Source organism: Mucilaginibacter sp. (genome assembly GCF_028288225.1).
GTDB lineage: Bacteria > Bacteroidota > Bacteroidia > Sphingobacteriales > Sphingobacteriaceae > Mucilaginibacter.
In genome coordinates this window covers 57,672-105,604 of record NZ_JAQBOC010000037.1, presented here as the reverse complement: position 1 = coordinate 105,604, position 47,933 = coordinate 57,672, and the positions used below count along the sequence as shown (strand labels likewise).

The following is a 47,933-nucleotide window of genomic DNA, read 5'->3' as shown; positions in this document are numbered from 1 at the left end:
CTGTTAGCGGCTTGGAGATCTTCAGGTAATCCAAAACCGTTTCAATTTCCTCACAACCCTTTAACCCTGTTACCGATGTGGATAAGGCTGTACGCAAGCTTGCCAGTTTCTCTTCGTTAGTGCCCTGCAATAAAATAACAGGTTTAATTTTCTCTATATCGCTTTCGGTAAATCCTCTTTCCAATAGCTCTTTGATAACCCCGTCAAAGCCAATTTTATCTAATTTGTCAATGGCTACAGTAAGGTCAATAATGTTATCAGCTTTATCTATAAGTTCGGCTATTCCCGATAGAATTTTTCTATTATTAATTTTTATGGTAAAATCCTTTAAGCCTAATTGGCTTAAAGCTTCATCATAGATCAATACAAACTCTGCTTCATTTAATAACGAATCAGACCCAACCACGTCTGCATCACATTGAAAAAACTCACGATAGCGGCCTTTCTGCGGTCGGTCTGCACGCCAAACCGGCTGCACCTGGAAACGCTTGAATGGGAAAGTGATCTCGTTTTGATGTTGTACTACGTAGCGGGCAAAAGGGACTGTAAGATCGTAGCGGAGAGCTTTTTCGGAGATTATAGAAACAAGGTTCTTTGAATTAAATTCAAAGCTTCCATCTTTTAGTTTTTTGCTTTCGACATCGTCCCAAAAATCGCCGCTATTCAAGATCTTAAATATCAGCTTATCCCCTTCTTCACCATACTTACCGGTTAAGGTCGACAAGTTTTCCATCGATGGTGTTTCTATCTGCTGGTAGCCGTATTTACGAAAAACGCTTTTAATGGTATCAAAAATAAAATTACGCTTCACCATTTCGGTGGGTGAAAAATCGCGGGTGCCTTTTGGTACGGATGGTTTGATGGATGCCATAAGGGGCAAAGGTACTTTTTATAGTTGAAAAGAGGGAAAGGTTGTAGCGCTTTTAGATGTTCGGAAGGCCAAACCGTGTAGTATTGCTTATATAAATGGATTAATAATGCTAAGCCTATTATCTACTTTCATGCCGTGTTGCATATCTTCAGAATAAAGAATTGTACAATTTGAATTTAATGCAGAGCTTACTATAAGCGAATCAAAAATTTGAAAATTATATTTCTTTACTAATTCAATACTATTGAAAAATGTTGATTTTGTTGTTTCTACGAAAATGCAATCAGTTAACAGATCGATCCATAATTGCACTACTTGGTCTTTGTCATATTTAAACCTGCGTTTGCAAACATTAGCTACTTCAGTTAATATCTGGGCATTTATTAAAGGTTTTTGTAATAAAAGGTTTTGAGCAATTGATCTTTTATGATCATTAGCATCCATCAAGTATAAAATTATGTTTGAATCTATAAAGATCTCATTCATAATCATTCGCTTCGTCACGATTAAACTGGTAGTTATCGTGAGATATTATTGGATACCGGGAATATCTTTCTTTAATATCCTGAATATTTTGAGTCGGCTTTACTTTCAAAACATCCTCTTTACTATCTACTTCAAAGGCAATAACTTCCACCGTCTTGCCAATCATTTCATCTGGCAGATTAAGAATATATTTATTATTAACGGGTGTAATCAGCTCTCTTACCATAGCATATCGCATAAACAAAAATAATAAATAAAATCCATAGCTATACAAATCTGTATTACATAAATTTGAACCCAATGAGCATCATTACCCAAACACCCCGCTTAATTATCCGACGGTTTAAGCCTGAAGAAGAAGAAACGTACCTTAGTCTTTATGACGATGAACGGGTGATGCAATATCTGCCCTTTCGCAGCAGGGAAGACCATATCAAGATCTTCAGGGAGCACCTGGTTGCAGGGCCTGCAGGCAGTGTTACCGGTCGTTGGGGGTTATTTAATAAGGCAGATGATGATTTTATCGGGATGTGCCTGCTGCGCCTTTTTGATGATGGCAGCGATAACGTTGAACTGGGTTATGCCTTTCGTTATGACTATTGGGGCAAGGGCATAGCATCAGAAATGGCCGTTGCGCTTTTGGCCCACATGTTTACTGTAAAGCCGGGTACAAAGTTTGTGGCCGTAACCGATCTGGCCAACATCCCATCGCAACGCGTGCTTGAAAAAGCCGGCATGAAAAGGGATAAAAATTATTTGAGGAATGGCGAGGAACTGGCAATGTTTAGGCTATAATTTCACTTCTTTAATACTCTTTTTAAATCAACATAATCAAATATAGCCATTTCTTATCTTTAATTTACACATCCCTCAACTGTTCAATTATCTCCTTACACCCTGTCTCAATCATTTGAAAAACGGGTTCAAACAGGTTGTCGTCCTGATAAGGATCAGGTACTATTTTATCACCCAGTAGTAATCTTACCTTTTTACGGTCTTCATCATCGCGGGCCATCTCCAATATGTCGCCGAGGTTGCTTTTGTCCATCACAAAAATGTGATCGTACTCGTCAAAGTCGCTGATCCTGAACAAGCGGCAAACCTGCTGACTAATATCAATCCCATGCTCGCCGGCTGTGCGGGTTGAGCGGCGGTCGGGGCCCTCGCCAACATGCCAGTTACCAGTCCCGGCAGAATCTATTTCCCAGTCCAATCCTTGCTCATTGGCCAGGTGTTCCATTATCCCATGTGCCAGCGGGGAGCGGCAAATGTTGCCCAGGCAAACCATTAGTATTTTCATTGTTTGAGGTTGTAAAGGTTGTAGTTGTTGTAAAGGTTGTAAAAATTAATGTCGAATTAAAGTTGTAGTAGCTAAACATTTTTAACTACTACAACATTTACAACCATTACAACAACTCTTAACCAAAAATCTTATTTAATACCCCGGCTAACCTAACCCCTGCTTTTAGCAGTTGCTGGTTCAGGGTATCAATATGGTTAAAGTTGTATTTATAGTTCAGCGTATCGCCGGGTTTTATTTCGGTGTATAGTTTTTCAGCTATTTGGTTCGATTCATATAACCATTGGGCTATTGGGGCGTTTTGCCATTCGTTACGCTGTGCAAGGGTTGTATGGTTAATGGCGCTTGTATATTCGGTATAGCTTAACTGCTGAAAATCTATCAGCTGCGAATCCCAGATGGAATGCAGGTTTGTTGGCGTGCTAAACCAGTTCACTTTAAAATCGTTGCCCCCTTTGTCATCTTTATGCGCGGTATGCATGGGCTGATGAACATCCTCAATAACATGGATCAGCACCCTAAGATAAAGCAGCTTTTTCTCTTTCGCGAGGTCTTTCTTTTTTAACTCGGCAATCATGAAGTTTATTTTTGTATAAGCATCAACATTGGTATCATGAGCCAGGTAGTCCTGCATCTCGGCATATGTGTAAGCCTTGTCAAAATCAATAAAATGCCAGTTATACAAGTAGCTGTAGTCGGGATCTGATTTTATAAAATCAGCCCAATTGCTGGCCATGGCTATTGACTCATTGCCTAAAATTTCTTTTATGGCTTTACGTGCCTGTGCACTTAAATAACTATCGGCAATTTGGCCGCAAATGCGGTGCCCCTGGGCACCCCAGGCCATAGATTGCAATGGTGCATAAATTATGGCGATACATATAGCCAGTTGCTTTAAAAAATTCATTTTCATGTTACAAAGGTTTTGGAATACAGGTTGTTCTTTTTATTAAATGTGCATTGATAGGAATAACATTTGTAGTACTGGCAAACCGGATCAGCGAATCAGTTCTTTTGCTGATCTTAAAAAACTCGTCATAGTCACCTGATCGGAAACAGCCTTTGTCGTCCTTTAAGGTCATATCTGCATTACAAAATAGGCCCTTCATGTGCAGTGTGTCGTGCCTTTGAGTGTAAGTACCTTTGCAATATTCCATCCATTGACCTTTACTTGTGCAGGAGTCAGTGTTTACTTTACTGTATGAATGGATCGACATAAAAAAAGAATCGCAGCTGAATTTAAGGCGATATAAGGAATAGTTTACCAGTTGCTTTTGCCCGGATACGGAGTCCTGCTGCCATTCGCCCTGCAAATAACTTTGCCCTGGTGTTTGCATGTCGGGATTGAAGCTGCAGGCGCAGGTAAAAGCTGAAAGCAAAAAGCTAAAAGCCAGGAGGCGAAAGGTAAAGGGCGAAAGGCGAAAGGGCTTTTGCATGGATTTATATAAGCCCCTCTCTTTTGGAAAGGGGTTTGAGGTGATGCTTATTTTAAACTACCGATCATATCTTCCGGCCGAACCCACTGGTCGAACTGCTCATTGGTGAGTAATCCAAGGCCAAGAGCCGCTTCGCGAAGTGAAAGGTTTTCCTTCAACGCTTTTTTGGCAATTTTTGCAGCATTTTCGTAGCCAATATGCGGATTTAATGCGGTAACCAGCATCAATGAATTTTCGAGGTGTTTTTTAATGCCGGCATAGTTTGGCTCAATACCTGCGGCACAATGATCATTAAATGATGTACACGCATCGCCAATTAAGCGGGCCGACTGTAAAAAATTGGCTGCCATAACCGGTTTAAATACATTAAGCTCGTAATGCCCGTTTGAGCCGCCGATAGAAATAGTTACATCGTTACCCATAACTTGTGCAGCTACCATCGTAACAGCTTCGTTTTGGGTTGGGTTAACCTTGCCTGGCATAATTGATGATCCCGGCTCATTATCCGGGATATGGATCTCGCCGATCCCTGAACGCGGGCCCGAGGCCAGCATGCGGATATCATTGGCGATCTTCATTAATGAAACGGCTATCTGCTTTAAAGCTCCATGACTTTCAACAATGGCATCATGGGCAGCAAGTGCCTCAAACTTATTTTCGGCGGTGCGAAAAGGCAGGTTAGTGAATTTGGCAATATATTCGGCCACTTTTACATCATATCCCTTTGGTGTGTTAATTCCTGTGCCAACAGCGGTACCGCCTAATGCCAGCTCGGCAAGGTGGTCAAGCGTGTTTCTTAATGCTTTTAAGCCATGATCGAGCTGTGACACATAGCCTGAGAATTCCTGCCCTAAAGTTAATGGTGTAGCATCCATCAGGTGGGTGCGGCCAATTTTAACCACGCTTTTAAACGCTTCAGATTTTGCCTTCAGCGTATCGCGCAGTTTTTCAATGCCGGGTATGGTAACATCAACCACCATTTTATAGGCGGCAATGTGCATAGCAGTTGGATAGGTATCGTTTGATGATTGTGATTTGTTTACATCATCATTTGGGTGGACAAAAGTTTTACCCTCGCCCAGTTTATTGCCGGCTACAACATGGGCACGGTTGGCAATAACCTCATTAACATTCATGTTTGATTGTGTGCCCGAGCCTGTTTGCCAGATCACCAGCGGAAATTCGCCGGATAGTTTTCCCTCCAGGATCTCGTCGCAAACCTGTGCAATCTGGTCGCGTTTTTCGGCAGGCAGTACGCCGCAATCGGTATTGGTATAAGCGGCAGCTTTTTTAAGATAAGCAAATGCAGCAATAATTTCTTTAGGCATTGACGCCTCGGGGCCAATTTTAAAGTTATTGCGTGATCTTTCGGTTTGTGCTCCCCAGTATTTATCGGCAGGTACCTGTACCTCGCCCATGGTATCGTGTTCGGTTCTGAAACTCATGATGACAGTATCTTATGCGGGTGCAAATTTATAGTTTTATGTGGTTTAAAGCCAGTTGCTATAAAATTAATACATACAATTTTATGCTAAACCCGCCTGCGCGAGGATGGCGGCAGCTTGCTTTTAACTGATGGCACTAAAATCCCGGTATCAAAGCTTAATCGTGAAAAAGTGAAGGAGCTGCTGGCGGTGCAATTTAAGTTGTAAGTCTTCAAATCTGTTTGTGTGCCTAAAAACCTCTTTCCGCCCCCTTCACCCAATTATCCAGCTCCGTCATTTGCTGTTGATTATCCTTTATCCATTTTGCACTTTCAGGCGTGCTTCCGCTCACAAGCCTTGCGAAGGCCGGCACGTTTGGCGATTGGGCCAGCCCGTAAAAGTAAGCAGCCATATACGTTCTAAAAAAATCATTACCGGTTTGCTTTTCTGACAGCTGACCTAAATTTATAAATATGGCTTTTAACTCGGCGGATAACAGGTCGCCGCTGGAGGCATAGCTCTTTTTAATAAAGTCAGCTACCGCCTGTGTTATGGCCTGGTTAAGCGCATTGGTGTTGGCATCAATAGCGCGTGACGTTATTTCACCCGGCTCAGGCTTTAATGCTCCGCCCTGTAAAATATGCTGAATATTTCCATAAGCTTCAGCGCTTCGGGCGGTGTTTGGTTCCAGTAAAATAAAGCTGCAAAAGCCAAGCAGGGCAGCCGCACGATTGTTTTGATGAAAGCAAACCAGTGCATACATCCGCTGTGTGCCTGCATGTTTGGGATCAAGCTTTATGGCTTCAATCGCGTTTTTCTCCGCTTCGGCATATTGCTTGTTTTTAAAATAAATAAGCCCTAACAGATCATAAGCCGCTGCATTTAACTTCGTGTCCCCCTTTATTACTTTTTCAAGGTACAGGATCCCGTCTTTACCCTTATCCCATAAAAATAAAGAATACGCCAACTGGTAATCAGCATATAAATTGCCGGTATCTAACTTTAAAGCCTGGTTATATTTTTCTATTGCCCCGGCATAGTTTTTTTCATCATTTAGTTTTACCCCCTCTTTAACCAGCGCCCGGGCATCTTCATTGTTTTGGGCAGATGCTTTGCTGCAAATCGTAATTACAAAAAGGCTTATCAGCAGGTATTGAAAGTATTTCATGCTCAAAATTAGGCAGAGCAATCAACTAAAAGAAAAATAATTAAAACATTACTTTATAACTGCTGTATAATTTCTGACTTTTGCCATCGTTTATCCAGTGAGATATTTGCTTTATGAGATTAGTATACAAGCCCATTATAATAATTGTTTCCTTCCTGTTTATTTTAGCCTCCTGCTCTTCCAAACAAAGTGATAAAAGTGCAAAGTTGCCCGGCCCTGATGCCCCGTTTGATACCAAAGCATTTTTAGCCTACGATCCTAAAAATGCGGATAAAAAGATTGACGAGGTTATGCAAAACCTGCATAAAACGCGTGCGTTTAATGGTAATGTGCTGGTTGCCAAACACGGCAAAATAATATATGAAAAAGCAATTGGCTGGGCCGATTACCTGCACCGGGACAGCCTGAAATTAGGCTCGAAATTTGAGCTGGCTTCGGTAACTAAAACCATTACCAGCACCGCAGTATTAATGCTGATGGAACAGGGAAAACTGAAGCTGGATGACGATGTAAAAAAGTTTTTTCCTGATTTTCCTTATGATGGCGTTACCATCCGCCTGCTGCTTACCCATCGCTCTGGCATGATGAACTATGTTTATTTTACAGATGATTTGTACCGCAGTCAGCACCTTAACCAAAGAAAGGGGATCACTAATGCCGAAGAGATGGCGTTGATAGCACAGTACAAACCGCGGCCGTTTAATAAACCTAATGCCAGGTTTTTGTACAACAACTCAAACTTTATGGTGCTTGGGTCAATTATTGAGAAAGTAACCGGCCAGACCTATGCCGATTTTGTGCAGACCCATATTTTTAAACCTGCCAAAATGCTGAATACAGCAGTTTATTCAAAGGCGGTTTATGATAAAATTCCTGTTGATGTGGTAGGACATGACAGGGGCCAGTGGCGCTATTCGGTAGTTCAGAACTTTTTGGATGGCCCTGTTGGTGATAAAGGTGTTTACAGCACTGTTGGTGATCTTTGGCTTTTTGACCGTGCATTACGAGCCGGGCGCCTGTTAAAACAGGCCACTATGGATTCAGCTTACGTTGCGCGTAATCCTATGGTGCACGGGCATTTTAGCTATGGCTATGGATGGCGTATTTTTGAAGCACCGGGCAAACAGGTTATTTATCACACAGGCTGGTGGCACGGTTTTAGACATATTTATCTGCGTGATATTAAAGATGACATTACTATTGTATTGCTGTCAAACCTTTCAAATGGCAGCCTGTTAAAATTAGATGAACTGTTTAAAGCCGCAGGCATGCCTATAGTACGCAAAAGCGCATACAATGGCAATGGCGATACAAGTGATGATTAAGGTTTAAGTGAGTGGTTGATTGAGTTGGATTAGGTTGATTAAGTTTTTTAATTTTGCAACTACTCACTTAATCAACTTAATCAACCCAATAAACTAATACGCTATGTTCGATAAACTGATGCAGGCCCAGCAAAAGGCGGGCGAGGTAAAACAAAGATTAGATGCTATTACAGTAACCGGTACTGCCGAGGGCGGTAAAATCACGGTGAATGCTAATGCCAACAAGGTGATCCTGTCAGTAGCTATTGATGACGACTTTTTTAAGGAAGCTGATAAGGAACAACTGGAAGAACTTTTGGTTATTGCCATAAACAAGGCAATGGAACAAGCCGATAATGTGAGCCAGAGTGAAATGGCTGCCATAACTAAAGATATGTTTGGCGGCATGGGCGGGCTGTTTTAACATATTTTGAATATTGACATCCGGATGTTTAACATCAAACATCGAATGCTGAAATTGGCACTTTGAAACGCGGTGTTTCGGATTCGTTACCCCTATTTAAAAATTTAAAAATTACTTATGAAAACTACCTTTTACGGACAGTCGACCTTCATGATTGAAACTGGAGGAAAAAAACTGTTATTTGATCCTTTTATTACACCAAATCCAATGGCTAAGGATATTGACATCCATAGCCTTAAACCTGATTACATACTGGTTTCGCACGGGCATGGCGACCATGTGGCCGATCTTGTTGCGATCCAAAAAAGCAGTGACGCTATAATAATCTGCATTGCCGAAATTGCAAACTGGCTTGGCAAACACGGCATAAATAATGCCCACGGCATGAATATTGGCGGCGGTTTTAACTTTGATTTTGGCCGTGTAAAAATGGTTAATGCCGTACATTCAAGCACCATGCCTGATGGCGCACCGGGCGGAAACCCTGCCGGCTTTGTAATTTATACCGGTGGAAAAACCATTTATTACGCCGGCGATACAGCGCTAACTTATGACATGAAATTACTCGCCGATGAAAACGTCGACTGGGCCTACCTGCCAATAGGCGATAACTATACCATGGGCGTTGATGATGCCTTAAAAGCGAGCAGCTTTATTAACTGCAAAAATATTATTGGCATGCATTATGATACCTTCCCGGTTATAAAGATCAATAAAGAAGAGGCTGCAGAAAAATTTATAAAAGCCGGAATAAATATAAAATTACCAGAAATTGGTGAAAGCATTGAACTGTAGATAAACATATTTAAAGAGGCCCCGGTACGATATCGGGGCCTCTTTAAATATTAGTGTTTCACAACCATTGTGTCTTTTTTCTTTGTTGTTGTATCCTTGGTCCTTTTTGTTTTCTTCTTTTTAGTAGTATCTGTTTGCATTGTTGACTTAACAATGCGCGGTGTCGCAATTGCATAAACACTTCCATAGGAGATTGCCGCCAGGGCAATCATACTAATTAGCTTTTTCATGTTTTTTAAGATTTATATTAATACTGGTAGTTAATTACAGATTAATTTTCATAGTCCACAATTACTAACAATTACCTTTTGAGCTTGTTTTATTTATTTGTAATAAAGCAATCCAGGCAAAGTGCGATATATTTATGTATAAACTTAAAATTTAAACGGTAAGTTTATATCCTACTCCCCTTATATTAATAATTTCAACCGATGGGTCGTGCCGCAGGTGTTTACGCAGCTTGGTGATAAAAACATCCATGGTACGGGTATTAAAAAAGTTATCATCGCCCCAAAGCTTTAACAATACGGCCTTACGATCAAGTACCTGGTTTTTGTGTTGGATCAGCAAGGTTAACAGTTCATTTTCCCGGTGCGATAGCTTGCATGATAACCGGCCGCTAAGCCTCAACTCCTGCTTATTCATGTCAAAGGTATATTGCCCTATAACAGTACTTACCTGTGTTTGGCCTGATGCTTTCCGACGTAAAAGTTCGTTTAGCCGCAGTATCAGCTCTTCCAGGCTAAAGGGCTTTTTCAGGTAATCATTGCCGCCGGCTTCGTAGCCTTTTATAACATCATCCGTTTGCGATTTTGCCGTTAAAAACAAAACGGGGATTTGTTTATCTGTTTTACGTACCTGTTCAACAAAGGTAAACCCATCCATAAAGGGCATCATTACGTCTACAATACAAATATCAAAATCATTTTTGCGGATGGCTTCCGTACCCAAAACGCCGTTAACAACATGGGTAACCACAAAGCCCCGCGTCCTCAGGCTTTCACTTACAATTTTTGCAAGCTGCAATTCGTCTTCAAGTAACAGAACTTTGGCTTGTTTCATTGTAAATAAGTGGTATGCTGATTATAAATTCTGTTCCGCGGCCCTCTTTGCTTGTTAGCGATAGGGAGCCCTTATGTTTTTCAATAATACTTTTGGCATAGCTTAACCCCAGGCCGTAGCCTTTCACATTATGAAGATCTCCGGATGGTACGCGGAAAAACCTGTCGAACACTTTATCCTGGTATTGAGCCGGAATCCCCGGACCATTATCACATACATTAATAATGATGCTGCTATTTTCAACATGCCCACTGATATTGACTAAAGAATCCGGGCCACTATATTTTATGGCGTTATCCACCAAATTGGCAATGGCATTTTTTAATAAGTTGCCATCTGCCATACCCGTTAAATCTTCATCCCCGCTTTTATAAATAATGTTCACGTTTGCTAATTGCGACTGTGGCTTATATTCCTGTATTATGCTGCCTATTAATTGATTGATATTTACTTTTGATAAATTAAGGGCAACATCTTCTTGCTGCGATACTACACTTTTCAGGATCTGGTCAATGAGGTTTGTTAGGTTCCCTGCCTGGTAGCGGATAATCTCCAGGTATTCATCTGCCGATGCTTTGCTTAAATTAAAATCCTGGATGGCCTCGGCGGCTATATTAATGGTAGCAACCGGAGTTTTAAGCTCATGGGTCATGTTGTTCACAAAATCATTTTTCAGCTCGGCCAGCTTTTTTTGTTTGAAAATGATCTTTGCTGTATAAGTGAAACAAAAAATAGTAATACAGATAAGTATTAATGAGCTTAATAAAACCCATTTCATTTTTTTTAGAAAAATAAGATTAGGATCAGGGAACCAGGCGCTGATGGCTTTGAACGGTTCTTTAAAACCATAATTGTAGGCACGCGTACCAAAAGAATTTTCTTTTAACGGTTCATTAGTTTCATTGAAGTTTTTGAAAATAAATTTTTTAGCGATGAAATGGTAGGAACTGTTTATATCACGCTTTAAAAGTTCCCTTTTAAATATGGAATCAAGACGAGTTAAATTCAATCTGTCTTTATCGTACGCCTCAACCAGTTTATCACCTAAACTTTGTGTAAAATAATATGCTGACTTTGTTTCAAGGTTTCCCCGGATAGTTCCTTTTACAAAATGATCAATAAAAAATATTTTTGCTTCGGGTGTAATTTGGTTTAATTTACCCTTAAAATCATTGATACTTAAGTAAAAAGGCCTTCGTTTATTAATCGGGTATTTATCCCTGATAGTAAAAACCGTTTGCTTTGCTTCGGCATTATATTTACAGGCTACCACAATTAAATTAGTATCTGCCAGCCACTTTTTATAATCAGCAAGTATTTCATCTTTACGAATATTTGTCAACTGCTCAACAGCCTTATCAAGCGCATCATTTGTTTGACTTCTAAAGGTTTTAACGGAATTTTGATATGCCTGGTAGTTCCAATACAACTGCAGTCCCAGCAAAAACGCTGTGCATATAGCCATTAAAAATACCACAAGGTTTATCCTTTTTTTCACTAGCGCAAAATAAGGTTTCATCAGCTTAAATTCAGCAAACGTTAACACTAATTAACCCTTCTTAACCTTGGTTAACCTTCGCTATCCTCAAATTGAGATACGTTTGATGTGAAAATTAATCACTATAAAATGAAAAAAATAACCTTATCAATGTTAGCTCTCGCGTTAAGCATTTGTGCATCGGCGCAGGTAAAAGTAGGTCAAAATGTACCAGCTATTAAATTTCAAACTGTTTTAAATTCCACGGTAAAAACAACTAGCCTTGAAGATTTTAAAGGCAAAGTTGTATTGCTTGAATTTTGGGCAACCTGGTGCGGTCCCTGCATAACAGCGATGGCACATCTGCAGGAATTGCAGAAACAATTTAAAGGCAAGTTACAGGTGATAACGATAAGTACTGAAAAGGAAAAGCGGATAAAGCAGTTTATTACCACCATACCCTCAAATCTTTGGTTTGCTGTTGATACAGCTGATGAACTTCGTGCGGTTTTTCCATATCATACTATTCCGCATACAGTATTGATTGATGGCGACGGTAAAGTTGTAGCTATTACTGAACCGGCTAACGTAACTGCAAAGATCATTGCCAATGTTATAGCCGGGAGGCCCATCAATTTGCCTCTTAAAGAAGACAATATGATTGCAGATCCTGTGAAAGCATATTTTAACGCAGCTGATACGGTTCAAAGCCGCCTTTTGATCCAACCAGAAATTAAAGGCGTAAGCAGTATGTCAAAAACGTATCCAACTGACAGTAATTTTAAAAACCGGCGGATAACCCTATTTAACCTGCCGTTAGAAACTATTTACCGGATTGCCTATAAAGATTTGCCTTATGTGCGGATTATTGACCTTACACCAAAGGAAAACATCAAACAAAATAAAACCAATTATTGCATTGATTTAATTGTACCAAAAGGCCATGAAAATGAGCTGATGCCCGCGCTCATAAAGGAGCTTCAATCGAGATTTGATTTAAAGGCCAGGATTGAAAAGCGAAAGAAAGAAGTTTACTTGCTTAAAATTGCTGATACAACTAAAATAAAACTACTTAAGCCATCAACCAATAAAGAAGAAGCTTTTAGCGGCGGCGATGGCGCGTTTAGCGGGCAGGCCGTAAAATTGAGTAAAATAGCCGATTATCTTGAAGGTTTCGGCCTGGTAAATATGCCGGTTGTTGACGAAACCGGCTCGGACATTAAATATGATATTGAATTTAATTATCAACCCGAAAAGAAAGGTTCCCTTACAGATGCGATTGCCGTACTCGGGTTAAAACTGGAAAAAGGCGAAATGGACATTGATATGCTGGTATTCAGATAATGCTTTAAACTATGATGCGCTTGATTAAAGGATGGAAAGATGCTTAATTAAAAAGGTACCAGGAATCCTATAATCTTTTAATCCTATAAATCTTAGTTCAAAACCAAGGGCTCATAAGGCCCTTTTGCTGTTAATAATCCCTTTTTTGCAACCCCATTGTCAAAACTGCAAAAGCATGACATAAAAAAAACAATGACTTAAGCTTAATGTTGTTTATTTGAATTTGATATTTGTGCACGTATAATTATACTTTATATTGTATAATTATTGATATTTACAGCTCCAATATAAAACATCGTAATTCATTTATTTATACATCTCTGCCAACCAGCTTAATGAAATCAACCCTTCAGCAATTAAAAGTACTCTCCATTGATATTGGAGGCTCGCACATTAAAGGAACCATCCTGAACGAAAAAGGAGAGCTGCAAAAAAAATACGAAAAGGTGGTTACACCAATTCCTGCAAACCCTGAGAATGTTATAAATTCAATAAAAACATTAGTAAAAGATTTTCCGGAATATGACAAGATCTCAGTTGGGTTTCCAGGATATGTAAAGAACGGTGTAATTAAAACAGCGCCAAACCTTAGTAACGGGCTTTGGAAAGATTTTGACCTGGCAAATAAGCTAAAAGAAATATTAGGACAGGATACGCAAGTAGTTAATGATGCTGACATGCAAGGCCTGGGTGTGGTAGATGGCAAGGGCCTTGAGCTGGTAGTAACCCTTGGTACAGGCTTTGGCACAGCCATGCTGCTTAACGGTAATTTATTGCCGCACCTTGAATTTTCGCATCAGCCATTTGGAAAGTCAGAATCATACGATAAGTATATTGGTGAGGCTGCGCTTGAAAAAGAAGGCGACAAAAAATGGAACAAACGTATGAAGAAGGTTTTTGAAGTTTTAAAAACCGTATTCAATTACGATTATTTATACATAGGAGGCGGCAACTCCGATAAACTCACATTTAAGCTGGATAAGAACATGAAAATTGTTTCGAATGCAGACGGAATAAAGGGAGGAGCAAGACTGTGGATAAATGATAATGCACCCGAAACAATCAAACCAATAAAAATTCAAAAGAAATAAACACTACACAACAATGAGCGCAACTACACAGGACATTGAAACTCTTGGAATTAATACCGCAAGGGTATTAGCTGCCGATGCAGTACAGAAAGCAAATTCAGGACACCCGGGCACGCCGATGGCACTTGCACCAATGGCACATGTGCTTTGGACAAAGTTTATGAATTATAACCCAAAAAGCACTGATTGGGCTAATCGCGACAGGTTTATTCTTTCGGCCGGGCACGCGTGTATGCTGCAGTATGCTTTCTTATATTTAACGGGATATGATCTTTCACTTGATGATATAAAGAACTTCCGCCAGCTGGATAGTAAAACGGCCGGCCACCCTGAGTATGGCTTATGCCCGGGGATCGAGGCAACTACAGGCCCGCTTGGGCAGGGCTTTGCTAATGCTGTTGGTTTTGCAATTGGTCAAAAACATTTGGCTGCACGTTATAACAAGCCCGGCTTCGATCTGTTCAACTACAAAATATATGTTATTTGCAGTGATGGCGACATGATGGAAGGCGTAACCTCCGAGGCCGCGTCATTAGCCGGGCATTTAGAACTTGGCAACCTGATCTATTTGTATGATGACAATCATATCTCGATTGAAGGCAGTACCGATATTACCTTTAACGAAGATGTAAGTGCGCGTTTCAGAGCTTACGGGTGGCATGTTCAGGAAGTTAGCGATGTTAATGATACACATGCATTAGAGCTTGCATTAATAAATGCCAAAGCCGAAGCGCAAAAACCATCATTAATAAGGGTACGCTCGCTAATTGCATATGGCAGCCCTAATAAATCAGGTACCGCAGGTTCCCATGGTTCGCCGCTTGGCCCGGATGAGGTAAAGCTGGTTAAAGAATTTTTCGGTTTTGATCCTGAAAAATCATTTGATGTGCCTGCTGAAGTATTGGATTATTACCACAAGGCAGGGGCAAGAGGTGAAAAAACCGAAGAAAAATGGAATAAGCTGTTCAGCGATTATAAAGCAAAATTCCCGGATCTGGCAGCAGAATATGAATTGCTAAGCAGCGGCGGACTTCCCGAAGGCTGGAAAGATTCATTACCAACGTTCAAGGGATCTGATCCCAAAATGGCAACGCGCCAGGCATCAGGCAAAGTATTAAATGCTATTGCAGCGAAACTCCCTAATTTAATAGGTGGCGCGGCAGATCTTTCCCCATCAACAGAAACTAACTTAAAGGAATTTGATTCATTTACATCAGAGAACAGGGCCGGCCGCAATTTCCACTTCGGCATTCGTGAGCATGCTATGGGAGCAGCACTAAATGGTATGGCATTAACAAAAGGAGTTATCCCATTTGGTGCCACCTTCCTGATGTTTTCTGAATACATGCGCCCGCCAATCCGTTTGGCAGCCATTATGAAGATAAGCCCGATATTTGTTTACACACATGATAGTATTGGCTTAGGCGAGGATGGCACAACCCACCAGCCGGTAGAGCAACTGGCTTCTTTGCGGTCTATCCCAAGAATCACCGTTATTCGTCCGGCTGATGCCAATGAAACAGCGCATGCATGGCGTGTGGCTATTGAGCATAAGGATGGCCCGGTTGTGCTGGTATTTACCCGCCAGGGATTGCCGATACTTGACCAGGATAAATATGGTAAAGCATCTGGACTTGAAAAAGGCGCTTATATCCTTTCAGAAGGAAGTAAAGGTCCGGATCTGATCCTGATGGCAACCGGTTCTGAAGTTGCATTAATAATGCAGGCGCAGGAAAAACTGGAAACTGAGGGCATTTCAACCCGTGTAGTAAGCATGCCAAGCTGGGAACTGTTTGAAAAACAGGATGCCGCTTATAAAGAAAAAATATTCCCTAAAGCAAGCAAAAAACGTTTGGCAGTTGAAATGGCATCCCCAATGGGCTGGCATAAATACACTACCGATGAAGGCGATATGCTGGGCATGACCACCTTTGGTGAATCAGCACCTGCAGAAGACCTTTATAAGCACTTTGGCTTTACAGTTGACAACGTTGTGGCCAAGGCAAAGGCGCTGCTAAAATAATTGCAGTTTAGTATGAAAATGACGAGGAAGCTTTTTTTGTTATTTGGACTGGCCGTGCTCGGTCTTGCGGTAACACCGCAGGTACGTGCGCAATCAGCTGTTAATGACAAAGAAAGCGCTCGCGTTTTTGTGCAAAAATTTTACGATTGGTACACTGCCACGTCTATTGCCCGGAATCCGGCCAGGAAAGACCAACCGTCGCCAGAGGCAACGGTAATGAAACAACAAAAGAAATATTTTGATACCCGGCTGGGAAAAGCGTTGAGCCGCTATTACAATACGCCTTCCAAAGACGATGATATCGGCCTTGATTTTGACCCATTTTTAAACGCACAGGATGATGGGCCAAGTTATCGCGCCTGTAATGTGAGCCAGAAAGGCGATATATTTAAGGTTGAACTGCGCGACATCAAAAAAAGGCAATCGGAAAAGACATTTTCAAAAGCCGACCTTTTATTAATTGTAGAATTAAAAAAGACTAATAGTCAGTGGGTGTTTACAAATTTCATATATCCTTTTAAAGAGGGCGATATGAATCTTTTGACTTTATTAAAAAATCAAAAAAAAGTATCATAACACATTGGCAGAGTTGATAGTTTAAAAATAAAACCTAATGAACTGGCAAAGCGATTTTATAAACAACCTTCATTGGTCTGATACCATCATCAACAAGGAGGGTAAAGAAAAAGTTGCTGCTAAAATTGCTGAAAAGGTAAAGGATGGGGATGTGTTAGGTGTGGGTTCAGGTTCAACGGTTTTTATGGCGCTGTTTGCTATCGCGAAAAGGGTAAAAGAGGAAAAGCTTAATGTTAAGGCGATATCTACTTCGGTTGAAATCAGCATGGCGCTAACTAACCTTGGCATACCGATGACGAGCCTTTACGAGCATCGGCCTGACTGGCTGTTTGACGGCGCCGACGAAGTTGACCCAAACCGTAGCCTGATAAAGGGCCGCGGCGGTGCAATGTTTAAGGAAAAGCTGTTGATAAGCAGCTGCCCGGTAAATTATATAATAGTCGACGACTCGAAGCTGGTGGATAAATTGGGCAGCAAGTTCCCGGTACCAATTGAGGTTTTCCCGCAGGCTCTGCTGTATGTAGAAGAAGAGCTGAAAAAGCTGGGAACGCGGGAATTGATTTTACGGCCGGCCAAAGGCAAAGACGGCCCTGTTATTACCGAAAACGGCAATTTGATAATCGACGCGTGGTTTGACAACATCCCGGTTGATACAGAGTTGAAAATAAAATCAATAACCGGGGTAATCGAGAGCGGGCTGTTTATAAATTATAATGTGGAGATTTTGATGGCGTAAGCTATTTAATACTACATTAAACTGACCGTAGTGGTATACTTATTGTCGCAAACAATGCAAACAAACACTCATTTTGAGTAAGATAATTCATTTATAAAATAACGCACTAATGGAAACTAATAAAGTAAAACAAATACACGGCTTTGGCCAAAGCATCTGGCTTGATTTTATTGATCGGGCAATCATTTCATCAGGAAAATTAAAAAGCTTGGTCGATGATGATGGCGTTAGAGGCGTAACCTCAAACCCCGCAATTTTTGAAAAAGCTATTACCAGCAGCTCGGATTATGATAACGATATCCGCACACTGGCTGACAGCGATAAAACCAACGAAGAAATATTTTTCGGATTAGCCATTACCGATATCCAAAATGCCACTAAACTTTTTGAAGGCGTTTATGACGAATCAAAAGGCGAAGATGGTTATGTAAGTTTAGAGGTATCGCCGTTTTTAGCCCTTGATACAGAAGGGACGGCTAAACAAGCAGACGAGCTTTGGAAAAAAGTTGACCGCAAAAATGTAATGATCAAAATACCGGGTACTAAGCCAGGGCTACAAGCTATAAGGGAATCAATTGGCAAAGGGATAAATATTAACGTTACCCTGTTGTTTGGTTTGCCGCGTTACGAAGAAGTAACGGAAGCATACATTTCAGGTTTGGAAGATCATTTGGCGGCAGGCCATAAAATTGGCCATATTTCATCAGTAGCCAGCTTCTTTTTAAGCCGGATCGATGTATTGGTTGATCCAATGCTTGATGAAAAAGGCCTTGGTGATCTGAAAGGTGAAGTTGCCATCGCGTCAGCAAAAAAAGCATACGAAATTTACAAAAGAGTGTTTAGCGGCCCGCGTTGGGAAAAACTGGCTGCACAAGGTGCTAAACCACAGCGTTTGCTTTGGGCAAGTACCAGCAGCAAAAACCCTGCATTTAAAGATACTAAATATGTTGAGGCCCTCATAGGTGCCGATACTGTTGATACAGTTCCGTTAGAAACGATTGAAGCTTTCCGCGACCACGGTATCGCAGCCAATACTTTAGAACAAGGTTTGGATAATGCCACTGCAATTTTAGATAAGTTAAAAACAGCAGGAATTGATATTGATGCCATTACCCAGCAGTTGGAAGATGAAGGCATTGAGAAATTCAACAAGCCGTTTGAAAAATTGCTGCAGGCAATTGAAGATCAAAAAACTAAAGTTTAATACCGTGGAAGCTACATCAGTAAAGATCCTGTTTTTTGACATTGGAGGTGTACTGCTTACCAATGGCTGGGGCCATGAATCGCGCAGGGAAGCATCTGAAAAGTTCGGCCTTGATTATGAGGAAGTAAAAGAACTGCACACTTTTATATTTAACGTGTATGAAATGGGCAGTATTACTTTGGACGAATACCTGGATACGGTTGTATTTAACCATCCCCGTGATTTTGCCCGCGAGGACTTTAAAGAATTTATGTACCGCCAAAGCCTTGAACTGCCTGATACCCTTAAATGGCTAAAGGAATGGAAAAAAGATTGCGGTTTCCGCATTATTTCCATCAATAACGAGGGTAAGGAACTGAACGATTACCGCGTTAAAAAATTTAAGCTGCATGAGCTGTTCGATGCCTTTATATCATCGTGCGAAGTAAAAATGCGCAAACCCGATCCGGGCATCTTTAACCTGGCCATGGGGGTTGCTTTGGCGCAGCCAAGCCAGTGTGTTTATTTCGACGACAGGATAATGTTTGTAAATGCCGCCAAAAAAATGGGCATCCAGGCGTACCAGCATACCGACTTCGTATCGACAAAAAAGATCTTAGAAAAATTAAAAAAAGAAAATCAACCCCAAATAAAATGAGTGCAACTACTGATAAATATGCTTTTGGCATGATAGGCCTGGGAACCATGGGCCGCAGCTTGCTGCTTAACATGGCGGATCATGGCTTTGCCGTTGCAGGGCATGATAAGGATGCGGCCAAAGTAGCATCGCTGAATGATGAGGGAAAAGAAAAAGATGTGAAGGGCTTTAGCGATGTTAAAGAGTTTATACAAAGTTTAACTACGCCGCGCGCAATAATGATGCTGGTTCCGGCCGGTAAAATTGTTGATAGTGTTATTGAAGAGTTAACGCCTTTGCTTGATAAAGGTGATATTTTAATTGATGGCGGAAATTCGCACTTTACTGATACCAACCGCCGTGTTGAAGAGCTGGAAGCTAAAGGCCTGCATTTCTTTGGCATGGGAGTATCTGGTGGTGAAGAAGGCGCACGTCGTGGCCCTAGCATGATGCCGGGCGGCGATAAGGATGCTTACGCGGTAATGAAACCAATTTTTGAGGCTATTGCTGCAAAAGTTGATGGAGCCCCATGTGTTACCTATATTGGTCCCGGTGCTTCCGGTCACTTTGTTAAAATGGTGCACAACGGTATTGAGTATGGCATAATGCAGTTGATAGCTGAAACCTACGAGATTCTTAAAAACGGTTTAAAGCTTGATAACGATGCCATTGGCAAGATATTTACCAAATGGAACGAGGGCAGGCTAAAATCATTTTTACTGGATATCACCAAAGACATTTTTGCTTATAAAGCACCCGGTACAGATCACCTGCTATTAGATGATATTAAGGACGAAGCTAAAGCAAAAGGTACCGGTAAATGGACGTCACAAGTGGCTATGGACCTGCAGGCCCCAATCCCTACCATTGATACAGCAGTATCCATGCGCGATCTGTCGAAATACAAAGCATTAAGAGTAAAGGCCGGCGATATTTACAGCACGGATGAGATCAAGCTTGACGTAAATAAAGATGAGTTTTTAATCGCATTGGAGCAGGCTTTCTACTTCAATATGATCATCAGTTATGCACAGGGCATGCACATGTTGTCAAAAGCATCTGAAGAGTTTAATTATGACCTTCACTTAGGTGATATTGCCAAGATCTGGCGCGGTGGCTGTATCATCCGTTCGGAGTTTTTGAATGATATATTCAAGGCTTACCAAAAGGATGCTAAGCTGGCCCATTTATTACTGGACAGCAATGTTGCGGAGCTGATAAAAGCTGCAGTACCGGGTGCAAGAAAAGTACTTTCGGCAACAGTTGCCGCAGGTGTTGCAACCCCGGCCTACGCATCGTCATTGAGTTACTTTGATGCCTTCCGCAGCAAGCGGATGCCCTCAAATCTAACCCAGGCACAACGCGACTATTTTGGAGCGCACACTTACGAGCTAATTGGCAAAGAAGGCGTGTTTCATACGCAATGGGTTCCTAAAAGCGAGGATTAATTATCATAATTTTAATAGCTGATAATATTAAATAAAATGAGCACAAGCACACATTCAGACCCTACGATATTTGTAATTTTTGGCGGTACAGGCGATCTTACCTCGCGTAAAATTGGGCCGGCGCTGTATAATTTGTTTTTAGACGGATGGCTGCCCAAGCAGTTCTCCATCATTGGCACAGGCCGTACCCAATATAGTGATGAACAGTTCAGGACTAACCTGCATAACGATATCAACCAGTTTTCGCGCAACGGAAAGGCTGATGAAAAGAAGTGGGCCGAGTTTGAAAAAAGCGTTTACTACCAGGTGTCGGATATCAACGATTTTGAAACCTATAAAGAGTTTGGTAAGCGTGTTGAAAAGCACAATACCGATTGGAAAACAAAAGCCAATGTAATTTATTACCTGGCGGTGTCGCCAAATTTCTTCCCTATAATCGCTTCCAATATTTCGAAGGCTAAACTGGCTGATGACCCTAAAAAGGTAAGGATTGTGATTGAAAAACCATTTGGCCATGACCTGGAAACCGCTAAAGAGTTAAATAAATTGCTTAGCCGTATTTTTGATGAATGCCAGATCTACCGCATTGACCATTACCTGGGCAAGGAAACGGTTCAGAATATAATGGCTTTCCGCTTTGCTAACAGCATAATGGAGCCATTGTGGAACCGAAACTATATTGAACATGTACAGATCTCGGTTACTGAGCAGTTGGGCGTTGAAGAACGTGGCGACTATTATGACGGATCAGGCGCTATGCGTGATATGATCCAGAACCATTTGCTGCAGCTGCTTTGCCACATAGCTATGGAGCCGCCTGTGAGCTTTAATGCCGATGAAGTGCGCGACCGTAAAGTGGATGTGTTAAAGGCCATGCGCAAGTTTGGTCCGGAAGACGTTCGTAATTCAGCTGTTAGGGGCCAGTATGGCAGCGGATGGATGAAAGGCAAGGAGGTTTCCGGTTATCGCGAAGAGCCAAAGGTTAATCCGGAATCAAATACAGAAACCTTTGCCGCTATAAAGTTTTTTGTAGATAACTGGCGCTGGCAGGGCGTTCCGTTCTATTTGCGCACAGGCAAGCGGATGCACCAGTCCTCATCGGTTATTACTATCCAGTTTAAGGATGTACCGCATTTGATCTTCCCTACCGAAGCCGCTGAAAGCTGGCAGCAGAACAGGCTGATCATCAGTATCCAGCCCGAAATGAGTATTCGCCTGCAAGTACAGGCCAAAAGACCAGGTATAGATATGGTTTTAAATGCTGTTGATATGGTGTTCGATTATAAAGGCACCTACGCCAACCAGGCTCCTGAAGCTTATGAAACGCTGATACTGGACACGATGCTGGGCGACCAAACCTTGTTTATGCGCAGTGACCAGGTTGAAGCTGCATGGGAGTTGGTTATGCCAATTTTAAACACCTGGCAAAATAAAAAGAGTTTAAATTTCCCTAATTATTCTGCCGACTCATGGGGACCAGAATCTGCCGAGGCTTTGATTGCCCGCGACGGGTTTAATTGGTTCACATTGCCGGTACAAGGGAAGAAATAGTAATTAGAGGCTGGAGGTTAGAGATTAGGTAAGCATGGAGCGGCTAAATGGTTTTCCAAACTAATCTCTGATCTCTAACCTCTGGTCACTAACACTAACCTCTAGTCTCCAATCACTAATCTCTAAATACCCATGTTAAACATTTATAATACCGCCGATGAAGTGCTGACAGCACTGGCTGAATATTTTGTAATAATAGGCGGTGAAGCCATTACAAAGAATGGTAAGTTTTCAGTTGCCCTTTCCGGCGGAAGCTCGCCAAAAAAATTGTATGAATTGCTGGCATCCTCATTTCACGATCAGCTGGATTGGAGAAAAGTTTATTTCTTTTTTGGCGATGAGCGCAATGTTCCGCAAACGGATAAGGATAGTAATTACCTGATGGCCAAAAAGGCTTTGTTTGATCCTTTGGAGATTGACCCAATGCATATTTTTCCTGTTGATACAAGCCTTGCCCCCAAAGAAGCTGCTAAAAAATACCAGGAAGAAATTGAACAGTTTTTTGACGAGGGTGAGTTAAGCTTTGATTTGATATTGCTGGGCCTGGGCGACAATTCCCATACTGCCTCTTTATTTCCGCACACTCCTGTTTTACATGACAGGGTACCCGGTGTAAGCGATGTTTATTTAGAAGATCAGCAGGTTTACCGCATCACAGTTAATGCCCCCTTAATTAATGAGGCCCAAAACATTGCCTTTTTAGTTTATGGCGAGGAAAAAGCAATAGCAGTACACCATGTATTGGAAGATGACGAAGACATTGAAGAATATCCCGCTCAATTAATTGAGCCGATTGTTGGGCAGATCCAATGGTTTTTAGATGACGCAGCGGCTTCGATGTTGCGGTATAAGTAATTTCCACCTGTCATTGCCGTAAAGGCCAGATAATTCTGTTAACGGTTATCTTGACCTTTACAGTAATGACATAGGTTTATTTAACAGGAGAAACCTTTCCTATTAACCATCCAGCAACATCATTTGCAGCTTTATCATTTTCAAAACTGGCAGGCAATCGGCCATTAGTATACTCATCATACAGCCAGGGATCACCTACAGCAAACACAGTTCCTTTTCCATATTTTGCTACCGCGATAATAACCGCTCCGTTATTATTTTTTAGTGCTGACTTAGCCGGGCCGGTTATAGATATGGAGCAGGCATCCTTCATAAATATTTTACCGGCGGTTTTAAAAATAGGGTTACCGGTTGTAATTATCGCACCATCTTCAAAATGATCGTCATTTATAACGTGGTTTTGCAGATCATTGTTAAAATGCATTCCAAATTTTTCAGCCAGGTTATTAAAATGTGGCAGCTCAACATTGGCGCTGTCATTAGCCATCATTACCAATAGGCCGCCGCTTTTTACCCATGCGGCTATTTCGTTAATATCTTTTTGTCCGATATAATTAGGATCCGGGCTTTCTTTTTCCGTATCGGGATCAACTATGATGTAAATAGCAGTGCCTTTTAGATTACTGATTGTGGGTGCGTGGTTTAATGTATCCAGTGTTGCCCCGGCTCTTTTAAAGGCATCACCAAAAATGGAAAAGCCGGAGTTTGCTTTCCCGTCCCATAAATAATGATACCGCTCTATTTTCCCCGAAGCCGCTTTATGAACTTCATGGTTAAAGTAATAATCAAGCGTAACTTTTTGAGCGTTTACGCTGCTATATGAGCCTGCAATTATGGCTGGCAGGGCTATCATTAAAAGTTTGTAATTCATTTGGTTGAAAATTGCTGATACCTTTTCATTGCCTCTACAAAATAATAATCGGCATAAGTTAACGCCGCATCTATTTCGCTTTTTTGCGGCAGATGGCCAACGCTATGTTTTAAAATAAAGCCACCATTGGTGCCCGGGGCCGCCTTATATTCAGGCGATGACAGGGTTTTTATAATAGTTTGCGCCGTGTTAAAATAGGTCATGCCATCCTTTTTATCAACATAGCGGCATAGCTCCAGCAAGGCTGAGGCCATTATTGCCCCGGCAGATGCATCACGCAACGCCCCCGGAATATTCGGCGCATTAAAATCCCAGTAAGGAATTTTATCTGCCGGCAGGTTAGGGTGGTTAAGTATAAAACCGGCAATATGCTCTGCCTGGTCCAGGTACTTTTTATCCTTTGTTTCGCGATACATCACCGTAAAACCGTAAAGCCCCCAAACCTGCCCGCGTGCCCATGCCGACTCATCAGCAGATCCCTGTGCTGTTTTCCGTTGCAGCACCTCGCCGGTTTGGGCGTTATAATTTACCACGTGATAAGAGCTATAGTCGGCCCGGTAATGATTTTTCATGGTAGTATTGGCATGTGTTACCGCAATTTTATAAAAACTGGAGTCACCGCTTTCCTTTGTGGCCCAGAATAATAATTCAAGGTTCATCATGTTATCTATGATCACCAAAAAATCAGAAGGCTTTGAATCCCATGATTTAATACAGCCCACCTTAGGGTTAAAGCGGGTAGATAATGACCTGGCACTGTTTATCAGGATCTGCTTGTACTCCGGCATTGGCTCAACCCGGTTAGCATTGCCAAAGCTGCAATACATCATAAATCCAAGGTCGTGCGTATGTGTGTTATACTCCTCTTTGGCTAAGCTATCCATTGACCGGTTTGCTTCAGCAAGCAAAGCGTCATCATGCCCCTGCTCATATAAATTTAATAAAGTACCGGCATAAAAACCACTGCACCACCATGCTGATTTACTGGTTACAAATTTATCAGCTGCGGGGTTGTAACTCCGCGGAAACTCTCCTGGAGCAAGCTTAGCAGCCATAATTTTGTATTGTTTACCGGCGTCATCAAAATTCTGTTTAATGGTATTAAGCAGTTGAACCTGTGGTTTTAAATATGATACAGGTTGAGAAAAACAAATTTGTTTAAATGAAATAAGACTTATTATTACAACAAATACTGGCAGGTGTTTTTTCATAAACAGGCATTTTAGGCGCAACCTCAAAGGGCGGCAATTGGCGACTAATGTTAATTAAAGATATAGCCTTTTTTTAAATTGATGCATTTGTAATAAAAAAAGGACAATGAGCTTTCATCATCATCCTTTTTTAGTTTTTCAATAATATTTCTTATTTAACTTCAAATGAAAAATACTGACTTCCGGCATCGCCGTTGCCTGTAATTCCTTGTATAACGCCTACATATTTTCCGGCCTGGTCTGATGTATAAAAAGACACCTTATCCTGGTTGTTTACAGATGGCGCCCAGTACAAAAGATTCCTAAAATCAGGGATCCGGCTTTTAGCCTGCGCTTCGCTGTCATAAACCGGCGAATAAAATTGCCTGCGCAGTTGTAAACCTTCATAATCAATTACTACCGCTTTCGAATCGAGCTCCACTCCGCCCAAATCACCTTTATAGGTAGTAAAGCTGAAGATGCCTTCCTGTGCTGACGGACCATAATAAAATCGATCGCGAATAACTTCCAGCTTTCTTACTTTCAATGGGTCAACAGAAAAGATCTTGTTTACATCAAAAACAGGTACGCCATCAAGTATTACCAGGGGGTCGCCATCTAAAAAGCCACGGTCGCTGAGCACCTTTATATGAAACCGGCCTTTTGATCGTACTATATTATCTTCAGATACATACTCGCGCAAATCCTCCTCCATTGTTGTAAAGCGGGTAAAATCATCAAGCTTATATGTTTTATAAGGCTTGCCATAAAATGCACTGCTATCAATTCCCGGATCATAAAACCGCTTTAAGCTATTTGCCGAATAAATATTTAACACTTGTATACCTAAACTGTGCGCCTGCAATGCGTTTTGCATACCGTTGGCAAATTCAAATTTCGGCAGCATTGTTTTTGAGTATTGTTCTGAAAAAGGGCTCAAAATATCAATCCGGTAAGTAGTATCAATCATCGTATTGGTTTGGGCAACTACTTCGCCCGGGCCGTAAAAATCTTTTGTACTATATAACAGGTGCCCCGATGAGTCGCTTTGCGATGCATACACCTGCACTCTTTTACCGGGGATTCCAATATAAGTCATAACATCTGCAGCCGGGGTATTGGTTAGGGTATTGGTAATTTTTGCCGTAACAATATGGCCGTTATATTCAGGTAAATAGTTAAAGTCAGGTGGTTTATTTTCAAGCACCTGGCTCCATTGAAACCTGCGCCAGCCCTGCGTAAGCATCAGGTTGTCTAATGCTTCATCCGTCTCGGTATTTGTGTTTTTAAAGTAATAGTCCGGCGATTCAATACTGCCTTTCAGATCGGAGCCTAACCATAAATAGTCAAAAATATTGCTGCGGTCAACATCCTGCAAAGAATCAATGCGGTAAACAGCCATTGACATATTTGCATATACGGGTTTACTGGCCTGGTCTTTTGCTAAAACATTTATATTAACTTTTTTGCGTAAAGCATATTGTTGCTGATCGGCACTTGCATCAATGAACAATTTTTGAGCCGGGCGTTTAAAATAAAGCCTTTCACAAACCGGCTGTTTGGCATTGTTAAAAATGGTGATGCTTGAGATCCCATCGCCAAGCACATTTTTGCTTATAGTAAAGTGGGCCGCTCCGTTACTAATAGATGTGCTTTGGGCAGCTTTTATCATTTGACGGGTATGCACAAAAAGATAAATATTTCCGTCGGCACCTTTTACATTTACATCTAACTGAGCGCCTTTATCAATAATGCTCATTACATATCCCTGGCTATTTGCTTCAGGAAGACTTTTAGTAACGGCCCCGCCGTTAAATTTTACAACCGCTTTATAAGTGTTGTTTGCAGCAGGAGTAAATGAAAAATTACCCATTCCAAATTTCAATGGTTTAAACCGCGCTACAGTATCATTATGCTGATCAACAATGGCGCCTGTAAAAGCAACGCCGAGGCCATTTCTCCCTACCGCCTTGAAAGCTACCTTACTTTCAATGCCGCTAACTAAACTGCCGCCTTCCGGAAAAAACTGGATATCGTAGTTACCTGCCGCTTCCTTTGTTATATTATCAGGTGACTTTAAGGGATTTAGCAAAGTGATCATTTTTTCAAAATAATAATCCGGGCTAAAATTTTTCATCCAGTTGGTATAGGCCCTTAATTTATAGTTTCCATTATTTACCGTTACCGGTATATAAACGGAGCCATCGCCGATGCCGTTTTTAATAGAAACTTTGGCCTGGGCCACCGGGCTTTGGCTATTATCTAAAATTTCAACATAAACCACTTTGCTCAGGTTTAGCGGTTTATGATCATTGCCGTCAACACAATAAATTTTAAACCATATTATCTCGCCTGGCAGGTAAGTGCTTTTATCAGTATGAACAAATACTTTCTCCTGTAAAGCACTGTGCTTATATAAATTAAAGCTGTTCTGAACTTCCTGGATAGCCTGGGCCCTGCTGTTTAACATGAGCAGGGAAAGAGCTGAAATTAACAGCAGTGTCTTAATTGTTTGTATAGTATTTCTCATAATCAATTATTTTATCGTTTCAAAAAAAGCATGTAACAATGCCGGTTTAAGTATTTTTTAAAGCAGCTAATTTGAACTTAGCCGGTATATATGTCGTATTTTATAAATCAATAAAAAAATTATTCCCAAAAATCCGGTGTTTGTTTGCTCCCCCTTAATGTGCAATCAACACAATATGGATCAGAAGCCGTATATCCAATAGGATTGAGACTTTGGCCACTGTAAATGCCATTTATAGGTATTTCTAATCCCGGGACTAACACTTGTTGAACGCTATTTTTTAACAATGAGTCAATCAGGCAATCATATGGATAAATGGGCTTCCATGTTTCTGGTAATTGTTCACTTGTTATAAATATTCTTTTTGTTTGAACTGAGCATGCACTTATATATCCAATTACTATTTCCGTTTTATTAGCTACGTTATGTATATTACCGCTTAGCTGTGATGGCTCCGCATCAAAAATACTTCCCAGTTGCTCCGTATTCTTTTTTAAATTTTCCCAAAACTTGTACCCCTGTGCAGTTAATGCATACTGATGAACAAGAATGCTGTATTTTACTTCGATTTTTTCGGATGTTGATTCAATGGCTGTTAAAGGCGCCTGGAATATCACATCCTGTTTTAATTTGGCGGAGGAGCTTAAAAGTATAGTACTTGAAGTATTATTTAAAAAGCAATAATATACTTGTTGATCCTCATGCCGGGGCACTATACTAGTGCCGTTAGAAACGAACGACGAGGCATATTTTGAGTGGAACCGCCAGGTCTCAACATAATCATAACGATAGTAATGAGTGTCATTTTTAGGATCGTGTGTGTTGACGTAAATTTGTAATTTATTGCCTGTTGCAATAAACCCTACACTATCAACAGGAGGAGTAACTTTTGCCTGTTCATAATCTGAAAGATAGCTCTGTCCATCTAATTTGATGCTTAAACGGAATTTGCGGGTATTATCAAGCGTAACACCAGTTAACTGATAACTGCCATTTCCAATCCCCTGTAAACCATAATTAGATCCGTTATCACTTTCAATAAATAATTCGGCATTATCTACCGGGTTATTTGTTACACTATTTGACAAGTTAACTGTTCTGCTAAGTTTAATGTTGGTAATATCATTTATATTAATAACTCCCTCAACAACAAGGTAAGTGTTGGGTGAGCTGATAACCTTTGGATTATATGGTTTTTTACATCCAACAGAAAGTAAAATAATAAATAATAAAAATTTCCAGTTTGCCATATTAATTCTATTTCCAAAAATCAGGTTGTTGTCTGGTTCCCCGTATGGTGCAATCAACGCATTCTACACTTGATGATACAAACCCAACCGGTGACGCGCTGCCTTTAGTAAAAAAGGGGCTCACAGGTATTTCTACTCCTGGTACAAGGAAAGTTTGAACCTGGTTTAGCTTGGTTTTAGGATTATTATACCATAATGAATCAAGTTGGCAATCGTAAGGATAACTGGGTCTCCATGTATCCGGTAATTGCTCGCTTGTTATAAATACTCTTTTTGATGATACTGTGCCGGCGCATATATAGCCAATTACCGGTTCTTTTGGGTCGGCTGTGTTATGTATGTTACCAATAAGCTGCGTTGGTTCAGCATCAAAAATACTCCCTAATTGTTCCGTATTTTTTTTTAGGCTTTCCCAAAATTTGTACGCCTTTTCAGTTAACGCATATTCATGTACAAGAATGCTGTATTTTGTTTCTATTTTTTCGGATGTGGATTCAATGGCTGTTAAAGGAGCCTGGAATAATATATCCTGCTTTAATTTGGCTGATGAACCTAAAACTATGCTGCTTGAGGCGTGATTGGCGAAGCAATAATATATTTGCTGATCTGCATGTCTTGAAACTATATTAGTTCCATCAGAAACGTATTCCGAGTTATATTTTGAGTGGAACCGCCATGTTTCAACATAATCAAACCGGTAATAGCGTGTATTGTTATTCACATCGTGCGTATTGGCATAAAGCTGCAGTTTGTTGTTTCCTGCAATAAAGCCGACACTATCAATAATTGGAGTAACCTTTGCCTGCTCGTAATCCGACAGGTACTCTTTGTGATCATCGAATATGGTTATCCTAAGCCTGAATTTCCTGGTATTATCAAGTATTACTCCCGATAATTGATAAACCCCATCTGCAGTTTCGTATAACCCATAAATGTTACCATTATCACATTCAATAACCAGGCTAGCCTGAACCGGTTTTGTGGTTACAGTGCTTGTAAGATTTACTGTTTTGCTAAGTTTAATAGTGGTAATATCATTTGTATTAATAGTCCCTTCAACCACAAGATAACTGTTGGGTGAACTAATAACCTGTGGATTATATGGTTTTTTACACCCCACCGATAATATAATACTAATTATCAATATCCTCCAATTCTTCATATTTCTTCTCACTGCCAAAAGTTTGGTTGTTTATTTGTACCGCGTAAGGTACAATCCACACATTCAGGGGTCGATCCCTTAAAACCTTCTATCTTAGGCGCTCCGGGCGACTGAATTCCTTCAACCGGTATTATCGGGCCGCGGGTAGCTTTGTTAAAATTAATATACTGATCAACCTGGTTAACAACTTCTCCAGTATTTGGATCATGAAATGCATAAAGATAACTACCTAATTTACATCCACTATTGTTTGGATCAATCCAGGCTGGTAAATTTCGCTGGTCAACAAAATGCCGTTTTACTGAAAAATCACCTACACTTACATAACCAATAACCGGTTCAAGCGGGTTATTAACTGCATGAATATTACCTTTTATTTGTGATGGCTGGGCATCAAAAATACTTCCCAGCTGCTCCGTGTTCTTTTTAAGGTTCTGCCAAAAATCATACCCCTCTTTTGTTAAAGCATATTGCCTTACCAAAATGCTATACTTATGCCTTATTTTTTCAGAATGGCGGGATATAAAAGTAATGGAGGCATCACTAATAACATTTGCCGACAACTTAGCCGAAGATCCAAGTGTAATTACACTTGAAGCATTGCTTCGCCAGCAGGTGTAAATTTCATCATTTATTAAATCGCGGCGTAAAACCGTATCGCCATTTGATTTATAAACTGATTGATAATCTGATACAAATACCCATGTTTCATCATATTCCCAACGATAGTAACGCGAATTATTTACAGCATCATGTGTATTTAAATTAATATCAACGCCGTCACTTTTTACTTTATAGGTAACGCTATCAATTGGCGGGGCGTTTAATACAGGTACATAATCTGATACATAATCCCGGCTACCGCCAGTTTTTATTCGTAACCGGTATTTATGAGCTTCACTAAGGTTCAAACCTGCTGATACATATACGCCGTTAGCAGTTTCATTTAGCAAATGAGCTGTATTATCATCGCCCTCTACGGTTACTACAGCATTTAATTCAGGATTTACATTAACTGCATCTGAAATTTTAACTGTACGGTTGAGTTTTATTATGGTTGAATCAGATCCACTATTGATCAGGCCTTCCACAACTAAATAATTTTCAGTTGATGAAATCACCTCCGGATTATAAGGCTTCTTACATCCTTCAAATAAAACAAAAGCAAATAACATAATTTTCCAATTTCTCATAATCTCTCTCATTGCCAGTAGTCCGGTTGTTTATTTGTGCCCCTTAAGGTACAATCCACACACTCGGGTGGGGCCCCCGAATATCCTATCGGGTAAGGGTTACCTCTCATATAAATTCCATCTATAGGTATGTCTACGTTTATCAGGGTTTTATTGTAATTTAAATATTTATCCACCTGGTTAATTATACCACCTCCGTTAGGGTCAGTATACTTATATAAATATGCTTTTGCTTTGCAGCTTGCATCAGGAACAATAGGGTCAAGCCATGCAGGCAAATTCCGTTGATCAACAAAAGCCCTTTTTGTTGTGAAAGTGCCCACACTAACATAGCCTATAACGGGTTCCTGGGGGTTTGTTAATGAATGAATATTGCCATTTATTTGTGACGGCTGGGCATCAAAAATGCTTCCCAGCTGTTCCGTGTTTTTTTTAAGATTTTGCCAGAAGTTATAAGCGTCCTCTGTTAATGCATACTGCCTCACTAGGATACTATATTTATGACGTATTTTAACCGAATGCCTCGACAGGAAAGCTATCCGGCTGTTATTAATAACGGCCTGGGAGAGCCTTGCAGCCGAACCCAAAACTATGGTGCTTGAGTGCTCAGTTCTCCAGCAGGTATAAATTTGATCGTTTACAAGATCGCGGATTAAAACAGTATCGCCGTTTGATTTAAATATTGATTGATAAGCAGAGGTGAATACCCATGTTTCATCATATTCCCAGCGGTAGTATTTATTCTTATTTTGAGGGTCGTGTGTGCTTAGTTGAATCCCCACGCCATCGCTTTCTACAGCATAGGTAACGCCGTCGACGTCAGGAGTATTTAACACAGGGACAAAATCAGATCTATATTCATTGTCAGCAGTTTTTATTATTAAACGATATTTATGTGCATTGTTTAAGTCTAAACCCGCAGACACATACTCCCCGTTAGCTGTGCCGGTTAAAGCATAAGTTGTATTATCATCACCTTCAACGGTTACAGTTGCATTTAGCTCAGGGTTTACATTAACCGTTCCTGAAAGTTTAACTGTATGGTTAAGCTTTATAATAGTTGAATCCTGACCACTGTTTATAACTCCTTCTACAACAAGGTAACTATTGGGCGCGTCAATAACCGGCGGTGAATATGGTTTCTTACATCCCCCCGCTACTATTCCAATAAATAAAAAAATCCTCCAGTTATTCATATCTTCTCTCATTGCCAAAAACCGGGTTGTTTATTTGTGCCCCTTAAAGTACAATCCACACATGCGCTGCTTGATCCGGTAAAGCCCAAAGTATCCTTTTGAATAATCGGATCAACTATTGCGTTAACAGGAATCTCATCCGAATAATAAAATTTAGTGAAATATGGATCTGTAAATAAAAGCGAATCCAAAGAGCAACTGTTATAAGGCGTTTCCAAAATTGCATGCGGTAACTTTTCAGGATCAACAAATATCCTTTTATGTGAAACTGAACCTGCGCTAATGAAACCTATAACCGGCTCATCTGAATTGGTAATACAATGAATATTGCCCGTTAGTTGTGAAGGCTCAGCATCAAAAATGCTTCCTAATTGCTCCGTGTTTTTTTTGAGCTTTTCGTAATAAACATAGGCATCTTTGTTTATGGCGTATTGGTTAACCAATAAACTGTATCGCTCAGTAAATTTTTCTGACGATAGGGGTACTAAAATTATAGATTGATTTGCAATTACATTTTGCGTTAAGTTTGCTGAAGAGCTAATAGTGATGCTGCTTGATGTATCGCTTGCCCAACACCTGGATATTTCTTCACTTAAACGCCGGTTAACAATCCCCATTCGAGGGCTGCTTGTTGCCTTAAACAAGGATATATATCTTGAATGGATTATCCATGTTTCAGCGTAATCCCACCGATAATAACGGGTATCGTTTTTCGAATTATGTGTATTTACATAAAACTGTACCCCGTCTCTAACTAGTGTATATCCAACGCTGTCAATTAGCGGCGTAACCCTTGGCTGAACAAAATCGGATAAGTACTCTTTGTTGTCACTTGTTTTTATCCTAAGGCGGTATTTACGGGTAGTATCAAGTAATACACCACCCAGTTTGTATTTTCCATTTGAAACTTCTGTTAAAGGAAAGCTGCGGTTTTCATCATTTTCTGTGGTGACTATGGCGTGCAATACCGGCTTTGTTGAGGTTTTGCTGTAAATATTAACCGTGCGGCTTAGTTTTACTACGGTAGTATCGTTAATATTTATATTCCCTTCAACTACAAGAAAGCTATTTGTTGAATTGATAACATTAGGGCTGTATGGTTTTTTACAACTCATAATTACTAAGGTGAAGAATATGTAAATGATATAACTGTATCGGTAACTCATAACATCAAAACCTGATATTATAATTAATAAATGGAATTGGGGCTGCAAAAATGGAAAGTTTATACCCGCTTATAACACCGCTTTGTTCAGTAAAAAATGTTGAGTAAGCGTTTTGCCTTCCGGTTATATTATACACACCAAGGGTCCATGAATTATGTGTTAGCTGATGTACCCTGTGATTGCCTTCAATAATGATAGAGAAGTCAGACCTAAAATAATCAGGGATCCGGTATGCGTTCCTGTCTGAATAAAATACCCTTTCAGAGCCGGCATATTCATATTTGGCAATTGGTAAAGTAATTGGCCTGCCTGTGCTGTATGATACATCAAATGACACACTGTAGCGGTGGGTGAAACGGTAATTACCGTTAAAATTAACCGAGTGTGGTTTATCATAATTTGCAGGGTAATATTTGCCGCTGTTTATAAACTCCCCGGCATAAGGATCATCCTGTTTTAAGAAAGTACGGGAGTAAGTGTAGCTAAGCCACCCGTTTAATTTACCGGCAGTTTTTTTCAATAAAAACTCAGCTCCATAGGCCTTGCCCTGGGTATTAATTACATCCTGCTCAATATGATGGTTTAACAAAAGCACCGCACCGCTTTTATAATCAAGATAGTCCCTGAGCCTTTTATAATACACCTCTATTGACATTTCGATTGTATTGGCTTTAGCATTTTTAAAAAGCCCTAATGAAACCTGGTCGCCATTTTCAGGCCTGATGTTTGGGTCACTTAACTTATAAATGTCAGTTGGCGATATCGAAGTTGAGTTAGATAGTAAATGGATATACTGATGCAGCGTATTATAACCGGCCTTTATTGATAAATTATCACTTAATAAATAGCGTGCAGAGACCCTTATATCGGGTGCGCAGTAAGTTTTAATAAATTTGCCGCTTGCATATTTTGTGCTGTCAAGTATGTTGTTCGGCTCCTTAGGTAAATTTGGAGCATAGTTATTAACGGTTTGCGGACCCAGGTAACTATAAACATTAAACCTTACGCCAGCGCTAATTGTTAAATTATCAGTAACATCAAATTTGTCGCCTAAATATACAGCGCTCTCCAAAGCCTTTTCTGTTGGAATAGCATCTGGCGCTATAAGAGATTTTTCGCCGTTTGGCTCAAACGTGCCCGGGTTTATTTTATATAATATCGAGCTTAAACCAAAGTTAATGGAATGCCTGTTGTTCAAATAGTATGTAAAATCTGATTTAAAGTTTGATTGGTTAATGTTAAACCCAAGGTCATAAGCATTTATAGGATTTGCACTGCTTGATACATCATACTGATACTTATCAATCCCGGTTGATATTAAACTGTATAGCTTATTATTAAAACTATGCTTCCATTTAATATTAAGGTTTTTGTTACTGTATGAATAGGCCGTATCGCTGTTAAGCTTAAATTTATCCCGGCTCAGGTAGCCGCTCAGGTATAAGTTATTTTTTTCGTTTATTTGGTGACTTATGCCTAAATTAAAATCATAAAACGATGCCTGGCTGTGCTTATATGATTCAGGCAATAACTTTAGCAGCCAGTCGGAATAGGTGGTACGCCCTCCAAATATAAATGAGGTTTTATCCTTAATAAGCGGGCCTTCAACGTTTAACCTGCTGGTAAGCAATCCTATACCTGCCGAGCCGGTGAAGATCTTTTTATTGCCTTCGCGGTTGGTGATGTCTAAAACGGATGATAAACGTCCACCAAATTTTTCGGGGATGCTGCTTTTATAAAGCTCAATATCCTTAACAATATCAGGGTTAAAGGCAGCAAAAAAGCCAAAAAAGTGTGCCGGGTTATAAATGGTATTACCATCAAGCAGAATCAAATTCTCGTCAGCAGCACCGCCGCGAACATTAAAGCCCGTAGTAGCTTCCCCTACTGAAGTAACACCCGGAAGCGTTAATACAACTTTTAAAACGTCGGCTTCCCCAAATGCTGTCGGGATCTGTTTAATATTTTTAATATCCAGGCGGGTTACCCCTAAATCGGTACTTCTTACGTTTGCCACTTTATCCGCAGAGATCTTAACTTCCTTTAAGCTATTAATTTGTTCCTGCAGCTCAATATTCAGCTTGCCGTCAGTGTATAGGATGATCTGGCGCCTGGTATCACGCATGCCCAATCCTCTAACCAGCAATGTTTGCCTGCCGCGTGGCAGCGTTATTGAGAAATAGCCAAATTGATCAGTAGCTGCCCCGGTTTTTGTATTTGCAACGTAAATGCTTGCACCGGTTACCGCTTCGCCCGATTTAATATCACGAATATAGCCGCTCAATATTGCCTTCCCTGCTTTTATATTATTGGTTTTTATCCCTATTTCATAAAGCTTATTTTCGGTTGTTGCATCAGCCACCTTTTTTTCTGTTTCGGCTGTATAATCAGCGATAGGTGCAGTTTGTGTAACAGGGGTGTTTAAATGCACCTGGGAATAGCCCATTGCCAATTCAGTTTTTATTTGCCTCCCCTTTGTTAAAAACACTTGTTGCTGCTGGTTAATAGCATAAACAAAGGCCGTTTTTTTAAAGGCAAGGTCTAATATTGTTCCAAGTGGTTTATCTGTAACCTGCAGGGTAACCCTTAAACTATCAAATTGCATAGGATCATAGTAAAAATGATAATTACTCTTTGATTCAATGTCGTTTACAAATTGTGAAATGGTTGCTTGCTGGAAGTTTACGCTGAATAACTTTGTATTGCTTTGCTGCGCCGAGACCGCTTGTAAAAAAACCAGAAAGCAAAAACTTGCGAGGTAAATTTTTCTCATATTAATTTGATAAGTGGTCGTAATAGGTTGTGATTTTGACCATGGCCTCTTCGGGGTTGTCGTTGTATACGATATTATTAGCCTTAATATATTTCTTTAATTCCTTCTTTTTGTCTTTTAAAACATCAAGAAGCGATGCCTGGCTGCCAAAGCTGCGGTAAACGTTGCTTTTCTTTATATAATAATCTTTTGTCTGGCTGAAATAATTTTCTAATCCGGTTATTGAACTTGTAGTAGTTTGGATACTCTTTGAATATTTGCCCAACAGTTCAGATTTGCCACTATAAAGTTGGTTGTAAAACCCTGATTTAAGAACAGTATTAGTCAGCGTGTCAACGTTGATATTGATAAAATGAGCGCCCAGAAAGTCGAAACTTTTTACCCGCTCTTTTAGTAGCATAAACTTTGAGACATGACTGGGTAACAGCACAACAACCTGGTCAAGATTAAGGTCATATAACATAGAAATGTTATTATATAAAATGCCGTCGTAATAAACCGATCCTTTTGTAAAACCGTTTACTTCCTTAAAATAAGCATTGCCTTTAATATGGGGGTCATAAAAATAATATTCAGGGCCCGTATAAATTGGCGCCTGGTTCCCTAATGATGTACTATATAGGATTATCGCGTTATTTAGTGCATTTTGCTGCGAACTACTATCGCTCAATGCTGCCTGTGCAAACAAGTTTTGGCAAAAAAACGCGCAAAAGAGAAGCACTGTTGAAAACAGGTAAATATTTTTATTCATGAACTAAGGCTAAATTGGGGTTAACGGTTAAAAATGGAATTTACGCGAGATTATGCTAATAACCAAGGAGTTTCGGCGTTTTTTTAAAAAAACTGTGTTTTTAGTTTTAAATTAAGTATCATCTAATTTCAAATGCTACTAATTGTTTTAATAATGTTACAAAAATTCATTCCTGCTTCCAAACATCATCTGTAATATTGGCAACATTATTAACCCCAAATAATATGAAATCATTAAAAGTATTGGCAATTATTTTATTAGCTGTGTTCAGCTTCAGCGCTGTAAATGCACAGACTGTGCACCACAAAAGGGTCCATCATAAGCATCACAAGGCGCACCATCATGCTAAAACGCATCACCGCCCCAGTACTGGAAAGTAGCAATGCAAAAAAGGCTCCCCGGAATTTCGAGGGCGCTGAAAAAGTCCTATAAGGTTAAAGAGATGATCGCACAAGTAAAATAGACGCTCTGAGAATCGTCTATATGAAAGTGCTCTCCACCACCTGTCCAAATACGCCAAAGAAAAAGAGGCTATTTTCTATATAGAAAATAGCCTCTTTTGATAAATAGCCACTTTTTCAGCGCCCTCGAATTTCCGGGGAGCCTTTTACTTAAGTTATATTAAAATTACAGTTTGCGCTTAACTTCTACATTTTCATAGGCTTCAACAATGTCGCCTACTTCAATATTATTAAAGTTCTGAATGTTTAAGCCGCACTCATAATTAGCGCTAACTTCTTTAACATCATCTTTAAAGCGTTTTAGTGAAGCCAATTCGCCGGTGTAAATTACAACACCCTCACGGATAATGCGGATCTTACTGTTACGCGTAATTTTACCATCAAGCACCATACAGCCGGCAATTGTACCAACCTTGCTGATCTTGAAGGTTTCACGGATCTCAACGTTCGCAACAATCTTCTCTTCGAAGGTTGGCGCAAGCATGCCTTCCATAGCTGCCTTAATTTCATTTATCGCATCGTAAATGATAGAGTAAAGCCTTATATCTATCTGCTCTGCCTCAGCCAGTTTACGTGCACTACCTGATGGGCGTACCTGGAAACCTATGATAATTGCATCAGAGGCCGAAGCCAGCAATACGTCAGATTCTGAGATCTGCCCAACAGCTTTTGATATAATATTTACCTGGATCTGCTCAGTTGAAAGTTTTAGTAATGAATCTGACAATGCTTCGATTGATCCGTCAACGTCACCTTTAACAATAATGTTAAGCTCCTTAAAGTTACCAACTGCCAAACGGCGGCCAATTTCATCAAGCGTGATGTGTTTTTGTGTGCGTAAACCTTGTTCGCGTTGTAATTGTAAACGTTTGTTGGCAATTTCACGGGCCTCAACTTCACTTTCAAGCACGTTAAATTTATCACCCGCTGTTGGTGCGCCCTGCATGCCAAGCACCTGTACAGGTGTTGACGGGCCGGCGGACTCAACTCTTTGGCCACGCTCATTTGTTAATGCCTTTACACGCCCGCTGTAACAGCCTGCAAGTATCGGATCCCCTACTTTTAAATTACCGGCCTGTACCAATATAGTGGTAACAATACCACGCCCCTTATCTAAAGCAGCTTCAATAACAGTACCCACGGCACGTTTATTAGGGTTGGCTTTAAGCTCAAGCAACTCGGCTTCAAGCAATACTTTTTCTAATAAAAGATCGACATTTAAGCCTGTTTTGGCTGAGATCTCTTGCGACTGGTATTTACCACCCCATTCTTCAACCAAAATGTTCATGGCCGAAAGCTGTTCGCGGATCTTATCAGCATTTGCACCCGGCCTGTCAATTTTATTGAAGGCAAAAATAATAGGCGCTCCTGCAGCCTGCGCGTGGTTTATGGCCTCGCGGGTTTGCGGCATCACGCTATCATCAGCTGCAATTACTATAATTACTATATCTGTTACCTGGGCACCCCTTGCACGCATTGCGGTAAACGCTTCGTGACCCGGCGTATCCAAAAATGTTATTTTTCCTTTATCATCCGGCAACCTCACTTCATAAGCGCCAATGTGCTGGGTAATACCCCCGGCTTCGCCACCTATAACGTTTGTTTTACGGATAAAGTCAAGCAATGATGTTTTACCATGGTCAACGTGGCCCATTATGGTTACAATCGGCGCACGCGGGATCAAATCCTCCGGATCATCAGGCTGATCAAGGCTTCCCTCTTCATCCTGTGGTTTTACAAATTCAATCTGATAACCAAATTCGTCAGCAACAATGCTCAGCGTTTCAGCATCAAGCCTTTGGTTTATGGATACGAACATGCCCAGGCTCATACAGGTAGAGATGATCTGCGTTACAGAAACATCCATCATTGAAGCCAATTCATTAGCCGTTACAAACTCAGTAACCTTTAATACTTTTGATTGCAATTCATTCTCCATTGCCAGCTCTTCGGCAGTAGCAGCTACATCATCACGCTTTTGACGGCGGAATTTAGCACGCTGTGCAAACTTACCTGATTTACCGGCACCGCTAAGGCGTGCTAATGTTGCCTTAATCTGATCCTGGATATCCTTTTCTGAAGGTTCTTCCTTCGGACCAGTATTTGGTGATGTATTACGGTTATTCCTGAAATCCGGACGATTACCGCCGCCACCACCCTGATGAGGTGCTCCTGCGCCGGGGTTATTTCCCCTGTTCCTGAAATCGGGACGATTGCCGCCATGCGCTTGCTGTGACCCCGGAGGATTTGGCGCAAGGTTGGCCGGATTAATCTGCTGGTTGCCGCCCCCCTGGTTATTATGGCCGGGGCCCTGGTTATCTTTACGTTTTCTTTTGCGTTTATGATCTGCTGCGCTATTGGTATTTGATGATGAAGCTACAGGATTGCGTTTTGGCGCATTAACCGGCAGCTGGATCTTTCCAATAACGTTAGGGCCTGTTAAGCGTTCGGCTTTTGCGCGAATTACTTCCGGCGCCTGTGGCTCATCGGCAGCGGCAGGTGCTGCAACTTCCGGCGCAGGCTCAGCTGCCGCAACTGGTTTAACAGGTTCAACTAATTCAATTGGTTCAACCTGTTCAACCGGCGCTGCAACAACCGGTGCAACTTCTTTTTTAACTTCTTCGGCTTTAGGCGCTTCCGGAATTACTTCTTTTGGCTCTTCTTTTACCGGCTCGGGCTGAGGTGCAGGCACTACAGCTTCGGGCTTAACAACCTCTTCCTCTTTTTTCACAACAGGTTTTTCAACTTGCTGCGGTTTAGCATTAAGGTTAGCAAGATCTATTTTACCAACTATTTTTACACCTGGTAAAACCTCGTTATGCTGCTCTTCAATCTTTTCGGGCTTTGGTGGCTCAACAGGTTTTGGTTTTTCCACCGGCGGCGGATTGTAATGATTGCCGATCCCTTTTATCAGGATCTCTTCATTTTCAAAATCACGTGAACGGCGGTTCTCTATTGGTTTTTCGGGAAACGGTGCAGGCTCTTCTTTTCTTATCTTTCCGATACTGATCTGCTTAGCTTCCTCCTTAATAATTTTATCCACAGCAAATTCTTTCAAAAGAGCGCTGTACATATCGCTATCAAGCTGGGTAGTAGGGTGTTTTTGTACCTTATACCCTTTCGTTGCCAAAAAGTCAACGATAGTACCTGTACCGATATTCAGCTCTTTTGCCGCTGTAAATAATTTTATGGATTTGTCTTCTGACATTTATTATAATTAATTCTCTGCTTTTTTGTGCAAAAATACGATTTTAATTTTTGTTATTACACTTATTCAAACTCAGCTTGCAGAATTGATAGTACTTCTTTTACAGTTTCTTCTTCCAAATCGGTGCGTTTTACTAATTCGCCTACCGTTAATGCCAGTACTGACTTTGCTGTATCTAAACCAATCCGTTTAAATTCATCAATAATCCAGCTGTCAATTTCATCTGTAAATTCTTCAATATCCACATCTTCATCAGTTTCATCCGCTTCGCGGTAAACATCAATTTCATAACCTGTAAGCTTACCTGCAAGTTTAATATTGTGTCCGCCACGACCGATTGCTAATGAAACCTGGTCGGGTTTTAAATAAACAGCGGCCGTTTTTTTCTCATCATCTAATTTAATAGAGGTGATCTTAGCCGGTGATAACGCACGCTGAATGTACAACTGCAAATTATTGGTGTAGTTTATAACATCAATATTTTCGTTTTTCAGCTCACGTACGATACCATGAATGCGTGATCCTTTCATACCCACACAGGCGCCAACCGGATCAATACGATCATCGTATGATTCAACCGCTACCTTAGCTCTTTCGCCCGGTTCACGTACAATTTTTTTAATGGTGATTAATCCGTCGAAAATTTCCGGCACTTCCTGTTCAAACAAACGCTGTAAAAACTCTGGTGCAGTGCGCGATATAATGATCTTAGGGTTGCTGTTCAGCATATCTACCTTATCAACAACAGCTTTTACGCTATCGCCTTTTTTAAAGTAGTCGGCAGGGATCTGCTCTGATTTTGGCAGCAACAGTTCATTGCCTTCATCATCAAGCACCAGGGTTTCTTTTTTCCAAACCTGGTAAACCTCGCCGGTAACAATTTCGCCCACGCGGTCTTTATATTTTTTAAAGATCTCGTCTTTCTCCAGTTCTAAAATTTTAGAAACCAGTGTCTGGCGTGCTGCTAATATAGCACGGCGGCCAAAGCTCTCTAAAGTTATCTGCTCAATATGCTCATCACCAACTTCAAGGCTGGGGTCTAACATTTTCGCCTCTTTAAGCTCAATTTCCAGGTCATCATCCTCGCTAAAGCCATCTTCCATAACCTTACGGGTACGCCAGATCTCCAAGTCACCGTTATCCGTATTAACAATTACGTCGCAATTTTCGTCGGTGCCGTATTTTTTCCTGATCATGCTTCTGAAAACGTCTTCCAGCACGCTCATCATCGTTGGGCGATCGATGTTTTTGAAATCTTTAAATTCCTGAAAAGAATCAATTAAATTAATATTGCTCATTTTCTACTTGAATGATATTAAAACTTTTGTCTCTGTTATTTTATCAATTGGGATCACGCTCTCAACAGTTTCAGCCTTTTTCCCTTTTTCTTTTATTATTTCGTCTATTATAACGGCATCTTCAGTAATACCTTTAAGCTTGCCTTCCCGTTTGGCGCCATCCGCCATTTTAATGGCTAAACTACGGCCAATGTTTTTGGTATATTGCCTTAATGATGTTAGCGGCGTATCAATCCCCGGCGATGAAACTTCCAGGTTATAAGCAGTTTCTATCACATTTCCCTCTTCCAGATGGAAGCCTACATGCCTGCTTATGGCCACACAATCATCAATGCCTATCCCGTTATCGCCATCAACCAATATCATCAGCTTCCCGTTGCTGTGCATTTTTATATCCACTAAAAACAGGTTTGGCTTATCGGCAATTTTCTCTTCTACCAGTTCCTTTACTCTTTTTTCAATATTCACTATCTCTCAAATAATTTGATTGATAAAATAAAAGAGGGGACAAACGCCCCCTCTTTTTTAATTCAAATGCAAATGTAGTAATTTTTTTTGTTTTTTCAAAGGATTTTAGTTGAAGAAGTTACAGTTGTTGTAAAGGTTGTAAGTGCATAGCAGTTTATTTTTGTAACCTGTACAACTTTTACAACCCTTACAACTTTCTCAAAACCTAATAACCAAATCACTATATCCCACCCTGCCTAATCTTTTTTTACCTTTAATATAGTCCCAAATGTTTTCGCCTTTAAATTGATAATAGCGCATAAAATAGGTTTGCCCTTTTACAAAAGGCGTATCGGGTGTAAATATTACAGCACTATCTTTTAATATATACAGGCCATGCTGCACAGGCTGATAGTTTTTCAGGTCGGTATCGGCAGGCATACGGTAAACAGGTAAAAGGTTTTCCCAAATGCCAGGTATCGGGTCGCGGTTGATCTCGCTTACGATGGCGTAATCAAGTCCCTTAAATTTGACGGAACGGTTACTGTCTGCAGAGCTGATATACGCAACGGGAGCCTTCGGCTTTGAGGTGCAGGCAAAGCAAAACAGCAGTAAAATCCATGCAGCTTTTTTCATGGTTAAATATCGGGAAAATTGTCTGAATCAGAATTTACAGAATTTAAGAATTAACAGAATTCTTAGCATCTTGAAAATTCAATAATTCTGTAAACTCTGATTCAGACAAACTACTCGCTCCTTAAACTCTTCACCGGGCTTGCTATTGCTGCTTTTATTGCCTGGAAACTTATCGTTGCAATCTGCGGGGATTTTGCTCCAGAGGGGGCTGCAAGCGTTCCATTTTTGCACAATCTGTGTCGTACTGATTAGGGTTGACACAAGGAGACCCCAATCATGAGTGTAGAAAAAATAAAACAGCAAATCATCAATTTACACTAACTATTGTAACGGAACATTAGGCCGTTCGGTTTTGAATTGAAAATTCATGCGCCGTTCAGAGACACAAGGTATTGTGTTTCCTGCAAAAAAAGCTCCCCGATCTCGCGGGAAGCTCCTAAATAAATACAAGAATAATGGTTTATTTCTTCAACGTTGTTTCAAACAGCTTATAAATGCGTTTATACTCATCCGTCCAGCTGCTGGGTTGTACAAAACCGTGGTCTTCTACGGGGTATGAGGCCAGCTCCCAGTTTTCTTTATGCAGCTCTATCAGGCGCTGACTTAGGCGGATAATGTCCTGGTAGTTTACATTCTGATCAACCATGCCATGCAGCATCAGCAGGTTACCTTTAAGGCCATCGGCAAAATATATGGGAGAGCTTAGGCGATACGATTTTTCATCATTATAAGGCTCGTTTAAAATATCATCGGTATAGCCGTGGTTATAATGCGCCCAGTCTGTTACCGAGCGGATAGCACCACCGGCAGCCCAGGTGTTTGGCTCAGTAAACATAGCCATCAGTGTAATAAACCCACCGTATGAACCTCCATATAAGCCAACATGTTTAGGGTTTACACCATATTTATCAACCAGCATTTTTACACCGTCTTCCTGGTCGGTAAGGTCTTTACCGCCCATGTGGCGGTAAATAGCGGTACGCCAGTCGCGGCCGTAACCCGCACTTCCCGAGTAATCAACATCTAATACGGTATAGCCATTATCGGCCAGCATATTGTTAAACATAAACTCGCGAAAGTATGAGCTCCACCAGTAATGTACGTTTTGCAGGTAACCGGCGCCGTGTACAAACACTACCGCGGGCTTTGCAGTATCCTGCTTTTGGGGAACATACAGGCGCGCATACACATCGCTGCCATAACGGTTTTTAAAGGTGATAACCTGCGGCTCGCGCCATGGGTACGATTTAAATTCTTCACTTACCGAACGGGTAACCTGCTCGGCTTTTGCACCCGGTTTATTTGGCTGCACATACAGCTCCCATGGTTTGTTTGAGTAGGAGTAACGGATAGCCAGCCACTTTTCATCAGGCGACAAGGTTACTTCATTGCCCCCTTTCATAGTGGTTATTTTAGCAGGCTCACCTCCGCTTACCGGGATCCGGTAAAAGTGCGTAATGCCCGGATGCTCAATATTGGCGGTAAAGTAAAATGTTTTTTTATCGTTTGATAACTGCAAGGTCTGTACTTCCCATTTGCCGCTGGTGAGCTGTTTTCTTGTTCTGTTTGTTACATCCAGCAGGTAAATGTGAGCGTACCCGCTGGCTTCGCTTTCAAAATAAAAATGGGTGTTATCCGTCCAGCCTGCGTTTCCCTGGCCAGCGCCGCCAACCCATGCATCGTTATGCTCCCTGTCCATTAAGCTCAAGCTTCCTGTGGCAGGATTAAGCTTCATTATCCACTTATCCTTATTATCCTGGGCGCTTACCTCAACAATAGCATTTTTGCCATCCTGACTCCAGTAAATATCGCGGATAATCACCTGCCTGTCTTCATTACTTTTGGTACGTTTTTCTAACTCTTTGGGGTAATCTTTTACATAGGCTGGCAGATCCTTTATACCCGGAATATTCGAGGTTACAATTTTATAAACCGTATCCCTCTGCTTATCAAAAACAAAGGACTCAAAAACAGTTTGCGGTCCGCCCACCTTAGTACGGTTAGGGATGTCCTCCGTAAAGCCTGATGCCGTTAAATAGTCAGGCACTATGGCGCTTTTCACACCTTCGGGATATTTGGCAAGGCGATAAGTTATATAACGCCCGTCCGGACTAAGCTGAGCCCCGTCAACAGAACGGTCGTCAGTAGCTATTTCCTTTAATTTTTTTGGCTCAAATTCCTTGCGCCCAATCGAGTCAAGCTTCCTGTCTTTATCTTTTACTTTTATAATATCAAATAATTCAAGTTGTTCGCTTTTAAGCCAGCGTTCCTGCTCGTTGCCTGCGGCCTTATCATCACCACTCCTGCGGGCATCCCTGCCTCTTCTGCCTGCAGGTGGAACAGCCGGAGTCCCCGCCGCTGCTCGCGTGAAATTAGTTAGCTGTACTAATTCGCCGCCATTGATGCTGAGCGAATACAAATTATCGCCTTTTGTAAATATTACTTTGCTTTCATCACCACTAAAAGAAGGACTGTTCTCACGATCAGCTGTGTTGGTTAGCTGCCTGATCTTACCTGTTTTAATATCAGAGAACCAGATATCGCCATTTTTTTCAAAAACTTTTAAGGTACGTTTTTTATTCCAGTCGCCATACTCCGGGACCATGGCTTTTTGTTCATCAATACTGACTTTTTCGGGCTCAATGTTTGTTGGTGTTATAGCAAATAACTGATCACGATCTGCATTTTCAGGATTCCATTTAAAAAAAATCTTTTTGCTGTCATCGCTCCAGCGGATGTTTGATGGTGATGTGCCGATCCATTTGGGATCGCGCATGATTTTTTCAACGGATAATGTGCCCAGCTTTTGAGCAAATACGCCCGTACAGATGGGTAATAAGAAAAGGGTAATTATTTTTTTCATATTGGGTCAGTTTATTATTAACGGATCAGCTTATTGTGATAAAATAGTGTTACCCTTAATAAGCCTAATCAACCTCACAATATAAACAGTTTCCTAATCATTCGTAATTTTAGTATTGTTTTGTTACAAAATGGAAATTAAAGGACAAGGTTTTTCGCTTCGCGGATGGAGGACAGATGATGCTGCGTCATTACAAAAGCATGCTGATAACATTAGTATTTCTTCGTACCTGTTAGATAGTTTTCCGCATCCATACACCATGGATAACGCTGTTGAATGGATAACCTTAATGATAAAACAGGATCCTTTGCTCAATTTTGTAATTGATATTGATGGAGCGCTTGCCGGTGTTGTTGGGATTGAAATGAGGGATGATGTTTACCGCAAAGCCCCTTTAATGGGCTATTGGCTTGGTGAAGCCTGCTGGGGTAAGGGTATTATGCCGAAGGCAATAAAGTTATTTGTTAATTATGCATTTACCAACCTTGATATTGTACGCCTGCAGGCCGGAGTATTCTGTAACAATCCGCGATCAATGCGGGTATTGGAAAAAGCTGGCTTTATAAAAGAAGGCGTTTTGAAAAGCGCTGTCATTAAAAACGGGGTGATTTTGGATGAGCATATTTATGGGTTGGTGAACCGGGAACCGGGATTAAGGGATTAAATGGATTTTTATGATGCAGGCTGTAAAATTACCAGCAGCCTGAAAACTACCGACACACAGCATCCTTCCATCCTGAAATCAAGCTAATCATGGTTCAAGTTTTTTCGCGCCAGGGATTGAAGCGGATACCGGCCTTGCGGCCTAACGCCTGTAGCCGGTATCCACTTCCCTAACGCGGGGGATTGGTTGGTTGCGGGTCGCCCACCTGTTTTGGCCTGCCTATATACTCGCGCTAAAAAGGGTTCAAGGCGTTTTTTTAAAACCTTAAGGCACAGCCCGAACGCACCAAACCGGCTTAATTCAAACGGTCATCAAAACACGCTTTAAGCATTTGCTTTTCAAAAACCTTTTTTTATATTTAGAAAAATTACCTAAACCGTAATTCAGCATCATTTAAATTGATTGCTTGTTCACGTTAACCTGTTTCACTAGTTATTTGCCGGATTTTAATGAATTATACCTATCACGATAACGCCGTAATAAAATACAGCTGAACCAATAAAATTCCGGGCAAGCCGGCAAACCAATATTTAAGATCTAAAATATGAAACGATTTTTAATTGTTTTCTCCGCGGCGGCTGTAGTTGCGGGATTATCTGGTTGCGGGCACGCTAAGACCTATGATGGGCACGACATGCAAGCGTTTTGCATTATAGGCGTTATCCTGTTGTTATCTATCGGACTTGGTGCGTACACCAATATGCTTCGCGACGAGATAAGCGACTGCGACCAGTTTGATGAAGAAGTTTCAAAAGTGCAGCGCCGCACAAAAACTAAATTACTAAATAAAAAAAGTCCTTTCAATCTGGCAAAAACACAGTTTGCCGCGTGGACGGTGATCATAGCTTCGTCGTATATTTATTTGTCGTTAACCAAGGGCGACTGCGCGGAAGGCGCCATCAATAAAACCGCCTTGGTATTAATGGGCATCGGCACCGGCATCCTGACGGCAGCGGCCATTATTGATAAACGCGAAATGCTTGATAACAGACCACGGCATCAAAATCGGCCGTCGAAGGGTTTTTTCGCCGATATTTTATCAGACGACAACGGTGTGAGCATACACCGGTTTCAGAATTTTGT

General features: G+C 40.9%; 42 protein-coding genes (1 of these 42 only partly in view). 16 read left to right on the top strand and 26 right to left on the bottom strand.

Features of this window, described 5'->3' with window-relative positions:
• The 3 genes from JWQ54_RS11525 to JWQ54_RS11515 all read right to left on the bottom strand — a co-directional run.
• Positions 1 to 871 (bottom strand): ATP phosphoribosyltransferase regulatory subunit (locus JWQ54_RS11525; protein ID WP_299584728.1); only part of this gene is annotated, 871 nt, incomplete at its 3' end.
• Between the two features lie 87 nt (positions 872 to 958).
• Positions 959 to 1,357 carry a PIN domain-containing protein gene (locus JWQ54_RS11520; protein WP_299584725.1) on the bottom strand — a complete coding sequence of 133 codons (399 nt, stop codon included), beginning with the start codon at positions 1,355 to 1,357 and terminating at the stop codon, positions 959 to 961.
• A complete protein-coding gene (locus tag JWQ54_RS11515) occupies positions 1,350 to 1,583 on the bottom strand; it encodes a hypothetical protein (protein WP_299584722.1) in 234 nt (77 codons plus the stop codon). Before JWQ54_RS11515 ends, JWQ54_RS11520 begins: the two co-directional genes overlap by 8 nt.
• Before the next feature lie 74 nt (positions 1,584 to 1,657).
• On the opposite strand from JWQ54_RS11515, the gene JWQ54_RS11510 reads away from it, so the two are divergent.
• Positions 1,658 to 2,152, top strand: a complete 495-nt coding sequence (locus JWQ54_RS11510; RefSeq protein WP_299584719.1) for a GNAT family N-acetyltransferase — start codon at positions 1,658 to 1,660, stop codon at positions 2,150 to 2,152.
• Positions 2,153 to 2,216: 64 nt separating this feature from the next.
• Here JWQ54_RS11510 and JWQ54_RS11505 read toward each other — a convergent pair whose 3' ends face one another.
• The 5 genes from JWQ54_RS11505 to JWQ54_RS11485 all read right to left on the bottom strand — a co-directional run bounded on the left by JWQ54_RS11505 (position 2,217) and on the right by JWQ54_RS11485 (position 6,685).
• Complete coding sequence (locus tag JWQ54_RS11505) at positions 2,217 to 2,657, bottom strand: low molecular weight protein-tyrosine-phosphatase (RefSeq protein WP_299584716.1); 441 nt, start codon at positions 2,655 to 2,657, stop codon at positions 2,217 to 2,219.
• 118 nt (positions 2,658 to 2,775) lie between these two features.
• Entirely contained in the window at positions 2,776 to 3,570 is a 795-nt protein-coding gene (locus JWQ54_RS11500; RefSeq protein WP_299584713.1) for a S1/P1 nuclease, read from the bottom strand.
• Between the two features lies 1 nt (position 3,571).
• Positions 3,572 to 4,093 (bottom strand): fumarate hydratase, encoded by a 522-nt coding sequence (locus JWQ54_RS11495; RefSeq protein WP_299584710.1) that lies wholly within the window; start codon positions 4,091 to 4,093, stop codon positions 3,572 to 3,574.
• Between the two features lie 47 nt (positions 4,094 to 4,140).
• On the bottom strand, positions 4,141 to 5,538 hold the full coding sequence (gene fumC / locus JWQ54_RS11490; protein WP_299584707.1) for a class II fumarate hydratase: 1,398 nt from the start codon (positions 5,536 to 5,538) through the stop codon (positions 4,141 to 4,143).
• Between the two features lie 229 nt (positions 5,539 to 5,767).
• Positions 5,768 to 6,685, bottom strand: a complete 918-nt coding sequence (locus JWQ54_RS11485) for a tetratricopeptide repeat protein (RefSeq protein ID WP_299584704.1) — start codon at positions 6,683 to 6,685, stop codon at positions 5,768 to 5,770.
• Between the two features lie 113 nt (positions 6,686 to 6,798).
• Here JWQ54_RS11485 and JWQ54_RS11480 point away from each other — a divergent pair, with 113 nt between their 5' ends.
• The 3 genes from JWQ54_RS11480 to JWQ54_RS11470 all read left to right on the top strand — a co-directional run bounded on the left by JWQ54_RS11480 (position 6,799) and on the right by JWQ54_RS11470 (position 9,208).
• Complete coding sequence (locus JWQ54_RS11480; RefSeq protein ID WP_299584701.1) at positions 6,799 to 8,010, top strand: serine hydrolase; 1,212 nt, start codon at positions 6,799 to 6,801, stop codon at positions 8,008 to 8,010.
• A gap of 103 nt (positions 8,011 to 8,113) precedes the next feature.
• The gene (locus JWQ54_RS11475; RefSeq protein WP_299584698.1) at positions 8,114 to 8,413 is read left to right on the top strand and encodes a YbaB/EbfC family nucleoid-associated protein; all 300 of its coding nucleotides are present in this window, start codon (positions 8,114 to 8,116) and stop codon (positions 8,411 to 8,413) included.
• 117 nt (positions 8,414 to 8,530) lie between these two features.
• Positions 8,531 to 9,208: a metal-dependent hydrolase gene (locus JWQ54_RS11470; RefSeq protein ID WP_299584695.1), complete on the top strand. Its 678-nt coding sequence runs from the start codon at positions 8,531 to 8,533 to the stop codon at positions 9,206 to 9,208.
• 50 nt (positions 9,209 to 9,258) lie between these two features.
• On the opposite strand, the gene JWQ54_RS11465 is transcribed toward JWQ54_RS11470, so the two are convergent.
• The 3 genes from JWQ54_RS11465 to JWQ54_RS11455 all read right to left on the bottom strand — a co-directional run bounded on the left by JWQ54_RS11465 (position 9,259) and on the right by JWQ54_RS11455 (position 11,768).
• Positions 9,259 to 9,438: a hypothetical protein gene (locus tag JWQ54_RS11465; protein ID WP_299584692.1), complete on the bottom strand. Its 180-nt coding sequence runs from the start codon at positions 9,436 to 9,438 to the stop codon at positions 9,259 to 9,261.
• Between the two features lie 151 nt (positions 9,439 to 9,589).
• The gene (locus tag JWQ54_RS11460; RefSeq protein WP_299584689.1) at positions 9,590 to 10,270 is read right to left on the bottom strand and encodes a response regulator transcription factor; all 681 of its coding nucleotides are present in this window, start codon (positions 10,268 to 10,270) and stop codon (positions 9,590 to 9,592) included.
• Entirely contained in the window at positions 10,242 to 11,768 is a 1,527-nt protein-coding gene (locus tag JWQ54_RS11455; protein ID WP_299584686.1) for a sensor histidine kinase KdpD, read from the bottom strand. Before JWQ54_RS11455 ends, JWQ54_RS11460 begins: the two co-directional genes overlap by 29 nt.
• A 129-nt stretch (positions 11,769 to 11,897) precedes the next feature.
• On the opposite strand from JWQ54_RS11455, the gene JWQ54_RS11450 reads away from it, so the two are divergent.
• The 10 genes from JWQ54_RS11450 to pgl all read left to right on the top strand — a co-directional run bounded on the left by JWQ54_RS11450 (position 11,898) and on the right by pgl (position 23,191).
• Positions 11,898 to 13,091, top strand: a complete 1,194-nt coding sequence (locus tag JWQ54_RS11450; protein ID WP_299584684.1) for a TIGR03435 family protein — start codon at positions 11,898 to 11,900, stop codon at positions 13,089 to 13,091.
• 335 nt (positions 13,092 to 13,426) lie between these two features.
• A complete protein-coding gene (locus JWQ54_RS11445; protein WP_299584681.1) occupies positions 13,427 to 14,182 on the top strand; it encodes an ROK family protein in 756 nt (251 codons plus the stop codon).
• 13 nt (positions 14,183 to 14,195) lie between these two features.
• Positions 14,196 to 16,205: a transketolase gene (gene tkt, locus JWQ54_RS11440; RefSeq protein ID WP_299584678.1), complete on the top strand. Its 2,010-nt coding sequence runs from the start codon at positions 14,196 to 14,198 to the stop codon at positions 16,203 to 16,205.
• An 18-nt stretch (positions 16,206 to 16,223) separates the two neighbouring features.
• Positions 16,224 to 16,781, top strand: a complete 558-nt coding sequence (locus JWQ54_RS11435) for a DUF3828 domain-containing protein (protein WP_299584676.1) — start codon at positions 16,224 to 16,226, stop codon at positions 16,779 to 16,781.
• 37 nt (positions 16,782 to 16,818) lie between these two features.
• Positions 16,819 to 17,517 (top strand): ribose 5-phosphate isomerase A, encoded by a 699-nt coding sequence (rpiA, locus tag JWQ54_RS11430; RefSeq protein ID WP_299584674.1) that lies wholly within the window; start codon positions 16,819 to 16,821, stop codon positions 17,515 to 17,517.
• Positions 17,518 to 17,626: 109 nt separating this feature from the next.
• Positions 17,627 to 18,721, top strand: coding sequence for a transaldolase (gene tal / locus JWQ54_RS11425; protein ID WP_299584672.1), 1,095 nt, complete (start codon positions 17,627 to 17,629; stop codon positions 18,719 to 18,721).
• A 4-nt stretch (positions 18,722 to 18,725) separates the two neighbouring features.
• Positions 18,726 to 19,358: an HAD-IA family hydrolase gene (locus tag JWQ54_RS11420; protein WP_299584669.1), complete on the top strand. Its 633-nt coding sequence runs from the start codon at positions 18,726 to 18,728 to the stop codon at positions 19,356 to 19,358.
• Positions 19,355 to 20,785 carry an NADP-dependent phosphogluconate dehydrogenase gene (gene gndA, locus JWQ54_RS11415; protein WP_299584666.1) on the top strand — a complete coding sequence of 477 codons (1,431 nt, stop codon included), beginning with the start codon at positions 19,355 to 19,357 and terminating at the stop codon, positions 20,783 to 20,785. Before JWQ54_RS11420 ends, gndA begins: the two co-directional genes overlap by 4 nt.
• 36 nt (positions 20,786 to 20,821) lie before the next feature.
• Positions 20,822 to 22,336, top strand: coding sequence for a glucose-6-phosphate dehydrogenase (zwf, locus tag JWQ54_RS11410; RefSeq protein WP_299584663.1), 1,515 nt, complete (start codon positions 20,822 to 20,824; stop codon positions 22,334 to 22,336).
• 132 nt (positions 22,337 to 22,468) lie between these two features.
• Positions 22,469 to 23,191 (top strand): 6-phosphogluconolactonase, encoded by a 723-nt coding sequence (gene pgl / locus JWQ54_RS11405; protein ID WP_299584660.1) that lies wholly within the window; start codon positions 22,469 to 22,471, stop codon positions 23,189 to 23,191.
• A gap of 76 nt (positions 23,192 to 23,267) precedes the next feature.
• On the opposite strand, the gene JWQ54_RS11400 is transcribed toward pgl, so the two are convergent.
• The 15 genes from JWQ54_RS11400 to JWQ54_RS11330 all read right to left on the bottom strand — a co-directional run bounded on the left by JWQ54_RS11400 (position 23,268) and on the right by JWQ54_RS11330 (position 46,186).
• Positions 23,268 to 24,062, bottom strand: coding sequence for a DUF4350 domain-containing protein (locus tag JWQ54_RS11400; RefSeq protein WP_299584657.1), 795 nt, complete (start codon positions 24,060 to 24,062; stop codon positions 23,268 to 23,270).
• Positions 24,059 to 25,273: a glycoside hydrolase family 88 protein gene (locus JWQ54_RS11395; RefSeq protein WP_299584654.1), complete on the bottom strand. Its 1,215-nt coding sequence runs from the start codon at positions 25,271 to 25,273 to the stop codon at positions 24,059 to 24,061. The genes JWQ54_RS11400 and JWQ54_RS11395 overlap by 4 nt, the downstream gene beginning before the upstream one ends.
• Before the next feature lie 151 nt (positions 25,274 to 25,424).
• Complete coding sequence (locus JWQ54_RS11390) at positions 25,425 to 27,782, bottom strand: hypothetical protein (RefSeq protein WP_299584651.1); 2,358 nt, start codon at positions 27,780 to 27,782, stop codon at positions 25,425 to 25,427.
• Positions 27,783 to 27,901: 119 nt separating this feature from the next.
• Complete coding sequence (locus tag JWQ54_RS11385; RefSeq protein ID WP_299584648.1) at positions 27,902 to 29,032, bottom strand: DUF4249 domain-containing protein; 1,131 nt, start codon at positions 29,030 to 29,032, stop codon at positions 27,902 to 27,904.
• 7 nt (positions 29,033 to 29,039) lie between these two features.
• Positions 29,040 to 30,194, bottom strand: coding sequence for a DUF4249 domain-containing protein (locus JWQ54_RS11380; RefSeq protein WP_299584645.1), 1,155 nt, complete (start codon positions 30,192 to 30,194; stop codon positions 29,040 to 29,042).
• Between the two features lie 8 nt (positions 30,195 to 30,202).
• The gene (locus JWQ54_RS11375) at positions 30,203 to 31,399 is read right to left on the bottom strand and encodes a DUF4249 domain-containing protein (RefSeq protein ID WP_299584642.1); all 1,197 of its coding nucleotides are present in this window, start codon (positions 31,397 to 31,399) and stop codon (positions 30,203 to 30,205) included.
• Positions 31,396 to 32,595, bottom strand: coding sequence for a DUF4249 domain-containing protein (locus JWQ54_RS11370; RefSeq protein WP_299584639.1), 1,200 nt, complete (start codon positions 32,593 to 32,595; stop codon positions 31,396 to 31,398). Before JWQ54_RS11370 ends, JWQ54_RS11375 begins: the two co-directional genes overlap by 4 nt.
• On the bottom strand, positions 32,592 to 33,698 hold the full coding sequence (locus JWQ54_RS11365; RefSeq protein ID WP_299584636.1) for a DUF4249 domain-containing protein: 1,107 nt from the start codon (positions 33,696 to 33,698) through the stop codon (positions 32,592 to 32,594). The genes JWQ54_RS11370 and JWQ54_RS11365 overlap by 4 nt, the downstream gene beginning before the upstream one ends.
• Before the next feature lie 55 nt (positions 33,699 to 33,753).
• Entirely contained in the window at positions 33,754 to 36,522 is a 2,769-nt protein-coding gene (locus JWQ54_RS11360) for a TonB-dependent receptor (protein ID WP_299584633.1), read from the bottom strand.
• 1 nt (position 36,523) lies between these two features.
• Complete coding sequence (locus JWQ54_RS11355) at positions 36,524 to 37,273, bottom strand: hypothetical protein (protein ID WP_299584630.1); 750 nt, start codon at positions 37,271 to 37,273, stop codon at positions 36,524 to 36,526.
• Between the two features lie 627 nt (positions 37,274 to 37,900).
• Positions 37,901 to 40,942: a translation initiation factor IF-2 gene (gene infB / locus JWQ54_RS11350; RefSeq protein WP_299584627.1), complete on the bottom strand. Its 3,042-nt coding sequence runs from the start codon at positions 40,940 to 40,942 to the stop codon at positions 37,901 to 37,903.
• Between the two features lie 62 nt (positions 40,943 to 41,004).
• Entirely contained in the window at positions 41,005 to 42,240 is a 1,236-nt protein-coding gene (gene nusA, locus JWQ54_RS11345; protein ID WP_299584624.1) for a transcription termination factor NusA, read from the bottom strand.
• A gap of 3 nt (positions 42,241 to 42,243) precedes the next feature.
• Positions 42,244 to 42,708: a ribosome assembly cofactor RimP gene (gene rimP / locus JWQ54_RS11340; protein WP_299584621.1), complete on the bottom strand. Its 465-nt coding sequence runs from the start codon at positions 42,706 to 42,708 to the stop codon at positions 42,244 to 42,246.
• Between the two features lie 198 nt (positions 42,709 to 42,906).
• Entirely contained in the window at positions 42,907 to 43,323 is a 417-nt protein-coding gene (locus JWQ54_RS11335) for a hypothetical protein (protein WP_299584618.1), read from the bottom strand.
• A gap of 460 nt (positions 43,324 to 43,783) precedes the next feature.
• The gene (locus JWQ54_RS11330) at positions 43,784 to 46,186 is read right to left on the bottom strand and encodes a prolyl oligopeptidase family serine peptidase (protein WP_299584615.1); all 2,403 of its coding nucleotides are present in this window, start codon (positions 46,184 to 46,186) and stop codon (positions 43,784 to 43,786) included.
• A 130-nt stretch (positions 46,187 to 46,316) separates the two neighbouring features.
• Here JWQ54_RS11330 and JWQ54_RS11325 point away from each other — a divergent pair, with 130 nt between their 5' ends.
• Together JWQ54_RS11325 and JWQ54_RS11320 are read left to right on the top strand one after the other, a co-directional pair.
• Positions 46,317 to 46,850 carry a GNAT family protein gene (locus tag JWQ54_RS11325; RefSeq protein ID WP_299584612.1) on the top strand — a complete coding sequence of 178 codons (534 nt, stop codon included), beginning with the start codon at positions 46,317 to 46,319 and terminating at the stop codon, positions 46,848 to 46,850.
• A gap of 544 nt (positions 46,851 to 47,394) precedes the next feature.
• Positions 47,395 to 47,933 carry the 5' portion of a hypothetical protein gene (locus JWQ54_RS11320; RefSeq protein ID WP_299584609.1) on the top strand. 274 nt of this gene lie beyond the right edge of the window, so the window shows 539 of its 813 coding nt (coding positions 1–539); its start codon is at positions 47,395 to 47,397; its stop codon lies off the right edge, out of view.

Coding starts and splice junctions, on each gene's coding strand:
- JWQ54_RS11520 (WP_299584725.1), bottom strand. CDS start 1,357: ATGAATGAGATCTTTATAGATTCAAACATAATTTTATACTTGATGGAT.
- JWQ54_RS11515 (WP_299584722.1), bottom strand. CDS start 1,583: ATGGTAAGAGAGCTGATTACACCCGTTAATAATAAATATATTCTTAAT.
- JWQ54_RS11510 (WP_299584719.1), top strand. CDS start 1,658: ATGAGCATCATTACCCAAACACCCCGCTTAATTATCCGACGGTTTAAG.
- JWQ54_RS11505 (WP_299584716.1), bottom strand. CDS start 2,657: ATGAAAATACTAATGGTTTGCCTGGGCAACATTTGCCGCTCCCCGCTG.
- JWQ54_RS11500 (WP_299584713.1), bottom strand. CDS start 3,570: ATGAAAATGAATTTTTTAAAGCAACTGGCTATATGTATCGCCATAATT.
- JWQ54_RS11495 (WP_299584710.1), bottom strand. CDS start 4,093: ATGCAAAAGCCCTTTCGCCTTTCGCCCTTTACCTTTCGCCTCCTGGCT.
- fumC (WP_299584707.1), bottom strand. CDS start 5,538: ATGAGTTTCAGAACCGAACACGATACCATGGGCGAGGTACAGGTACCT.
- JWQ54_RS11485 (WP_299584704.1), bottom strand. CDS start 6,685: ATGAAATACTTTCAATACCTGCTGATAAGCCTTTTTGTAATTACGATT.
- JWQ54_RS11480 (WP_299584701.1), top strand. CDS start 6,799: ATGAGATTAGTATACAAGCCCATTATAATAATTGTTTCCTTCCTGTTT.
- JWQ54_RS11475 (WP_299584698.1), top strand. CDS start 8,114: ATGTTCGATAAACTGATGCAGGCCCAGCAAAAGGCGGGCGAGGTAAAA.
- JWQ54_RS11470 (WP_299584695.1), top strand. CDS start 8,531: ATGAAAACTACCTTTTACGGACAGTCGACCTTCATGATTGAAACTGGA.
- JWQ54_RS11465 (WP_299584692.1), bottom strand. CDS start 9,438: ATGAAAAAGCTAATTAGTATGATTGCCCTGGCGGCAATCTCCTATGGA.
- JWQ54_RS11460 (WP_299584689.1), bottom strand. CDS start 10,270: ATGAAACAAGCCAAAGTTCTGTTACTTGAAGACGAATTGCAGCTTGCA.
- JWQ54_RS11450 (WP_299584684.1), top strand. CDS start 11,898: ATGAAAAAAATAACCTTATCAATGTTAGCTCTCGCGTTAAGCATTTGT.
- JWQ54_RS11445 (WP_299584681.1), top strand. CDS start 13,427: ATGAAATCAACCCTTCAGCAATTAAAAGTACTCTCCATTGATATTGGA.
- tkt (WP_299584678.1), top strand. CDS start 14,196: ATGAGCGCAACTACACAGGACATTGAAACTCTTGGAATTAATACCGCA.
- JWQ54_RS11435 (WP_299584676.1), top strand. CDS start 16,224: ATGACGAGGAAGCTTTTTTTGTTATTTGGACTGGCCGTGCTCGGTCTT.
- rpiA (WP_299584674.1), top strand. CDS start 16,819: ATGAACTGGCAAAGCGATTTTATAAACAACCTTCATTGGTCTGATACC.
- tal (WP_299584672.1), top strand. CDS start 17,627: ATGGAAACTAATAAAGTAAAACAAATACACGGCTTTGGCCAAAGCATC.
- gndA (WP_299584666.1), top strand. CDS start 19,355: ATGAGTGCAACTACTGATAAATATGCTTTTGGCATGATAGGCCTGGGA.
- zwf (WP_299584663.1), top strand. CDS start 20,822: ATGAGCACAAGCACACATTCAGACCCTACGATATTTGTAATTTTTGGC.
- pgl (WP_299584660.1), top strand. CDS start 22,469: ATGTTAAACATTTATAATACCGCCGATGAAGTGCTGACAGCACTGGCT.
- JWQ54_RS11400 (WP_299584657.1), bottom strand. CDS start 24,062: ATGAATTACAAACTTTTAATGATAGCCCTGCCAGCCATAATTGCAGGC.
- JWQ54_RS11395 (WP_299584654.1), bottom strand. CDS start 25,273: ATGAAAAAACACCTGCCAGTATTTGTTGTAATAATAAGTCTTATTTCA.
- JWQ54_RS11390 (WP_299584651.1), bottom strand. CDS start 27,782: ATGAGAAATACTATACAAACAATTAAGACACTGCTGTTAATTTCAGCT.
- JWQ54_RS11385 (WP_299584648.1), bottom strand. CDS start 29,032: ATGGCAAACTGGAAATTTTTATTATTTATTATTTTACTTTCTGTTGGA.
- JWQ54_RS11380 (WP_299584645.1), bottom strand. CDS start 30,194: ATGAAGAATTGGAGGATATTGATAATTAGTATTATATTATCGGTGGGG.
- JWQ54_RS11375 (WP_299584642.1), bottom strand. CDS start 31,399: ATGAGAGAGATTATGAGAAATTGGAAAATTATGTTATTTGCTTTTGTT.
- JWQ54_RS11370 (WP_299584639.1), bottom strand. CDS start 32,595: ATGAGAGAAGATATGAATAACTGGAGGATTTTTTTATTTATTGGAATA.
- JWQ54_RS11365 (WP_299584636.1), bottom strand. CDS start 33,698: ATGAGTTGTAAAAAACCATACAGCCCTAATGTTATCAATTCAACAAAT.
- JWQ54_RS11360 (WP_299584633.1), bottom strand. CDS start 36,522: ATGAGAAAAATTTACCTCGCAAGTTTTTGCTTTCTGGTTTTTTTACAA.
- JWQ54_RS11355 (WP_299584630.1), bottom strand. CDS start 37,273: ATGAATAAAAATATTTACCTGTTTTCAACAGTGCTTCTCTTTTGCGCG.
- infB (WP_299584627.1), bottom strand. CDS start 40,942: ATGTCAGAAGACAAATCCATAAAATTATTTACAGCGGCAAAAGAGCTG.
- nusA (WP_299584624.1), bottom strand. CDS start 42,240: ATGAGCAATATTAATTTAATTGATTCTTTTCAGGAATTTAAAGATTTC.
- JWQ54_RS11335 (WP_299584618.1), bottom strand. CDS start 43,323: ATGAAAAAAGCTGCATGGATTTTACTGCTGTTTTGCTTTGCCTGCACC.
- JWQ54_RS11330 (WP_299584615.1), bottom strand. CDS start 46,186: ATGAAAAAAATAATTACCCTTTTCTTATTACCCATCTGTACGGGCGTA.
- JWQ54_RS11325 (WP_299584612.1), top strand. CDS start 46,317: ATGGAAATTAAAGGACAAGGTTTTTCGCTTCGCGGATGGAGGACAGAT.